This window comes from Piscicoccus intestinalis NBRC 104926 (assembly GCF_001515525.1).
In the GTDB taxonomy this organism is placed as follows: domain Bacteria; phylum Actinomycetota; class Actinomycetes; order Actinomycetales; family Dermatophilaceae; genus Kineosphaera; species Kineosphaera intestinalis.
In genome coordinates this window covers 1-42,730 of the sequence record NZ_BCNQ01000037.1, presented here as the reverse complement: position 1 = coordinate 42,730, position 42,730 = coordinate 1, and the positions used below count along the sequence as shown (strand labels likewise).

The 42,730-nt window shown below is 71.6% G+C and carries 35 protein-coding genes and 2 pseudogenes; 14 read left to right on the top strand and 23 right to left on the bottom strand.

Annotation, left to right across the window (positions count from 1 at the left end):
- The 4 genes and pseudogenes from PINTE_RS08170 to PINTE_RS08155 all read right to left on the bottom strand — a co-directional run.
- Nucleotides 1-879: pseudogene (locus PINTE_RS08170) on the bottom strand (hypothetical protein); the annotation flags it as partial.
- Nucleotides 880-1,470: 591 nt separating this feature from the next.
- Nucleotides 1,471-1,881 carry a universal stress protein gene (locus tag PINTE_RS08165; protein WP_068428520.1) on the bottom strand — a complete coding sequence of 137 codons (411 nt, stop codon included), beginning with the start codon at nucleotides 1,879-1,881 and terminating at the stop codon, nucleotides 1,471-1,473.
- Nucleotides 1,882-2,121: 240 nt separating this feature from the next.
- A complete protein-coding gene (locus PINTE_RS08160; protein ID WP_084343367.1) occupies nucleotides 2,122-3,291 on the bottom strand; it encodes a DUF4192 family protein in 1,170 nt (389 codons plus the stop codon).
- Nucleotides 3,292-3,387: 96 nt separating this feature from the next.
- Entirely contained in the window at nucleotides 3,388-4,101 is a 714-nt protein-coding gene (locus PINTE_RS08155) for an EcsC family protein (protein ID WP_068428514.1), read from the bottom strand.
- 308 nt (nucleotides 4,102-4,409) lie between these two features.
- On the opposite strand from PINTE_RS08155, the gene PINTE_RS08150 reads away from it, so the two are divergent.
- Nucleotides 4,410-5,222: a DUF1206 domain-containing protein gene (locus PINTE_RS08150; protein ID WP_068428511.1), complete on the top strand. Its 813-nt coding sequence runs from the start codon at nucleotides 4,410-4,412 to the stop codon at nucleotides 5,220-5,222.
- A 34-nt stretch (nucleotides 5,223-5,256) separates the two neighbouring features.
- Here the strand turns inward: PINTE_RS08150 and PINTE_RS08145 are convergent, their stop codons facing one another.
- Nucleotides 5,257-6,165: a PAC2 family protein gene (locus PINTE_RS08145; RefSeq protein ID WP_068428509.1), complete on the bottom strand. Its 909-nt coding sequence runs from the start codon at nucleotides 6,163-6,165 to the stop codon at nucleotides 5,257-5,259.
- A gap of 175 nt (nucleotides 6,166-6,340) precedes the next feature.
- Nucleotides 6,341-10,435 (bottom strand): ATP-dependent RNA helicase HrpA, encoded by a 4,095-nt coding sequence (gene hrpA / locus PINTE_RS08140; protein ID WP_084343366.1) that lies wholly within the window; start codon nucleotides 10,433-10,435, stop codon nucleotides 6,341-6,343.
- 98 nt (nucleotides 10,436-10,533) lie between these two features.
- Here hrpA and PINTE_RS08135 point away from each other — a divergent pair, with 98 nt between their 5' ends.
- From PINTE_RS08135 to PINTE_RS08125, 3 genes are all read left to right on the top strand, one after another.
- Nucleotides 10,534-10,974: a Fur family transcriptional regulator gene (locus tag PINTE_RS08135; protein WP_068428506.1), complete on the top strand. Its 441-nt coding sequence runs from the start codon at nucleotides 10,534-10,536 to the stop codon at nucleotides 10,972-10,974.
- 136 nt (nucleotides 10,975-11,110) lie between these two features.
- A complete protein-coding gene (locus PINTE_RS08130) occupies nucleotides 11,111-12,679 on the top strand; it encodes a catalase (RefSeq protein WP_068428505.1) in 1,569 nt (522 codons plus the stop codon).
- 145 nt (nucleotides 12,680-12,824) lie between these two features.
- Nucleotides 12,825-14,423 carry a potassium/proton antiporter gene (locus tag PINTE_RS08125; RefSeq protein WP_084343365.1) on the top strand — a complete coding sequence of 533 codons (1,599 nt, stop codon included), beginning with the start codon at nucleotides 12,825-12,827 and terminating at the stop codon, nucleotides 14,421-14,423.
- Here PINTE_RS08125 and PINTE_RS24220 read toward each other — a convergent pair.
- The gene (locus PINTE_RS24220; protein ID WP_068428502.1) at nucleotides 14,410-14,634 is read right to left on the bottom strand and encodes a type 2 periplasmic-binding domain-containing protein; all 225 of its coding nucleotides are present in this window, start codon (nucleotides 14,632-14,634) and stop codon (nucleotides 14,410-14,412) included. The two genes, PINTE_RS08125 and PINTE_RS24220, sit on opposite strands and share 14 nt — an antisense overlap.
- A 363-nt stretch (nucleotides 14,635-14,997) precedes the next feature.
- On the opposite strand from PINTE_RS24220, the gene PINTE_RS08115 reads away from it, so the two are divergent.
- Together PINTE_RS08115 and PINTE_RS08110 are read left to right on the top strand one after the other, a co-directional pair.
- The gene (locus PINTE_RS08115; protein WP_245642849.1) at nucleotides 14,998-16,044 is read left to right on the top strand and encodes an aromatic ring-hydroxylating dioxygenase subunit alpha; all 1,047 of its coding nucleotides are present in this window, start codon (nucleotides 14,998-15,000) and stop codon (nucleotides 16,042-16,044) included.
- A 34-nt stretch (nucleotides 16,045-16,078) separates the two neighbouring features.
- Nucleotides 16,079-17,086 (top strand): PDR/VanB family oxidoreductase, encoded by a 1,008-nt coding sequence (locus PINTE_RS08110; RefSeq protein ID WP_245642848.1) that lies wholly within the window; start codon nucleotides 16,079-16,081, stop codon nucleotides 17,084-17,086.
- Nucleotides 17,087-17,660: 574 nt separating this feature from the next.
- On the opposite strand, the gene PINTE_RS08105 is transcribed toward PINTE_RS08110, so the two are convergent.
- From PINTE_RS08105 to PINTE_RS08075, 7 genes are all read right to left on the bottom strand, one after another.
- Nucleotides 17,661-17,930 carry a hypothetical protein gene (locus PINTE_RS08105; protein ID WP_068428529.1) on the bottom strand — a complete coding sequence of 90 codons (270 nt, stop codon included), beginning with the start codon at nucleotides 17,928-17,930 and terminating at the stop codon, nucleotides 17,661-17,663.
- Nucleotides 17,931-18,066: 136 nt separating this feature from the next.
- Nucleotides 18,067-19,233, bottom strand: a complete 1,167-nt coding sequence (locus PINTE_RS08100) for an acyl-CoA dehydrogenase family protein (RefSeq protein ID WP_068428493.1) — start codon at nucleotides 19,231-19,233, stop codon at nucleotides 18,067-18,069.
- Entirely contained in the window at nucleotides 19,230-20,117 is an 888-nt protein-coding gene (locus PINTE_RS08095; protein WP_068428490.1) for an amidohydrolase family protein, read from the bottom strand. Before PINTE_RS08095 ends, PINTE_RS08100 begins: the two co-directional genes overlap by 4 nt.
- Complete coding sequence (locus tag PINTE_RS08090; protein WP_068428487.1) at nucleotides 20,114-21,679, bottom strand: acyl-CoA synthetase; 1,566 nt, start codon at nucleotides 21,677-21,679, stop codon at nucleotides 20,114-20,116. The genes PINTE_RS08095 and PINTE_RS08090 overlap by 4 nt, the downstream gene beginning before the upstream one ends.
- A gap of 83 nt (nucleotides 21,680-21,762) precedes the next feature.
- Nucleotides 21,763-22,728, bottom strand: a complete 966-nt coding sequence (locus PINTE_RS08085) for a 3-hydroxyacyl-CoA dehydrogenase NAD-binding domain-containing protein (RefSeq protein ID WP_068428484.1) — start codon at nucleotides 22,726-22,728, stop codon at nucleotides 21,763-21,765.
- Entirely contained in the window at nucleotides 22,725-24,725 is a 2,001-nt protein-coding gene (locus PINTE_RS08080) for an acetoacetate--CoA ligase (protein WP_068428481.1), read from the bottom strand. The genes PINTE_RS08085 and PINTE_RS08080 overlap by 4 nt, the downstream gene beginning before the upstream one ends.
- A complete protein-coding gene (locus PINTE_RS08075; protein ID WP_068428478.1) occupies nucleotides 24,718-25,521 on the bottom strand; it encodes a crotonase/enoyl-CoA hydratase family protein in 804 nt (267 codons plus the stop codon). The genes PINTE_RS08080 and PINTE_RS08075 overlap by 8 nt, the downstream gene beginning before the upstream one ends.
- A 152-nt stretch (nucleotides 25,522-25,673) precedes the next feature.
- Between PINTE_RS08075 and PINTE_RS08070 the strand changes: the two genes are divergently transcribed.
- The 5 genes and pseudogenes from PINTE_RS08070 to PINTE_RS08055 all read left to right on the top strand — a co-directional run bounded on the left by PINTE_RS08070 (nucleotide 25,674) and on the right by PINTE_RS08055 (nucleotide 29,758).
- Complete coding sequence (locus PINTE_RS08070; RefSeq protein ID WP_217996536.1) at nucleotides 25,674-26,120, top strand: MarR family winged helix-turn-helix transcriptional regulator; 447 nt, start codon at nucleotides 25,674-25,676, stop codon at nucleotides 26,118-26,120.
- Between the two features lie 131 nt (nucleotides 26,121-26,251).
- Nucleotides 26,252-27,580 (top strand): MFS transporter, encoded by a 1,329-nt coding sequence (locus PINTE_RS08065; RefSeq protein WP_217996535.1) that lies wholly within the window; start codon nucleotides 26,252-26,254, stop codon nucleotides 27,578-27,580.
- Nucleotides 27,581-27,634: 54 nt separating this feature from the next.
- Nucleotides 27,635-28,039, top strand: a pseudogene (locus PINTE_RS25030) (DUF480 domain-containing protein); the annotation flags it as partial.
- Between the two features lie 113 nt (nucleotides 28,040-28,152).
- Nucleotides 28,153-28,866 carry a class I SAM-dependent DNA methyltransferase gene (locus tag PINTE_RS23880; protein WP_217996534.1) on the top strand — a complete coding sequence of 238 codons (714 nt, stop codon included), beginning with the start codon at nucleotides 28,153-28,155 and terminating at the stop codon, nucleotides 28,864-28,866.
- A gap of 13 nt (nucleotides 28,867-28,879) precedes the next feature.
- On the top strand, nucleotides 28,880-29,758 hold the full coding sequence (locus PINTE_RS08055; RefSeq protein WP_068428470.1) for a CPBP family glutamic-type intramembrane protease: 879 nt from the start codon (nucleotides 28,880-28,882) through the stop codon (nucleotides 29,756-29,758).
- 105 nt (nucleotides 29,759-29,863) lie between these two features.
- Here the strand turns inward: PINTE_RS08055 and PINTE_RS08050 are convergent, their stop codons facing one another.
- The 9 genes from PINTE_RS08050 to PINTE_RS08010 all read right to left on the bottom strand — a co-directional run bounded on the left by PINTE_RS08050 (nucleotide 29,864) and on the right by PINTE_RS08010 (nucleotide 40,076).
- On the bottom strand, nucleotides 29,864-30,388 hold the full coding sequence (locus PINTE_RS08050) for a type 1 glutamine amidotransferase domain-containing protein (RefSeq protein WP_068428467.1): 525 nt from the start codon (nucleotides 30,386-30,388) through the stop codon (nucleotides 29,864-29,866).
- 265 nt (nucleotides 30,389-30,653) lie between these two features.
- Nucleotides 30,654-31,967 carry a bifunctional o-acetylhomoserine/o-acetylserine sulfhydrylase gene (locus PINTE_RS08045; RefSeq protein WP_068428526.1) on the bottom strand — a complete coding sequence of 438 codons (1,314 nt, stop codon included), beginning with the start codon at nucleotides 31,965-31,967 and terminating at the stop codon, nucleotides 30,654-30,656.
- A gap of 138 nt (nucleotides 31,968-32,105) precedes the next feature.
- Nucleotides 32,106-32,405 (bottom strand): monovalent cation/H(+) antiporter subunit G, encoded by a 300-nt coding sequence (gene mnhG / locus PINTE_RS08040; protein WP_068428464.1) that lies wholly within the window; start codon nucleotides 32,403-32,405, stop codon nucleotides 32,106-32,108.
- Entirely contained in the window at nucleotides 32,402-32,746 is a 345-nt protein-coding gene (locus PINTE_RS08035) for an MrpF/PhaF family protein (protein WP_068428461.1), read from the bottom strand. Before PINTE_RS08035 ends, mnhG begins: the two co-directional genes overlap by 4 nt.
- Nucleotides 32,743-33,375 carry a Na+/H+ antiporter subunit E gene (locus PINTE_RS08030; RefSeq protein ID WP_068428458.1) on the bottom strand — a complete coding sequence of 211 codons (633 nt, stop codon included), beginning with the start codon at nucleotides 33,373-33,375 and terminating at the stop codon, nucleotides 32,743-32,745. Before PINTE_RS08030 ends, PINTE_RS08035 begins: the two co-directional genes overlap by 4 nt.
- Nucleotides 33,372-35,045 (bottom strand): Na+/H+ antiporter subunit D, encoded by a 1,674-nt coding sequence (locus PINTE_RS08025; protein ID WP_068428523.1) that lies wholly within the window; start codon nucleotides 35,043-35,045, stop codon nucleotides 33,372-33,374. The genes PINTE_RS08030 and PINTE_RS08025 overlap by 4 nt, the downstream gene beginning before the upstream one ends.
- Nucleotides 35,046-35,050: 5 nt before the next feature.
- Nucleotides 35,051-35,569 (bottom strand): Na(+)/H(+) antiporter subunit C, encoded by a 519-nt coding sequence (locus PINTE_RS08020; RefSeq protein ID WP_068428455.1) that lies wholly within the window; start codon nucleotides 35,567-35,569, stop codon nucleotides 35,051-35,053.
- Entirely contained in the window at nucleotides 35,566-38,655 is a 3,090-nt protein-coding gene (locus PINTE_RS08015) for a Na+/H+ antiporter subunit A (protein WP_084343368.1), read from the bottom strand. Before PINTE_RS08015 ends, PINTE_RS08020 begins: the two co-directional genes overlap by 4 nt.
- A 131-nt stretch (nucleotides 38,656-38,786) precedes the next feature.
- Nucleotides 38,787-40,076: a helix-turn-helix domain-containing protein gene (locus PINTE_RS08010; protein WP_068428452.1), complete on the bottom strand. Its 1,290-nt coding sequence runs from the start codon at nucleotides 40,074-40,076 to the stop codon at nucleotides 38,787-38,789.
- A 254-nt stretch (nucleotides 40,077-40,330) separates the two neighbouring features.
- Here PINTE_RS08010 and PINTE_RS08005 point away from each other — a divergent pair, with 254 nt between their 5' ends.
- From PINTE_RS08005 to PINTE_RS22635, 3 genes are all read left to right on the top strand, one after another.
- Nucleotides 40,331-41,293: a thiamine pyrophosphate-dependent dehydrogenase E1 component subunit alpha gene (locus PINTE_RS08005; RefSeq protein ID WP_068428449.1), complete on the top strand. Its 963-nt coding sequence runs from the start codon at nucleotides 40,331-40,333 to the stop codon at nucleotides 41,291-41,293.
- 41 nt (nucleotides 41,294-41,334) lie between these two features.
- The gene (locus PINTE_RS08000) at nucleotides 41,335-42,342 is read left to right on the top strand and encodes an alpha-ketoacid dehydrogenase subunit beta (RefSeq protein ID WP_068428445.1); all 1,008 of its coding nucleotides are present in this window, start codon (nucleotides 41,335-41,337) and stop codon (nucleotides 42,340-42,342) included.
- Between the two features lie 2 nt (nucleotides 42,343-42,344).
- Nucleotides 42,345-42,730: biotin/lipoyl-containing protein (locus PINTE_RS22635; RefSeq protein ID WP_304609749.1), on the top strand; the 386-nt coding region annotated here is incomplete at its 3' end.

Sequence of the window (42,730 nt, the reverse complement as noted above, 5' to 3'; positions counted from 1 at the left end):
CGGCGCCGCCGGAGCGGCCTGCGCGTCACCGTCCTCGCCGTCCGCGTCGTCGGCCTCGTCGCCGTCGGAGTCGGTCGCAGCGTCGTCAGCCTCGTCGCCGTCGGAGTCGGTCGCAGCGTCGTCAGCCTCGTCGCCGTCGGAGTCGGTCGCAGCGTCGTCACCCTCGTCGGCTTCGTCGACGTCGGAGTCAGTGTCGTCCACGTCGGCGTCGGTCGCCCCGGCGTCGGCGCCCGCGGCCTCGAGGTCGTCGAGCTCGGGGTCGATGTCGTCGAGTTCGGCGTCGACCTCCGGGGCTTCCTCCTCCGCGGTCGCCGTCGTCGCCTTCTTGGCCGCCTTCGGCGCGGGCGTCGCCTTCTTCGTGCTCTTGCGGGCGCGCTTGGCCGCGCGGGCGGGGGCTGCGCCGTCGCCGTTCTCACTCTTCACGCGGTCGACGGACGCCGCGGAGTCGACGGCCGGTGCCGGCTGTGCACCGTCCGTCGCGGGATCCTCGATGGTCGTCGCGCTCTTGCGGGCCGTTGTCACCTTGGCAGCTGCCTTCCGGGTGCGGGCGGGCTGGGCCGGTGCGTCCGTGGCCGCTGCGCCGCCCTTGGCGGTCGTGGTCTTGGCGGTCGTGGTCTCGGCGGTCGCGCTCGTAGCGGTCTTGTTGGTCTTCGCAGTCTTGGCCGTCTTCGTGGTCTTGGCCGCGGTACGGGTGCGCTTGGCGCCGCGTCGCGTGGTCGTCGCGACAGCCTGCTCGGCATGCTCCGCGCCGAGGACCACGTGCACTCCGGCCCCTTCGAGGGCCCGCAGCACCGCCTTCTGGCGGGTGGGTCGCAGGTCCGCCGCCTCCAGGGCGGCCTTGAGTTCGTTGCTGTCGACGTTGCCCCGCGCCGCCCCCACTCGCAGCAACTCTTGGAGCGCCGGGTGGGAGAACTCCCCGGGGAGCGCTGCCGCGCCGTCAACGCCTGGGGCCGTTTGTGCGGTTGTGGAGCGGTTCGCCACGTGCAGCACCGACACCTTTCTTCACGCTGGATTCGCCTCGACCGGTCGGCCCCGACGACGCGCGTGACGCGACGTCGACACAAACGTCGACACACCGGGAAGCCGATGTGCGGAGCGGGAACTGGTCGAAAATGTTCGCTGCGACGCGCTGTTCGACTGACGGCACGTCACTAACATCACATTGTAATTCCTCGGTGTGTGTTGCGCTGTCCCCGCTCGCCTCAAGCCGCGCTCCGCAGTGCGCGCAGAGATCGACGGATCGGGACAAATCGCAGGTCAGCGCGCCACGACACCTCCGAGCCCGACGCGGACAGCTGTCTTGAACGACGGCCGAGTCGTCCGAGGTGTGAACTCGTGCCCCACCGATGGACGCTGTGAGCCAGGTCGTCGCGGGCTACCGCACACAGAAGACCCGGCGTCGAGCCCACAGGACAACGACGCCGGGCTCCGGGGTATTCCGGCTCGCCCGCCGAATTCAGGCGTCGCCGGTCACTCGGCACCCTCCGGGGCCTTGACGGCCAGCACGGGGCAGGTGGCCTCGAGCAGGATGCGCTGGGCGTTGGAGCCGAGCAACAGCTTGCCCACCGGGGTGCGGCGGCGCAGTCCGATGACGATGAAGTCGGCCTCGACCTCGTCGGCGACCGCGATGAGGTCTTCCGCGGGCTCGTTGTTGCGGGCGAACTCACGCGTCTCGTGCGCCACCCCGCGCCCGTCGAGTTCGGCGTGCACCTGCGCCAGCACCTCCTCGAAGTGCTGGACCTCGCGGGAGTCGTGCTCCCGGTCGCCTCGACTCGAGCTGACGACGACGAGCTTGGCGTTCCTGATGAGACATTCCTGGGCAGCGCGCTGCAGCGCGGCCCGGCCTTCCTTCGTGGGCACGAACCCGACGACCACGGCCACGACGATCCCCTCCTCCTGGGCATGACGACGACGGCGCCACGCGACGCCGCCGGATCGCCGGGCCGCACGCTGCGCACTCGCGCCTGCCCGCGGACACGGACGTTCCTCGCGAGACCCGACGACTGTGCACGTTAACCGATGTGCCCCCGGCCACCCCGGTAAAGCACCGCACCGGCGGCCCGGAATGCCCGGATCCACGAGGTGACTCGTGACAGGGTGCGTGAGCGCACGAGCGTGATCTCAGGAGGCGCGCCGCTGCTCCCGCGAGACGCTGCCGGGGCGCACGCAGTTGGCGATGGCGACCATGAGGAGACCGGCGAGCACGTAATCCGGGTCGAGGTCGAGGGCGCGGGTCGTCGCGTCGCGAGCGAGCGCACCGTCTCCTTCGTTCCAGGCGCACACCCCGAGCATGGTGAGCACCGCGACCCGTTCCTGCTCGGGCGTCGAGCGCACGAGCGCGCCGATCCGTTCCAGGAGCTGCCGGCCTTCGATCCGCGCCCGGTCGGGCGGCGGACCCAACGCCTTCGCCGCTCGGCCGCGGACGCGCGCGGGCATGTCGACCGGTTCGGCCGCCCAGTCCGGGGCGACCCACCCGAGGATCTCGTCGCGCACGGCGTGATCGTCGAGAGAGCGCAGGGCGATCGCGACCGTCTCGGGGTCGAGGCTCTCGCCGGTGGCGGCCGAGTCGGCACCGGGCACCGGGCTGTCCGTGCGACGGATCGCGCGGGCCGCGCGTGCCGTTCTCGCAGCCGTGGACGCGCGGCCCGCGCGCGGCGGCACGAGCAGCGCGCGCCACGCGGCGAAGGCCTCGTCGAGGGCGGCTCCGTCGATCCGGGGGCCGGTGGGTGAGACGTGGTCGAGAAGCGCGGCCCGCCGGCGCCGCGACGCCAGCCGCCGGGCGACGTCGGTGAGGTCGCCGCTGCGCCCGGTGATGGCGGCGGAGACGGCGTCCCGCGACGGCAGCGGCGCCCGGCCCACCGCGACGAACTCCGCGACGCCCGGCACATCGCCGATCGAGGGCACGACACCGCCTCCGCGTTCGACGCCGTCGACGACCCAGCACCAGCGATCGTCGACCACCCGCACCGTTTCGTCGAGTTCCAGGCCGGCGAGCTCGGCGCTGCCCCGCACCAGGCCCTCCATGGAGCCGGCCTGGCCCCGCCACGACTCGAAGACGATGAGGAACCCCCGGTCGCAGCCGGCGGCCATGGACCGCACGGTCGCGTCGAGCCCGTGGACGCGCGCCGGCTCCGGGTCGTCGCGGCCCGGCAGGTCGATCCGCGCGACGGGCCCGACCCGTCCGCCGGTGAGTCCGAGCAGAACGAGGCCGGGCCCGGGGTGGTAGCCGAGCACGTACGGGATGAGGACGATGAGTTCGCCCATGTCGCGGGCGCGTGACGTCGTGGTCATGCACCGAGACTGCGCGCACCGGCTCCCCCCACGAGGGGTCCGCGCGAATCTGTGGATAACCGACAGTCGCTGCGGAACCTGTGGACAGAATCGGGGTTAGGCCTGGGTGATCTCCCCGACGGCGTCCTTGGCGGGGAACTCGCGGCGGACGTGGTTGGCGATCTGCCGGATCATGTAGCCGTCGAGGCCTGCCCCGATGAGGCCGCCGGCGAGCGGCACGCCGCGGCCGAGCTTGGCGAACGTCTTGCGACCCAGCTGGGTCATCATGCGGAACCCGACGCCCTTGTTGACGGCCATGAGCACCGGGCCGGGCAGGCGCTGGGTGGCGAAGCTCGCCAACCGGCCGCCGCCGGAGGCGTAGCCGGCCTTGCGCAGCACGTCGTTGGCCTCGGCACCGACGAGGGCGAGCAGCACGGCGGACCGCACGCTGGGGTGGTCGACGTCGTAGCCGCGCACCGAGGCGATCGAGGCCGCCATGCGGGTCGCGAGCAGGTAGAAGCCCGCGACGTTGGCCGGCAAGGCAACCGGCAGCGTGACGAATCCGCCGAGGCCCGTGAGGAACCCGCCCGCGGCCGCCAGCTTCGTGTGGTCGTTGACGATCTCGTCGATGGCCCGCTCCGGGTCGCTGTGGCGGCCCTGCACGGTGCCCGCGACCTGGCGCGCGGAGTCGAACGTGCCCCGCCCGTCGATGCCGACGTCCAGCAGCCGCTCGACGAACCCGTTGGCGGCGTTGGCCAGGGCGCCCTCCGGCTCCGCGCGCCCGGTGGTGGCAGGCGCGTCGTCCTTGCCGAACCTGTCGAAGATCCCCACGTGTGTCTCCTTCATCGATTCACTCGCCGATCACGGCGCTGTCGCCTTCAACGCCGCTGACGTCGGCATTGATCCCGACATCAACGGCGGCATCGGTTCCTACCGAGGTCGGCCCCGAGGTCGACCCGGGCCGGAACCGCGTCAGCTTCGTTCCGTCGACGGGTGCCCCGTCGGGCCGCCTTTCATGCACGCGTTCGAGCTGACCGGGGCATCCGCGCGTGCCCACCGGCCGCCGTACCCTGGTGCGACCCGGGCCGCACCGCGCGGTGCGGCGGACCGGCACGGGAGCCGGTGAGAAAGGACACATCATGGGGGCCGAGGACGTCGTCCAGAAGGCACAACGGGGGGCGCGCGACGCCAACGATCACCCGGTGGTGCGCGCCGCCGCCCGCGTCGGCTACGCGGCCAGCGGCCTCATCCACCTGCTCATCGCGTGGTTGGCGCTGCAGATCGCGTTCGGCGCGTCCCGCGTGGCGGCCGACCAGTCCGGGGCGCTGACGATGCTCGCGGACCAACCCTGGGGCAAGCCGCTGCTGTGGGTGCTCGTCGCGGGATTCGTCGGGCTCGCGCTGTGGCAACTCACCGAGTCCGTCGGCGGCTGGCACGGCAGCGGCAAGGAGGCGGTGTTCAGCCGCGTCAAGGCGGCGGCGAAGGCGATCGTCTACCTCGCGCTGGCGTGGACGGCGGCGGCCGTCGCGCGCGGCCGGGGCACGAGCAGCAGCAAGCAGTCGGTGGAGACGACCCAGGACATCCTGCGCCTGCCCGGCGGCATGGTGCTCGTCGGCCTCATCGGTCTGGTCGTCGTGGGCGTCGGCGTCTACCACGTCGTCAAGGGCGCCCGGCGTTCCTTCCTCGACGACCTCGTGCAGGACCCCGGCGACGTGGCGGAATACGCGGGGATCATGGGCTACGTCGCCAAAGGGATCGCCCTCGTGATCGTCGGCGGCCTGTTCGCGCTCGCCGCGGTGAGCAAGGACGCCTCCGAATCCACCGGCATGGGCGGCGCGCTGACGTGGATCGTCAAGCAACCGTTCGGCCCGTGGCTGCTCGGGGCCGTCGCGGTCGGCATCGCCGGCTACGGCGTCTACAGCTTCTTCCGGGCCCGCTACACGCAGGTGTGAGCCACGGGGGTCTGCGCCGACGCCGGCGAATCCGCTACTTGCCGGTCTCCTCGCGCAGGTAGGCCTCGAACTCCTCGCCGAGCTGGTCGGCGGTGGGCACCTTGCCGTCGGAGTCGAGCAGCGCCTCGGCCGGCGAAGGCTCGTCGGTGTGGCTGTCGTACTGCTCCTCAAGGGTGGCCACGAGTTCGGCGGCGTCGGGCGAGCCCTCCAACTCGGAGGCCACGACCTGCATGGTCTCGTCAGAGGCCTCCCGCAGCGCCTGGTCGTCGACCCGCAACCCGGTGTATTCGGCCAGGCAGGCCAGCGCCTTGACCGCGGCCGGCGGGTAGTCCGACTGGGCGAGATAGTGCGGCACGTGCACGGCGTACCCGAACGCATCGCCGCCGGCCTCGCCGACGCGCAACTCGATGAGCGAGGCCAGGGAGCCGGGCACGTTGACGGTGCCGATGACCGGGCGGTGGCCCTCGCGGCGCTCCGGCCGCGCGGCGTGGAAGGAGGCGCCGATCGGTCGCGTGTGCGGCACGGCCATCGGGATGCCGTGCACGTGCACGATCCGCTCCACGCCCAGCAGCAGCATGAGCCGACGGACCGCCTCCGTCGTGCGCTCCCACTGGTAGTCCGGTTCCGGCCCGCTGAGCAGCAGGAACGGCCGACCGTCCTCGTCGACCATGCGGTAGAGCGCGAGCATCGGGTCGTCGTAGTCCGACCAGTGGTCGGCCCGGTACGTCATCACCGGCCGCCGACCGCGGTAGTCCAGCAGCTGGTCGATGTCGAAGGTGGCGACCACCTGGTGGTCGAGGCGGTCCATGAGGTGGCGCACGACGAGGCCCTGCGCCGAGCCCGCGTCGAAGAACCCGCCCAACGCGACGACGAGCACGGGCGCGGTCGCCTGCGCGGGGTCGATGTCCGTCTCGAGACGGAACAGCCCGTTCGGATCGATCACGGTCTCCTCCTTCGCCGTCGGCCTCGGTCGTCAACGCCGGTGCGCGGGGTCGATGTTCCCATCGCCACCCGCGCGGTCCACATCGCGGCACGCCGTGCGCGGCGACCGGGCCGACGTGACCCGCGTGCGGTCCGCCCCTCCACCGTGCCACTCCCGGCCGCCGCCGGCGCGGGCTTCACGCCACTCCGTGCGCATCCTCGACGCGGTCCATGGCGGCGAAGATCCGTTTCGGGGAGACGGGGTGGGCGGTGCCGAGACGCTGCGCGAACAGGCTGATCCGCAGTTCCTCGATCATCCAACGCAGCTGCACGACGTCGGGGGCGCGCCGCTCACCGGGAGGCAGCCGGTGCAGGAGCCGGTCGTACTCCTCGCGCACGCCGGCGACCGTCTCGCGGCGCTGCGCGTCGCGGCGCAGATCCTCCGGCGCCTTGTCGAGGCGTTCGAGCATCGCGGCCAGATAGGTCGGGAGCCGGCGCAATTGGGCGGCGCTGGTGTCGGCCACGAAGCCGGGGTGGATGAGCTCGTCGAGCTGGGCGCCCACGTCGTCGCGCAGGGGTGCCGCGGCGGGCCCGGTGAGCCGGTCGAGCCGCAGCCGCACGGCGAGCGCCCGGTCGAGGGCCGGATGCACGAGTTCGACGAGATCGAGCACGGTCGGCACGATGCGCTGACGCACGGCGGCGAGCACCGCGTCGAAGTCGGCTCGCGTGCGCACGGCCCCCGCGCCGCGCTCGGCGACGATCTCGTCGACCGCGGCGGCGAGCACGTCGTCGAGCAGCGCCGGCACGCTGCCGTGCGGGTTGTTGCCGAGCGCCAGCTTCTGGGCGTTGGTCATGAGCCCGAGGATCCGTTTCCACGGCACGGTCACGTTGAGCAGCAGCAACCGGCGCACGCCCGCGCGGGTGGCGGCCTCCTGCTCCGCGGGGGTGGCCAGCACCCGCACCGCCACGCTGGTGCCCTCGTCGACGAGCGCGGGAAAGCCCTGCACGACCCGCTCGCCGCGGCGGCGCTCGAAGGTGGCGGGTAACTCGCCCAGCTCCCACCCGGTCAGGCCCGCCCGCTCGATGCCGGCGTCGGAGGCGACCCTGGCCATCGTCGAGCGCACCGACCCGGCGAGGGAGTCCTGCAGCGCGGGCAGGTCCTTGCCCTCGCCGAGCACCGTGCGTCCGCCGCGCCGCTGTCGCCCATCGCCTCGCGGCCGCCCACGACCGCTACGACCGCCCTCCGGCGTGCTCGGGCCGTCGACCCGGAACGTCATCCGCAGGTGGTCGGGCACGGCGTCGAGGTTCCAGTCGCCGGGCGGCACCCGGTGGCCGGTCGCGATGTACAGGCCGCGGGCGAGCTCGTCGACGAGCCGCCCGTTGGTCGGGTCGGCGTCGGCGAGCGCCGCGCGGGCCCGGTCGGGGGCGGGCACGAAGTTCTTGCGGGTCGCCTTCGGCAGCGAGCGCACGAGCGCGACCGCGAGCTCCTCGCGCATCCCGGGCACCAGCCAGTCGAAGCCCTCGTCGCGCACCTGGTTGAGCTGCTCGACGGGGATGTGGCACGTCACGCCGTCGGCGTCGGCGCCCGGCTCGAACTGGTAGGTCAGCCGCAGCCGCAGGTCGCCCTGCTCCCACACGCTGGGAAAGGCGTCGTGGTCGACCCCCTCTGCCGCCGCCTCGTTGACGAGCAGCTCCTCGGTGAACGTCAGCAGGTCGGGGTTCTGCCGCCGCGCGGTCTTCCACCAGGAGTCGAAGTGGGCGCCGGAGACGACGTCGGCGGGGATCCGCTCGTCGTAGAAGTCGACGAGCGTCTCGTCGTCGACGAGGATGTCGCGGCGCCGGGCCCGCGACTCCAGCTCGGCGAGGGAGTGGATGAGCTTGCGGTTGTCGTGGAAGAACCGGTGCGGGGTGTCCCAGTCGCCCTCGACGAGCGCGTGCCGGATGAACAGGTCACGGCTCGTCTGCGGGTCGATCGCGCCGTACGCGACGCGGCGACCGGCCACGAGCGGGATGCCGTACAGCGTCACCCGCTCGTCGGCGACGACCCCGGCTCGGCTGCGGCTCCAGCGCGGCTCGCTGTACTGCCGCTTGACCAGGTGCGCCGCCGCCTCCTCGACCTGCTCGGGGTGCGTGACCGCGTTGACCCGGGCCCACAGCCGGGTGGTCTCGACGAGTTCCGCGCTCATCACCCAGTCGGGCGGCCGACGGAACAGCGTGGAGCCGGGCTGGATCGCGAACCGGGCACCGCGGGCTCCGAGGTAGTCGCGGCGTTCGGGGTCGCGCAGCCCGACCTGGCTGAGCAGCCCGGCGAGCAGGGCCCGGTGCACCGACTCCGCGTCGATGGGCGCGCCGCGGGCGGGCTTCTCCCAGTGCAGGTCGAGGTCCTTGGTGGCGTGCCGCAGCTGGGTGACGAGGTCCTGCCACTCGCGGATGCGCAGGTAGTGCAGGTACTCGTCGCGGCACAGCCGGCGAAAGGCGCTGCCGGACAGCTCGCGCTGCCGGTCGCGCACGTACCGCCACAGGGTCAGCAGCGTGACGAAGTCGGAGTGCTCGTCGCGGAACCGGGCGTGCTGCTGGTCGGCCTGCGCCTGCTTCTCCACTGGGCGCTCGCGCACGTCCTGGATCGACAGGGCCGCGACGACGACGGCGACGTCGGGCAGCACCCCGAGCCGGTCGGCCTCCAGGAGCATCCGGGCCAGCCGCGGGTCGACCGGGAGCCGGGCCAGCCGCCGCCCGACCGATGTCAGCCGCCGGCGCGGGTCGCGTTCGTCGGGGTCGATCGCGTTCAGCTCGTGCAGCAGCCGCACGCCGTCGGCGACCATGCGGGAGTCGGGTGGGTCGACGAACGGGAACCGGCTCAGGTCGCCCAGGCCCAGGCTCGTCATCTGCAGGATGACGCTGGCGAGGTTGGTGCGCAGGATCTCGGGGTCCGTGAACTCCGGGCGCTCCCAGAAGTCGTCCTCGCTGTAGAGCCGGATCGCGATGCCATCGGCCACGCGGCCGCAGCGGCCCGAGCGCTGGGCGGCGCTGGCCCGGCTGATCGGCTCGATCGGCAGCCGCTGCACCTTGGTGCGCTGGGAGTAACGGGAGATGCGGGCGGTGCCGGCGTCGACGACGTAGCGGATGCCGGGCACGGTCAGCGAGGTCTCGGCGACGTTGGTGGCGAGCACGACCCGCCGCCCGGAGTGCCGCGAGAACACTCGGTGCTGCTCTGCGGAGGACAGCCGCGCGTACAGCGGCAGGATCTGCGTGCCGGGCAGGTTCAGGCCCTCGAGGGTGTCGGCGGCGTCGCGGATCTCGCGCTCGCCGGAGAGGAAGACGAGGATGTCCTCGCCGCCGCCGTCCCGCGCGCGGTCGGCCGAGCCGGTCTCGGTCCACAGCTCCTCGACGGCCTCAGCGATGCCGGTGACCTGGTCGATCTCGACGTCCTCCAACGCACCCCCGGGCTTGGCGGAGCGTTGCTGGCGCACGAGCGGCCGGTACCGAATCTCGACGGGATGGGTGCGCCCGGAGACCTCCACGATCGGCGCCGGTTTGCCGTGCTGCGCAAAGTGATTCGCGAACTTCTCGGGATCGATGGTGGCCGAGGTGACGATGACTTTCAGGTCCGGGCGGCGCGGCAGCAGCTGCTTGAGGTAGCCGAGGATGAAGTCGATGTTGAGGCTTCGTTCATGGGCCTCGTCGATGACGATCACCTCGTAGCGGCGCAGGTCGCGGTCGCGCTGCAGCTCGTTGAGCAGCACGCCGTCGGTCATCACCTTGACGAGGGTGTCGCGGGTCGAGTGGTCGGTGAATCGCACCTGATAGCCGACCTGCTGGCCGAGTTCGACGCCCAGTTCGTCGGCGATGCGCTCCGCGACCGAGCGGGCCGCGATACGCCGCGGCTGGGTGTGCCCGATCTGCCCCGCGACCCCGTACCCGAGCTCGAGACAGATCTTCGGGATCTGCGTCGTCTTCCCGGAGCCGGTCTCGCCGGCGACGACGACGACCTGATGGTCCCGGATCGCGGCGGCGATGTCGTCGCGGCGGGCGCTGACCGGCAACTCGTCGGGAAACGAAATGTCCAGGCCCGCGGCGGCCTCGCGCCGGGCCGCCTCCCGGATGGCGCGGGCCGCGGCCCGGGCCGCCCGCTGCTCCTCGCGCTCCCGGGGGCTCTGCGGGCCCCGCGGATTCCGCGAGCCGCGGGGAGTCTGCGAGCTGCCGGGATCCCGGCCGGCTCCCCGACGTCCGCGCGACCGCCGTGGCCCGGGCGGCCCGGGTGACCGGGGCGGGCGGGGGGTCTGTTCGGGCACCGACCCAGGATAGGCGGCGGTCGAAACAGCCTCGAACGCCTCATCCTGAGACAGCGATTTGTCTTGACTCGATCCAGATTTAATGATCGGCTGAGGTCATGACGACGACGCCACCGGAGGCCGCAGCGCTGTTGCGGAACGCGTACCTGCGCGTGACCCGGCCGCGCACGGCCGTCATCGACGAGCTGTACCGGCACCCGCACACGGACGCCGACGACGTCGCCACCGCGGTGCGGTTGCGTCTGGGCAAGGTGAGCCGCCAGGCCATCTACGACGTGCTGCACGCGCTGACCGACGCGAGGATCGTGCGCCGGATCGAGCCCGCCGGCTCCCCCGCCCTCTACGAACTGCACACCGGCGACAACCACCATCACCTCGTGTGTCGCCGGTGCGGCCGGCTCGCCGACGTCGACTGCGCCGTCGGCGAGGCCCCCTGCCTGGAGCCCTCGCAGACCCACGGCTTCGAGGTCGACGAGGCCGAGGTCGTGTTCTGGGGGTTGTGCCCCGAGTGCCTGGCGGCCGACGCGACCCCGCCGTGACCAACTCCCCCGACCAGCCTCACGCCGACCAGACGCACCCCAATCCCCCCGGTTCAGACGACCGCCTGTTCCAACCCGACACAAGCCGACACAAGCCGACACAAGCCGACACAGGCCGACACAAGGAGAAAAACCCATGGGAATCGATGGCCCCCGCCAGGAGCCCGGCAACACCGCCCCGCTGTCCACCGTCGCAGGCGCTCCGGTGTGGGACGGGCAGAACAGCGTCACCGCGGGTCCGCGTGGGCCGATGCTGCTGCAGGACGTGTGGTTCCTGGAGAAGCTCGCCCACTTCGACCGCGAGGTCATCCCCGAGCGCCGCATGCACGCGAAGGGCTCGGGAGCGTTCGGCACGTTCACGGTGACGCACGACATCACGCAGTACACCTGCGCGAACATCTTCAGCGAGGTCGGCAAGCAGACCGAGATGTTCCTGCGCTTCTCGACGGTCGCCGGTGAGCGCGGCGCCGCCGACGCCGAGCGCGACATCCGCGGCTTCGCGATGAAGTTCTACACCGAAGACGGCAACTGGGATCTCGTCGGCAACAACACCCCGGTGTTCTTCTTCCGCGACGCGCTGAAGTTCCCCGACCTCAACCACGCGGTCAAGCGCGACCCGAAGACCAACCTGCGCTCGGCCGAGAACAACTGGGACTTCTGGACCAACCTGCCCGAGGCCCTGCACCAGGTGACGATCGTCATGTCGGACCGGGGCATCCCCGCCTCCTACCGGCACATGCACGGGTTCGGCTCGCACACGTTCAGCTTCTACAACGCCGAGGGCGAGCGGTTCTGGGTGAAGTTCCACCTGCGCACCCAGCAGGGCATCAAGAACCTCACCGACACCGAAGCGGCCGAGCTCATCGGCTCCGACCGCGAGAGCCACCAGCGCGACCTGTTCGACTCGATCGAGCGCGGCGAGTTTCCCAAGTGGACGATGTTCGTGCAGATCATGCCGGAGGCCGACGCGGAGAAGGTGCCCTACCACCCGTTCGACCTGACGAAGATCTGGCCGAAGGGCGACTATCCGCTCATCGAGGTCGGCGAGTTCGAGCTGAACCGCAACCCGGAGAACTACCACATGGACGTCGAGCAGGCCGCGTTCAACCCGGCCAACGTCGTTCCCGGCATCAGCTTCTCCCCCGACCGGATGCTGCAGGGCCGGCTGTTCTCCTACGGCGACGCCCAGCGCTACCGGCTCGGCGTCAACCACCACCAGATCCCGGTGAACAGCCCGCACGCCGCCCCCGTGCGCGACTCCTACCACCGCGACGGCGCGATGCGGATCAGCCAGGGCGCCACCCCGGCGATCAACCCCAACTCCTACGGGCGCTGGGACGACCAGCCGCAGTACCGCGAGCCGGCCCTGAAGATCGACCCCACCGCCGACCGGTTCAACCACCGCGAGGACGACGAGGACTACTTCAGCCAGCCGGGGGTGCTCTTCCGCGAGAAGATGACCGCCGAGCAGCAGCAGGCGCTCTTCGAGAACACCGCCCGCGCGATCTCCGGCGCGAGCAAGGAGACGATCGAGCGGCACATCGCCAACTGCACGAAGGCCGACCCGGCGTACGGCGAGGGCGTCCGGGCCGCCGTCGAGGCCCTGGGCCGCGACGACATCGAGACGCCCGGTCCGAACTCCGACGAGACCGACAACCCGGTCACCGGCAAGACCGAGGAGCAGTTCGTCTCTTCCGGAGCCTGATCGAATCCGGCCGGTCGTCAAGGCCAGTCACCGGCGAGGCCGTCGCCCCCACCCGGGGGCGGCGGCCTCGCCGCGTCGCCACCGATAGGTTCGTCGCTAAGTTCACGACCCACCCCGACCGTTCCGGCTCTAGGAGGCAGCGACCGTGTCCGGCATCGACCTCAACACGGTGGTCCTGGTCTTCACCGCGATCGTCGTCGCCGCCCTCGTTGGGGTGCGCCTCGCGCACCGGATCGGTATGCCCACCCTCCTCGCCTACCTGTTCATCGGGCTCCTCTTCGGGGAGGCGGGCCTGGGCATCCAGTTCTCCGACCCCGGCGTCACGCAGGTGCTCAGCACCCTGCTGTTGGCGGTCATCCTCATCGAGGGCGGCTTCACGACCCGCGCCGCGCAGATCCGCCCGGTGGCCGCGCTCTCGGCGGTGCTCGCGAGCGTCGGGGTGCTCGTGACCGTCGCGGTCACCGCCGGCCTGACCTACGTGCTGCTCGACGTCGACGCGCGCACCGCGATGCTGCTCGGTGCGGTCGTCGCCTCCACCGATGCGGCGGCCACGTTCGCGGTGCTGCGCCGGCTGCCCCTGCGACCGACGACGCGCTCCGCCCTGGAGGCCGAGTCGGGCTTCAACGACCCGCCGGTCATCATCATCGTCACGGTCATCGCCTCCGACGCCTGGCACGCCGCCTCCCCCGGCCTCATGGCGCTGACGATCGTCTACCAGCTCGTCGGCGGCGCGGTGGTCGGTCTGCTGGTGGGGTGGGGCGGGCGGTGGCTGCTGGCCCGGTCGGCGCTGCCCACGGCGGGGCTGTATCCGCTGGCCGTGCTGTGCATCGCGCTGTTCGGTTTCGCGCTCGCCGGCGTGGCCGGCGCCAGCGGGCTGCTCGCCGCCTACGTCGTCGGGATGATGCTGGGCAACGCGACCCTGCCGCACCGCGGCGTCACCCAGGCCTTCACCGAGGGACTCGCCGCGCTGAGCCAGATCGTGCTGTTCGTCATGCTCGGCCTGCTCGCCAGCCCCGCCCGCCTCCCGGAGGCGGTGATGCCGGCCCTCGTCGTCGGGGTGGTGCTGACGTTCATAGCCCGACCGATCGCGGTCGCTGTGTGCGCCACGGGGTTTCGCGTGCCGTGGCGCGAACAGGCGTTCATGAGCTGGGCCGGGCTGCGCGGCGCGGTGCCGATCGTCATGGCGACCGTGCCGATGAGCAACGGACTGCCCGCGGCCCACCGGATCTTCGACGTGACGTTCCTGCTGGTGGCCACGTTCACGCTCATCCAGGGGCCGCTGCTGCCCTGGGCGGCGCGGCGCACCGGCGTGCTCGAGCCCGACCGCTCGCGCGAGGTGGAACTCGACTCGGCGCCGCTGGAGAACATCGACGCGACGCTCATGCAGGTGGGGATCCCGCGCGGGTCGCGGCTCGCCGGGGTGTACATCGAGGAGCTCGGGCTGCCCGAGCGCACGGTCGTCGCACTCGTCATCCGCGACGGCGAGGCGATCGCCCCCGACGACTTCACGGCCCTGCGCACCGGCGACCAGCTGCTCGTGGCCACCCCCGTGCGCCACGCCGCTCGCACCGAGCGCCGGCTGCGCGCCGTCGGCCGCGCGGGCCGTCTCGCCACGTGGTTCGGCGAGCACGGCGACGACACGCCCGCGGACCGGCCCGTGCGGCAGCAGGGGTGGCCGTTCGGGAGGCCGGTCTCGCGCGGCGGACGCGAGACCGGCTCCGGTGAGCCCGTCAGCCCAGGGTGACGTCGCCGAACCAGGGTTTGGTCGCGGCATCCCACGTGCCGCCCTTCTTGGCCATCGTCAGCCACGTGTCGATGTACTCCTTGAACACGACGTCGCCGCGCGGCAGTAGGTAGGCTTTGCCGAAGTAGTCGAACGGCTTCGTCGGGTGCACCGCGCACAGCTGCGGCTTCTCCTTGGCCACCCACACCGTCTCCGAGGCGTCTGTGGTCATCACGTCGGCGCGACCGGCGATGATCTCGTCGAAGATCGTGTTGTTGTCCTTCCAGCGGATGATCGTGCCGCGCGGGTAGTGGGCGTCGGCGAACTACCTTGATGTTGAGCGTCGGCATGAGGAAATTCTACCCTCGCCTTCTACCCTCGACCCCCGCTCCGTTCGCGATCCAGCCCGTCGAACTGCAGCGCCGGTGACAGGATGCCTGGCTATTCTGTCGCAACGGCCACTACCTATGTCCGTAGATCGTGGCCCCGGCATCCGGCGACGAAGGAGTCCCCCGTGACGCTCACCGACCCCAGCCCCACCGCGGGCACCACCCCGGCTCCGGCGGCCGGCGCGACGCCGACGACGACGGCGAAGATCTTCGGCTACCCGCTCAACGCCTGGTACGTCGCGGCCTGGGACCACGAGGTGACCGCCCGCGGCATCCTCGCGCGGCGCGTCTGTGACCGGCCGCTCGCGCTCTACCGCACGGCCGACGGCCGGGTCGTCGCCCTCGCCGACGCCTGCTGGCACCGGCTCGCCCCACTGAGCAAGGGAAAGCTGGTGGGCGATGAGGAGATCCAGTGCCCCTACCACGGCCTGCGCTACAACGCCGCCGGTCGCTGCACGCACATGCCGGCGCAGAAGACGATCAACCCCAGCGCCACCGTGCCCTCCTACCCGGCCGTCGAGCGGTACCGCTACGTCTGGGTGTGGCTCGGCGACCCCGACCTCGCCGACCCCGCCACGATCCCTGACATGCACCAGATGGCCTCGCCGGACTGGGCGGGCGACGGCAAGACGATCCACGCCGGCTGCAACTACCAGCTGATCATCGACAACCTCATGGACCTGACCCACGAGGAATTCGTGCACTCCTCCTCCATCGGGCAGGACGAGCTGAGCGAATCCAGCTTCGAGACGACCCACGACGAGCGCACCGTCACCGTGACCCGCTGGATGCGCGACATCGACCCGCCGCCGTTCTGGCTCAAGAACATGCGCGACAAGTACCCGGGCTTCTCCGGCAAGGTCGACCGCTGGCAGATCATCCACTTCGAGGCGCCCTCGACGATCTGCATCGACGTCGGCGTCGCCAAGGCCGGCACCGGCGCGCCCGAGGGCGACCGCAGCCAGGGCGTCAACGGCTACGTCATGAACACGATGACCCCGGAGACCGATCGCACCAGCCACTACTTCTGGGCGTTCATGCGCAACTACCGCCTCGACAGCCAGCTCATCACCACGCAGCTGCGCGAGGGCGTGCACGGCGTGTTCGGCGAGGACGAGGAGATGCTCATCGCCCAGCAGGAGGCGATCGACGCCAACCCCGAGCACGAGTTCTACAGCCTCAACATCGACATGGGCGGCATGTGGGCGCGACGCATCCTCGAGCGCATGATGGCCGCCGAGGGGCGGGCCTGACGTGGCGGCGGGCACCGCACCGCACCGCCAGGAGGTGACCGTCGCCTCCGTCGGCGACGTCGCCGAGCGCATCCGACGGGTCGTGCTGCGCTATCCGACGCCGCAACAGGCCAAGGCCGGCACTCACGTCGACGTCGAACTCCCCACGGTCGACGGGGTTCTCACCCGCTCCTACAGCGTGGTCGACGCATCGCCCGACGGCCGCGAACTCGCGCTCTCGGTGCATCTCGCGGCACGGAGCCGGGGCGGCTCGGCGGCGATGCACGCGCTGACACCCGGTGCGCGGCTGTGGGCGACCCAGCCCCTGCAGAACTTTCCCCTGGGAGTCGGTGCGGCCCGGTACGTGGTGCTCGCCGGCGGCATCGGGGTCACGGCCGTGGCCGCGATGGCGCGGGTGCTGAAGGCCCGGCAGGCCGACTACCGCGTCGTGTATGTCGGCCGATCCCGGCACGCCATGGCCTATCTGGACGATCTGGCCGCCGAACACGGCGACCGGTTGGCCGTCCATGTCGACGACGAGGGCAGCGCGCTGGATGTGGACGCGCTGCTGGCGCAGATCGCCGACGACGACCGGGCCGGCTCCACGGAGTTGTACATGTGCGGGCCGATCCGGCTCATGGACGCGGTGCGCCGCGGGTGGGAGAACCGCGGGCTGCCTGTGACGAACCTGCGGTTCGAGACGTTCGGCAACAGCGGCGCGTGGGCGCCGCAGGATTTCGTCGTGCGGATCCCCCGCCTCGGGGTGGAGACACGCGTGGACGCCAACGCGACGATGCTCGAGGCGCTCGAACGCGCCGGCGTCGAGATGATGTTCGACTGCCGCAAGGGCGAGTGCGGCCTGTGCCAGGTCAGCGTGCTCGGTCTCGACGGCCAGCTCGACCACCGCGACGTGTTCTTCGACGCCGCCGAGAGGGCGCAGGACGATCGGCTGTGCGCCTGCGTCTCGCGCGCCGTCGTCACCGGCACGCCCCGGATCGACGACGTCGATGCGCCCACGGGCGCTCCCGACGGCACCGCGGTCGTGACGATCGAGGTGACCTGACCCGCTCAGGGCACGACGGGCCGGGCGCGGTGGTCGATGCGGTCGTTGATGAACGGGGCCGGGCGGTAATCGACGAAGGCCGCGTCGCCGAGGCCGGTGGCCTTGGCGGCCCGCTGCAGCGCCGACGGCTGGGCGGCCTTGCCCCCAGCGGCTCGTGTCGAGTCGGTGCGCCATGGCCCCGACCGCGGCGAGGTCCTCGGCGACCGTGAACGTGCAGTGACCGGTCCGCTGCACGTAGGCCTCCCGCAGCAACTCCCGGTCACCGGCGCGACGCACCTTCGTGCGGTAGTTGGAGAGGTACTCCACGGGCGCGGCCGGGTCGGCGAGGGTGTGCATCGTCAGCACGGGGATGCGCAGGTTGCCCGTGGGGTGCGACGTGCGCCCCAACCAGGCGACCGCCTGCGGGTCGGCGGTGACCCGGGCGTCGCGAACTTCATGGAATCTCCTCGACGGTGAGGGCAATGACAGGAATCCTTATCCTGGCGACCCCCGGTCGCATCTGGAAACCCCTCAGCCACACGCAAACCCTTGTGGGGCACGAACCCCGGACGCACCCGCACGTGCTGCGCTTGAGTCAGGCGACCTTGTTGCCGTATCGCTGGCGGGCGGCCTCACCGCTGGTCCCGACGAGTGAACCGATCGCCGACCAGGGCATCCCGGACTCGCGGGCGGAACGCACAGCATCCAGGAGGTGTCGCTCCGCCTCGGAGCGTTCGGCGACGGCGGCTCGGAGCGCAGTGACGGCGTTGGCATCGAGCTCGTCGTCGGGGTTGGGCTCGTAGTCCTCGAAGCGCGCCGCGAGCTCGTCGGCGTGCTGCAGGATCTTCTCAACTGTGCGCGGCATGGCCTTCACCTCAAGAACTTGTCGCGGGCCCGCATGGCATGGACGATGACGTGGGCCTGGTCGCCATCGACGTATCCGACCTGCGAGGCGCCCAGGCACCGCCCCGCTACGGTGGGTCGAACATGATGAAACCGCCCTATAGCCGGTTCTGCACACCCACAAGAAGCTGCCGCGCGATGACGACGCGCTGGATCTGGTTGGTGCCTTCGTAGATCTGGGTGATCTTGGCGTCGCGCATGAGCCGCTCGGCGGGAAAGTCGCGGGTGTAGCCGGCGCCGCCGAGGATCTGCACGGCGTCGGTCGTCACGGCCATCGCCACATCGGAGGCGAAGCACTTGGCCGCGGCGCCGGCCAGGCTCATGTCGGGGCCGGCGGCCTCGGCCTCCCGGGCCGCGTCGTAGGCGAGCAGCCGCGCGGCGCGGATCTTCGTCTCCATGTCGGCGAGCATGAACTGCACGCCCTGGAATTCGCCGATCGGCCGGCCGAACTGGCGGCGCTCCCGCGCGTAGGCGAGCGCGCAGTCCAGCGCCGCCTGGGCCACCCCGACGGCCTGCCCGGCGACGACCGCGCGGGTGCGATCGAGGGTCCCCAGCGCCAGGCGCAGCCCCTGGCCGGGGTCGCCGACGATGCGGTCGGCGGGGATCGTCGCGTCGAGGTAGACCTCGGCGGTCGGCGAGCCGCGCAGCCCCATCTTCTTCTCCGGTGCGCCGAAACTCAGCCCGGCGTCACCGGATTCGACGACGAACGCCGAAATGCCCCGCGCCCCGGCGCCCGGGTCGGTGACGGCGAAGACGACGTACAGGTCGGCCCGCCCGGCGTTGGTGATCCACCGCTTCGTGCCCTTCAGGCGCCACCCGCCCTCGCTCCCCTCGACGCGGGTGGCCCGCGTCGTCATCGCGGCGACGTCGCTGCCCGCCTCCGGCTCCGAGAGCGCGAACGCCCCCAGCGCCTCACCGGAGGCGATCCGCGGCAGGTACCGGTCGCACAGCGCCTGCGACCCGCCGAGCAGCAGCGGCCACACGAACAGCTCGTTGCCGCCGCTGACCTGCTGCGTCGTCATGCACGCCCGCGCGATCTCCTCGGCGACGATCACGGAGGCGAGCAGGTCGCCGCCCTGCCCGCCGTACGCCTCGGGCAGCCCGATGGCGTGCAGGCCCGCCGCGACGAGCGCCGCGAGCGAGGTCTCCGGGAACACCCCGCCCTCGTCGACCTCCGCGGCCCGCGGCGCGATGACCTCGCGCGCCACCTGCCGCGTCACCTCGCGCAGTTCGAGATGGTCCTCCGACACCCCGAACGTGCTCACGACAGACCCAGCACCCGGGCCGCGTTGCCCTTGACGATGCCGGGCACCCGCTCGGCTTTGACGCCCAGCGTCGCGAAGTCGGCCAGCCACCGTTCCGGCGCGATGAGCGGATAGTCGGAGCCGAACAGCACCTTGCCCGATAGCATTCCGCCGGCGGCCTTGACGAGTTCGGACGGAAAGTACTTCGGCGACCACCCCGACAGGTCGATGAACACGTTCGCCTTGTGGGTGGCCATCGAGATCGCCTGCGCCTGCCACGGCACCGAGGGGTGGGCCAGGATCACGGTCAGCCCCGGGTGGTCGGCGGCGACGTCGTCGAGCAGCAGCGGGTCGGAGAAGCGCAGCTTGATGCCGCGGCCGCCGGGCAGCCCGGCGCCGATGCCGTTCTGGCCCGTGTGGAACAGCGCGGGCACCCCGAGCTCCTCCAGCGCCGCCCACAGCGGAGTGAACCGCTCCTCGTTGGGCGCGAACGCCTGCAAACTCGGGTGGAACTTGAAGCCGCGCACGCCGTGGTCGATGACGAGCGAGCGCGCCTGCTCGATCGCCGCCTCGCCGCGCCACGGGTCGATCGACCCGAACGGGATGAGCACGTCGGCGTGGTCGGCGCAGCGCGCGGCGATGTCTTCGCTCGAGATCGGCTCGCGCCCCAGGCTCGTGCGGGCGTCGACGGTGAACACCACCGCGGCCATGCCCGCCCGGCGGTAGCGCTGCGCGAGGAACTCGACCGTCGGGGTGCGGTTGTCTGCGGTACGGAAGTACGCCGCCGACGCCTCCATCAGCTCGTCGTCGAGCGAAAGATGTCCGTGCTCATCGGATTCCACGTGCACATGGACGTCGATCGCCTCGATCGCCTCGAGGTCGATCGCGGGTTCGTACCTGCTCATGACGACTCCTTGCCGGACGCGGAGGGCTCGGACCACTCGGGAGCGCCGTAGGCCCGCCGCAGCGGACCCTTGACGAGCTTGCCGGAGGCGTTGTGCGGCAGCTCCTCCAGCACGATGACGGACTTGGGGATCTTGTAGCGCGCGATGCGCCCGTCCAGGTGGGCGATCAGTTCGGTCTCCGACAGGGCGGAGCCGGGCTTGAGGGAGACGATCGCGCGCCCGACCTCGCCCCACCGGGCGTCGGGGATGCCGATGACCGCCGCCTCGGCCACCGCCGGGTGGCTGTGGATCGCGGCCTCGACCTCGGCGGGGTAGATGTTCTCGCCGCCGCTGATGATCATGTCCTTGACGCGGTCGACGATCGTCAGGAAGCCGTCGTCGTCGACGGTCGCCAGGTCGCCGGTGCGCAACCAGTCGCCGTCGACGAACGCCTCCGCGGTAGCCGATTCGTTGCGCCAGTAGCCGGGCGTGACGTTCGGGCCCTGGCCGAGCACCTCCCCCGGCAGCCCGCCGTCGACGTCGTCGAACATCGGGTCGACCACCCGCACGTCGGAGAAGAAACACGCCGTGCCCGCCGACCCCACCTTGGCGATGCCCTCGGCCTTGCGCAGCATCGTCAGCCCCGGCGAGGCCTCGGTCAGGCCGTAGCCCTGCACGATCATCTGGCCGCGGTCCAGCCAGGACCGCAGCAGGCTCTCGGGCAGCGGCGACCCGCCGCTCATCGTCACGTTGATCGAGGACAGGTCGGCGGTCTCGAAGCCGGGGGCGTTCATCAACGTCAGGTACATCGAAGTGACCCCGAACAGAAAGCTCACCCGCTGCGTCTCGATGAGGTGCAGGGCGTGCGCCGGGTCCCACTTCTCCTCGATGAGGCAGCGACCGCCCTTGAGGAACGTCGGGAAGAACAGCTGGTTGAGCGCCGCGGTATGGAACAGCGGCGCCGTGACCAGCGCCACCTCCTGGCTGGACAGGTCGAGGTCGACGAGCACGTTGTAGACGTTCCAGATGATGTTGCCGTGGGTGAGCATGACGCCCTTGGGGCGCCCGCTCGTGCCGGAGGTGTACTGGATCATGAACAGCTCGTCGCGGGAGACGGTTTCTTCGATGGGCTCGGTCCCGCCCCGCGCGTAGAGGTCGGTGAGCCGGCTGCCGTCCGCGCCGTCACCGTCGCCGACCGCGATCCGATCCAAGCCCAGCTCGGCGACGTCGGGGGCGTCCACCACCGCGGCGAACGGCGCGTCCCAGACCAGCACCGCCGGGTCGCAGTCGCGCAGGATGAACGCGGTCTCCGGGGGCGCGAGCCGGGTGTTCAGCGGCACCGTCACCGCCCCGAGCTTGGCCGCGGCGAACATCACCGCGATGAAGTGCACGCTGTTCAGGCCCAGGTAGGCGATCCGGTCGCCGTGCCCAACCCCCCGCTCGCGCAGCGCGTGCGCGAGCGCGGTGGCGCGCTCCTCGACCTCGCGGTACGTCCAGTCGATGCCGTGCTGGCTCAGGGCGACGGCGTCGGGGGTCATGCGCGCGCGGCGCGCGGGCCACGAGCCGAGTCCCTGATCGTGCATGGGCAGTGCTCCTTCGCGGTATGTCGCGGGTGTCGCGGTATGTCGCGGGTGTCGCTGATGGTGTCGGGCAGGGCCGGTCGCGCTCAGGCCGGTTCGGAGCCGGGGTCGCCGACTCCGGCGTCCAGGCCCCGGCGGGCCTTGAGGTCGAGCAGGTCGCGCAGCGCGTCGTCGCGGCGCGAGCGGACGTCGGCGGTGTCGACCCCGGCGAACTCCGCCTGCACCGAGGCGACGAGGGTGTCGACGAGTTCGGGTGTCAGCCGCGGGGTTCCGAGGTCGTCCCACCAGTCCTGGGTGGGCGGGCCGAGGTGTGCCAGCACGTGCGCGAAGCCGCCGGGCCCGCCGGAGAGGTGCTGGGTGGCGAACGGCCCGAGCAGCGCCCAGCGCAGGCCGGGGCCCGCGGCGATGGCCGTGTCGAGGTCGGCGGCGCTCACCGCGCCCTGCGCGACGAGGTGGTAGGCCTCGCGCCACAGCGCCGCCTGCAACCGGTTCGCCACGTGCCCGGGCAGTTCGCGGCGCAGGTGGATGGGCCGCTTGCCCAGGTGCGTGAAGGTGGCCATCGCCGCCGCGATGGCCTGCGGCGAGGTCGCGGCGCCGCCGACGATCTCGACGAGCGGCATGAGGTGCGGAGGGTTGAACGGGTGCGCCACGAGCATCCGCTCGGGGTGGGCGGCGCAGGCGTCCTGGAACGAACTCGGCAGCAGGCCAGAGGTGCTGCTGGCGAGCAGCACCTGCGGGCGGGCGGCGGCGTCGAGCACGGCGAACAGCTCGCGCTTGATCTCGAGTCGCTCGGGGCCGGCCTCGAGCACGAGGTCGGCCTGCGCGGCCGCCTCCGCCGCATCCGTCGTGAAACGGAGCCGGTCCGCCGGCGGCGGCGCACCGGTCTGGGCCTGCACGGTCGCGACCAGCTGGTCGTGGGCGCCGTCGGCCGGGTCGCTGGCGAGCACGGCGTAGCCCTGGCTCAGCGCCAGGCTCACCCAGCTGGCGCCGAGCGCGCCGGTGCCGATGACGGCGATCGTTCGGATGTCGGCGGGGGCGATGAGGTCGGTCATCGGGTCTCCTTGGCGGTGGCGCGCACCCGGGCCAGGTCGACGACAGCGTCAAGGCTCGTGGGCACCGCGAGGGCGTCGGGGCTGGCCACGGCCTCCACCGGCGTGCCTTGGAGGATGCGCTTGACGGGCAGTTCGAGCTTCTTGCCGGTGAGATTGCGTGGCACGACGGGCAATTGCACGATCTCGTCGGGGATGTGGCGGGGCGAGAGCGAGGTGCGCAGCGCGGTGGCGATGTCGCGGCGCAGCGCCTCGTCCAGCGATCGACCCGGCTCGGTGGCCACGAAGCAGATCAGCTCGCCGTTGCCGCCGTCGGGGTCCTCGAGATGGACGACGAGGGAGTCTGCGACACCGTCGATCTCCTCGACGACCCGGTAGAACTCGGCGGTGCCCAGGCGCACCCCGCCGCGGTTGAGCGTCGCGTCCGAGCGGCCGGCCACGTGGCAGCTGCCGTTGGGCGCGAACACGATCCAGTCACCGTGCCGCCACACCCCCGGATAGTGGTCGAAATAGGCTGCGCGGTAACGCGATCCGTCGTCATCGCCCCACAAACCGACGGGCATCGAGGGCATCGGTGCGGTGATGACGAGTTCGCCGAGCTCACCGACGACCTCGCGGCCCTGCTCGTCGAAGGCGTGCACGTCGGCGCCGAGGCAGCGGGCCGAGATCTCCCCCGCCCACACCGGCACGAGCGGGTTGTTCTGCACCAGGCCCGAGCACACGTCGGTGCCGCCGGAGCCGACGTTGAGCTGCACCCGCGGGCCGAGCTGGTCGGCGATCCAGGCGTAGCCCTCCGGCGGCAGCGGCGCACCCGCCGAGCCGACAACGCGGATGCGCAGGTCACGCCCGCGCAGGTCGACGCCCTCCTTGCGGCAGGCCATGATCCAGCCCGGGCTGGCGCCCATGATCGTGGCGCCGGTCGCCTCGGCCAGCTCCCACTGCCACGCGACACCCGGATACATCGGGTTGCCGTCGATCATGACGATCGAGGCCCGCACGAGCAGCGAGGAGACCAGGGCGTTCCACATCATCCAGGCGGTCGTGCTGAACCACAGCATCCGGTCGCCGGGGCGCATGTCCCAGGAGAGCGCGTGGTTCTTCAGGTGCTCGGACAGGATGCCGCCGTGGCCGTGGACGATGGCCTTGGGTTGCCCGGTCGTGCCGGAGGAGAACAGCACGACGAGCGGGTGATCGAAGGGCACGGCCTCGAACGGCGGCGCCTGCGCCGGGTCGGCGGCGGCGAGCAGGTCGGGCCAGCTCAGGGCGTCGGGCACGGCGAAGTCGCCGTAGCCCAGGTCGACGACGTGGCGCACGGTCGGCAGCTCGGCGCGCACGGCCTGCACCTCGGCGGCGCGGTCGACGTCCTTGGTGCCGTAGCGGTAGCCGCCGACGACGAGCAACACGCTCGGTTCGATCTGCGCGAAACGGTCGATGACGCTGCGCGGGCCGAACTCGGTGGCGCAGCTCGCCCACGTGGCGCCCAGGCTCGCCGTGGCGAGAAAGGCGACCAGCGCCTCGGGGATGTTGGGCACGTAGCCGGCCACCCGGTCTCCGCGAGCCACGCCGAGGTCGGCGAGCGCGCGGCGGGCGCGGGCCACCTGCTCGCGCAGCTGCGCCCACGTGAGGTCGACGTCGGCGCGGGTCTGCGAGCGGCCCAACACCGCGATCTCGTCGGCGTCGGAGCCGGTCTCCAGGTCGCCCAGGGCGTGCTCGGCGTAGTTCAGGGTCGCCCCGGGAAACCATTGCGCCCCGGGCATGCTCGCGTCGGCGAGCACATTTTCGTAGGGGGTGTGGGTGCGGACCCCGAAGAACTCCCAGATAGCCGACCAGAAGCCCGGCAGGTCCCGGACCGACCACTCCCACAACTCGTCGTGGGTGCTCATCCGGCGCCCGCGGTGGGTCGCCACCCAGTCGAGGAACTCGCCGACGACGGTGGTCGACAGCACGTCCTGCGACGGGGTCCACACGACGTCGCCGCGCTCCACGGCCCGCTCAGTCATCGGTCGCCTTCTTCGCGCGGCCGGCGAGGAAGTCGCTCATCCGGCCCTTGGCGTCGTCGGTGCCCTGCGCGATCGCCGCCATCAGCGACTCGACGAACAGCCCCTCCTGGGGCCCGAGTTCGGCGATCCGCGGAAGCGCCTGCAGCACCGCGAAGTTCGTCTGCGCCGCGTTGCCGGCGATGCGCTGCGCGAGCTCCAGCGCGCGGTCCAGCCCCGCCCCGTCGGGCACGACGTACTGGGAGAAGCCGATGGCGTAGCCCTCCTGGGCGTCGTAGCGCCGGCCGGTGAGCATCATGTCGGCCATCCGCGCGACCCCGACGAGCCGGGGCACCCGCACCGAACCGCCTCCGCCGACGAACAGGCCCCGTTGCCCCTCGGGCAGCGCGTAGAACGTCGAGGCCTCGGCCACGCGGATGTGCGTCGACGTCGCGAGCTCCAGGCCGCCGCCGACGACGGCGCCCTTGAGCACCGAGACGACCGGCACCGAGCCCTTCTCGAGGCGGTCGAACACCCGATGCCACATGCGGGAGTGGGCGACGCCCGCCATCGTGTCGCGCTCGGCCATCTCGGCCAGGTCCAGGCCGGCGCAGAAGTGGTCGCCGGCCGCGTCGAGCACGATCGCGCGGACGTCGGTCGGCAGGGAATCGAGGAAGCGCTCGAGGCCCAGGATCGTCGCGTCGCTGAGCGCGTTGCGCTTCTGCGGGCGGTCGAGGGTGAGGATGGCGACCGCGCCCCGCCGGGTGGCGCGTAGCGAGGGTGGCAGATCGAGTCCGAGCTCCTCGGTGGTCGTCGTCATCGAGACCCCTCTCACGTCGCGTCGCGCGGCGGGTCCGCACGAGGGCTATCAGGAAACCTGATACTTACGGACGGCGTCCCTCCGGGCAAGGGCCCTCTCGGGATTCGGACATCCCCCCGATGGGCGGACGCGCCACTTGCTTGAATGGTGCGGTGACCCCGGCCGACGCAAGCGTCCCACCCGCGACGTTGCTGTACGTCGTCAAGCAGCTCGAACTCGTCAGCCGAGCCCAGCTGGACGAGTTGTTACGCCCGGCCGGGGTGACGACCCTGCAATACACGGCCCTGACCGTGTTGGCGCGCCGGCCGCACATGACGAGCGCCGACCTGGCCCGGCTGTCCTTCGTGCGCGCCCAGTCGACCGCCGACCTCGTCTCGGCCCTGGCCAAGCGCGAGCTCATCTCGCGCTCCCCCGACCCGGCGAATCGCCGCCGCCTGCTCATCAGCCTCACCGACGCCGGTCGCGAGCTGCTGGCCACCTACGACCCGCTCGTCGCGCAGCTCGAGGAGCAGATGCTCGCCGACTTCAGCCCGAGCGAGCGCGACGACTTCCGCGAGCTGCTGGGGCGGGCGCGTCGCTCGCTGACCCCCGTGCCGTAACCCGCCGCGCCCCGGGCCGAGCACGCCGCGGCCGACCCCGCTTCCACACAAGGTCTTGCCACGGCGGAGCCAGTCTGTCACTCTGCTGCTCTCTGTTTCAGGAATCCTGTCAATGCGGCCCGGAGGTCCACGTGCCCAGTTCGTCCCCCACTCACGAGGATCCCCGCGCGATCCTCGCCGCCGGCAAGATGGGCGGACGCCAGATCCTGGCCGTTGCCATCTGCACACTACTCAATGCCCTCGACGGCTTCGACGTGCTGTCGATCAGCTTCGCCTCCCCCGGCATCGCCGCCGAATGGGGCATCGGACGCGGTGCGCTCGGCATCGTCTTGTCGATGGAGCTGATCGGCATGGCCGTCGGGTCGGTCGTGCTCGGCAACATCGCCGACCGCGTCGGGCGGCGCAAGACGATCCTCGGCGCCCTCGTCGTCATGGGCGTGGGCATGTACCTGGCCACGACCGCCACCGGCCTGGCCACGCTGTCGGCCTACCGCCTCTTCACCGGACTGGGCATCGGCGGCATGCTCGCCGCGACCAACGCCGTGGTCGCCGAGTTCTCCAACGCGCGCCTGAAGAGCATGTCGGTGGCGATCATGGCCGCCGGCTACCCGGTCGGCGCCATCGTCGGCGGCTCGATCGCCTCCTACCTGCTCGCCGCGACCGGCGACTGGCGCTCGGTCTTCTACTTCGGCATCGTCGCCTCGGCGATCATGCTGCCCGTCGTCTGGTTCCTGCTGCCGGAGTCGGTGGGCTACCTCGTGCAGGCCCGCCCGCACGGCGCCCTGGAGCGGATCAACGACATCATGCGCAAGCTCGGCCACCGCACCGTGCCCGACCTGCCGCCGGCCACCGCGGACGAGCCGAAGACCTCGGTCAAGCAGCTGTTCAGCGGCCGCCTCGCGCGCATCACGATCCTGCTGACGCTCGCCTACTTCGCGCACATCATGACGTTCTACTTCATCCTCAAGTGGGTGCCCAAGGTCGTCGTCGACATGGGCTACCCGCCGGCGCTGGCGGGCGGCGTGCTCGTCTGGGCCAACGTCGGTGGCCTGCTCGGTTCCATCGTGCTGAGCCTGCTCAGCGTTCGGATCCCCACCCGCACCCTGGTGCTGGGCGCCATGCTGCTGTCCACGGCCACCGTCATCGTCTTCGGCACCGGCGCCAGCGGCCTGGCGATGCTCAGCCTGATGTCCGCGCTCGCCGGGTTCTTCACCAACGCCGGCGTCGTCGGCCTCTACGCCCTCATCGCCCACGGCTTCCCGTCGGCCGTGCGCGCCGGCGGCACCGGCTTCGTCATCGGCGTGGGCCGCGGCGGCGCCGCGCTCGGGCCCGTCATCGCCGGGTTCCTCTTCGAGGCGGGCCTCGGCCTGCTCGGCGTCGCGATCGCCATGGGCCTGGGGTCGCTCATCGGCGCCGTGTGCATCTTCGGGCTCAAGCAGTCCGACGAGGCCGCGCTGTAGACGAGGCGGCGCTGTAAGGGTCGGGGCGGGCGCCGGGTTTGCCAGACTAGCGGCATGGATCGACCCGCCCTCGACGCGGCGCAGCAGCGGGTGCTCGGCGCGCTCCTGGAAAAGGAGCGCACGGTGCCGGCCACGTATCCGCTGTCGCTGAACGCCCTGCGCACGGCGTGCAACCAGACCACGAGCCGCGACCCGGTGACCGACTACCCCGACTCCGAGCTGGAGGCGGTGGCGCGCGGCCTCAAGGAGCAGGGGCTGCTGCGCATCGTCTGGGCCGGGAAGGGCTCGCGCACGCTGAAGTTCCACCAGCTGCTCGCCGACGTGCTCGGGGTCGACGACGACGAACGCGCCGTGCTGACCGTGCTGTTGCTGCGCGGCCCGCAGGCCGCCGGCGAGCTGCGCACCCGCACCGAACGGATGCACCCGTTCCTCGACCGCGAGGAGGTCGAGGCGTGCCTGCAGCGCCTCGCCGACCGGCCCGCTCCCCTCGTCGCGCAGCTCGCCCGGCAACCCGGACAGCACGATCCGCGCTGGACGCACCTGCTCGGACCGACTCCGGAGCCGGGGCGGGGGTGGGTGTCGCGGCTGCTGCGGCACCCGCCGGGGTCGACCGCGACGTCGTTCTCGCCGACGGCGCCGCGGCCCGGGACTCGCGGGTGCGCGCGGCCTACGACGTCGTCGCCGACTCCTACGCCCAGCACATCGGTGAGGAGCTCAACGACAAGCCGTTCGACCGGTGGCTGCTCGAGCGGGTCGCGGAATGGGCCTCGGGGTCGGCCGGCGGACCGGTCGCCGACGTCGGCTGCGGCCCGGGGCATCTGGCGGCCTTCCTCGCGGACGCCGGCGCCGACGTCACCGGCTTCGATCTCGCGCCCGCGATGGTGGCGCGCGCCCAGACCGACTACCCGGACCTGCGTTTCGAGGTCGGTGACCTCACCCGGCTGCTGCGGCCGCCGCGGGCGCCGGGATGGTCGGCGATCGTCGCGTTCTACGCGCTGATCCACCTCGCCGGCTCCGAACTGCCGGGCGCGGTCGCGGCGCTCGCGCGCACCCTCGACACCGGGGGCCGGCTCGCGCTCGCGGTGCACGTCGGCGACGAGGTGCGCCACCAGCGGCAGTGGTGGGGTCACGACGTCGACCTGCAGATCGTGCTGCACGACCCGCGGGCGGTGCGGGAGGCGGTGACCGCGGCCGGGCTCGTCATCGAGGAGTGGTATGTGCGTGGGCCGCTGGCCGGGGTCGAGCTGGAGACCGAGCGGCTCTACGTGCTCGCGCGCCGGCCGTGAGACGATCGCGGAGATGAGCCGACCCGCCTCCGAGCCGAGCTCGACCCCGCGACCCTCGCCCATCGCTGCGCCCGGCAGCCCGACGCATCCGATCGCGCTCGTCCCCTGCGCGTTGATCTGCGCGGGCGCGGTCTTCCTGTTCTGGCTGATGATCGACGTGCCCGGCTACCTGTGTCTGGCCGCCGGGCTCCTCGGCGCGGTCTGGACCGACCGCACCGGCCTTTCCCGGCGCCTGGCCACCGACCTGCTGCTCATCGCGATCGCGCTGACCGGCATCAGCTTCATCTCGCTGCACGCCGACATCTCGCCCGCCGGCATGCTGCGGTTCACGCTCGCGCTCGGCTGGGCGGTCGTCGTGCCGTACTCGATCAGCCGCTGGGTGTATCGCGAACACGCGATCGGGTTTCCGTGGGGGCTGGGGCGGTGGAGTCGGCGGATGTGGGCCTACCTCGTCGTCGTCATCGTCGCCGCGTACCTCATCCTGCCGTGGTACTTCCTCACCTCCGGCGTCTACACGAACTGGCCCGCGGTCGTCGAATGGCACGCGATCGCGCGGCTGTTCATCGGCGTCAACGCGGTCGGCCTGTGGGACGAGCTGTTCTTCATCTGCACCTGTTACGTGCTGTTCCTGCGGCACTTCCGCCCCGCGGTCGCGAACGTGCTGCAGGCGACGATCTTCGTGTCGTTCCTGTGGGAGCTGGGCTACCAGGCGTGGGGCCCGTTCCTGACGATCCCGTTCGCGCTGATCCAGGGACTGATCTTCTCCTGGACCAAGCAGAACCTGCTCTACGTCGTCGTCGTGCACCTCCTCTTCGACGCGATCGTCTTCCTCGTCATCGTGCACGCCCACCACCCGCAGGCCCTGCCGATCTTCCCCCTCGTCCACGGCTGACGGCCGCCCCCACATGGCCGAAGGCTGCGCCGTCGGTCGAGGGCTGCGGTTCTATCAGCAGCCCTCGACCGAAAGGGCAGCCTTCGGCCGAGGGTGAGAGGAGGGTCAGGCTTGCTCGGTGACGGCGGCGACGATCGCCTTGTTGAAGGCGGGCAGGTCGTCGGGGGTGCGCGAGGAGATGAGGTTGCCGTCGAAGTGTACCTCCGCGTCGACGTACGTGGCGCCGGCGTTGACGATGTCGTCGCGGATCCTGTTGACCGCGGTGACCGTGCGGCCGCTGAGCACCTTGGCGGAGATGAGCAGCTGCGGGCCGTGGCAGATCGAGGCCACCGGCTTGCCCGAGTCGACGAAGCGGCGGGTGAACTCGACCGCGTCGTCGTCGATGCGCAGGTTCTCCGGCGCGCCCCCGCCGGGGATGACGAGCAGGTCGAAGCCGTCGACGTCGGAGTCGGCGATGGTGGTCAGCGCCTCGACTGTCGCGCCCTTCTTGCCGGTGACCGTGCCGGTCTCCAGGCCGATGACGCTGACCTCGACCCCCGCCTCCTGCAGGGCCTCGATGGGGCTGGTGGCCTCGGAGTCCTCGAAGTTCTCGGCGATGATCACCGCGGCGCGGCGGGCTGGTGCGGACATGGGTTCTCCCTTCGGAGCCGGGGCGCGCGCACGCGCCGCGCGGCGTGGTCGATGACGGATCGGACGCCGCCACGGCTGTGTCTCGTGCGAATCGCGTCGCGACCCGCGGCGGCCTACGGCTCCCCTACCCCCCACGGCGCGTCCCGAACCGGGTGCACCGCCTCCGAACGTCCGTGAAAACTGCGTGTCGCGGTGAAACCTGCGACACGAACAGCAGGTCCGACCACGACACGCAGTTTTGAGGGACGTGGGAGCGACGCTGGCGTCAGGCGCGGGCGGCGGCGAAGCCCTTGTCGAGGTCGGCGACGATGTCGTCGATGTGCTCGATGCCGACGGCGAGGCGCACGAGGCCGGGGGTGACACCGGCTCCGCGGCGGTCCTCGTCGCTGCCCTGGCTGTGCGTCGTGGAGGCGGGGTGGATGACCAGCGAGCGCACGTCGCCGATGTTGGCGACGTGGCTGTGCAGCTCGAGGCCGTCGACGAAGCGTCGCCCCGCCTCCAGGCCACCGGCGATCTCGAACGACAGCACGGCCCCGGCTCCGGCGGGGGTGTACTTGCCCGCCAACGCCGCCCACGGGCTGTCCGGCAGCGAGGAGTAGAACACCGACTCCACCTGCTCGTGCCCGGCGAGGTACTCGGCCACCTTCAGCGCGTTCGACAGGTGCCGCTCCATGCGCAGCGACAGGGTCTCGATGCCCAGCTGCAGCACCCACGCGTTGAACGGGCTGATCGCCGAGCCGAGGTCGCGCAGCAGCTCCACGCGCGCCTTGAGGATGAACGCGAGATTGGCTCCCAGGGCCGAGCCGACGCCGAGGTCGCGCGCGAACACGAGCCCGTGGTAGCTCTCCGACGGCTCGTTGAACTGCGGGAACTTCTCGGGCGAGGCGCCGTAGTCGAAGGTGCCCGCGTCGACGATCGCGCCGCCGATGACCGCGCCGTGCCCGCCGAGGTACTTCGTCGTCGAGTGCAGCACGACGTCGGCGCCGTACTCGATCGGGCGCAGCACGTAGGGGGTCGCGACGGTGTTGTCGACCATGAGCGGCAGCCCCGCCTCGTGCGCCACGTCGGCGACGGCGGCGACGTCGAGGATCTTCCCGTCGGGGTTGGAGATCGTCTCGCCGAACAGCAGCTTGGTGTTCGGCCGGATCGCCGCCCGCCACTGCTCGACGTCGGCGATGTCGTCGACGAACGTCGTCTCGATGCCGAGCCGCTTCAGCGTGTACTTGAGCAGGTTGTACGTGCCGCCGTACAGCGCCGCGCTGGAGACGACGTGGTCACCGGCCGCCGCGACGTTGAGGATCGCGAACGTCGTCGCCGACTGCCCCGAGGCGAGCAGCAGCGCACCGACCCCGCCTTCCAGGGCCGCGATCCGCGCGCCGACGGCCTGCTCGGTCGGGTTGCCGAGCCGGGTGTAGATCGGGCCGAGGTCGGCCAGCGCGAACCGGTCGGCCGCGGTCTGCGCGTCGGGGAAGACGAACGAGGTCGTCTGGTAGATCGGCAGGGCCCGTGCCCCGGTCTCGCTGTCGGGCACCTGCCCCGCGTGCACCTGCTTGGTCTCGAAACGCCACTGCTCGCTCATGCTCACTCCTGCGGGGATCGTGCGGGGATCGTGCGGGGGAATCGTGCGGGATGCTCCGGTCGCGGCCGGGTGCGACACGCCCGGCCCGTTCGCCCCCGACGCTACCCGGAGACGGGCTCGCCAAGCCCTGCAGGCGCCTCAGCGCGGGTTCTCGTCGCGGTACCGCGCCCGGGCGACCAGGTGCGCGGAGACGGGGATCGTCAGCATCTGGAAGATCGCGATGAGCACGAGCATCCCGATGTCGAGGCCGGAGCGCAGCATGAGCCCCAGCCCGAGCAACGAGAGCAGCAGCCCCAGGGCCTGCGGCTTGGTCGCCGCGTGCATGCGGGCGTACAGGTCGCCCAGCCGCACGAGGCCGACCGAGCTGGTCAGGCACAGCAGCGCCCCGAACACGAGGCAGAACAGACCGATTCCGTCGGCCACGCTGTCCCAACTCACGACTGGCTCCCCGGGCGTGCGGTCGGCTCGTCACCGACGGGTTCGGCGGGCGCCGACGTGACCCGCCCGCCCTTGTCCTCCGGAGGCTGCGGCATGAACCGCGCCACCGACACCGACCCGAGGAAGCCGAGCAGCGACAGCGAGATGACGATCGGCAGCGTCGTCGCATGCCGGTTGATCGCGGCCTCCGCGCACAGCGCGCACACGAGGGTCGAGACGAGCACCTCGGTGGCGACCGTGCGGTCCAGCACGCTGGGGCCGCGCACGATCCGCACGACTGCCAGCAGCGCCGAGAGCCCGAGCGCGAGGGCGATGAAGGCGACGGCGAGATTCCAGATCACGAACGCTCCTCCCCATCGGGACCGGCGGCCGAGTCGGGACCCGGATCGTGCTCGGCGGCGACCTGGCGCGGCGGCGCGGCGAGCGCCCGCAGCACCCGCTGTTCCTGCGCGAGCACCCGGCCGCGCAGCTGCTCGATGTCGTCGGGCGATCGCGCGTCGAAGACGTGCAGCAGCATCGTGCGCCCGGCACCGTCAGACTCCAGGTCGATGACGATGGAGCCGGGCACGAGTGTCGTCATCTGCGCGGTGATCGTGCACAGCAGGTCGTTGTCACCGGCCAGGATGATGCGGGTGAACCGACCCTGCGGGTGCACCCACGGAGCGCACGCCTTGTAGGCGACCTCGACGCTCGCGGTGACCATGTCGACGAGAAACCGCACGACGAGCACGATCGTCGCCACCGGCCGCACCCGCAGGCCCAGGCGGATCGGTGGCAGCGGGAACAGCAGCAGCAACAGCCCGGAGATGAGCAGGCCGGAGACCACGTTGAGCACTGAGAAGTTGCCCCACAGCATGACCCACACGAGGGTCAGCACGACCCACGAGACGACCTGCACGCGCCGCTTCACGAGGCCGCGGCGACTGGAGTACTCGTCACCGAGGACGGTCGACGCGCTGGTGGCGTTCACGGCGCCTCCTGCCCGGGATTCGTCGGATCGTGCGCGAGCACGCTGTCGATGTACGGGGTGCGGGCGCGCAGGTCGGCGGCTGCCCGGTCGGTGATCGCGTACAGCGGCCCGGCGACGACGGTGATCGCCATGCCGATGACGACGAGCAGGGTGGTCGGGGTGGTCATGCCGCGCGGGATGGCGCGCACCGCCCCGAGGGCCAACGCCCCGGTCGGGCTGTCGATCGGGCGGTCCGTCTCCTCGGGCTGCCCGTCGACGCTCGGCGCGCCGGCGGTGACCGACGCGCGCTCGCGCTGCACCGTCTCCGAGGGGGTCGGCACCTTGCGCCAGAACGCCATCGACCACACCCGGCTCACCGCGTACAGCGTGAGCAGGCTCGTCAGCACCGACCCGCCGATGAGCAGGTACGCCAGCGGGGTCGCCGCCTGCGCGCCGGCCTGCAGCAGCGCGATCTTGCCGAGGAAGCCGGAGAACGGCGGGATGCCGGCGAGGTTCATCGCGGGGATGAAGAAGAGCACGGCGATGAGCGGCGACGTGCGGGCCAGGCCGCCGAGCTCGCTGAGCGAGGTGCTGCGCCCGCGCCACTCGATGAGCCCCGCCACCAGGAACAACGTGGTCTGCACGATGATGTGGTGCGCCACGTAGAAGATGGCGCCGGACAGCCCGAGCTCGTTGCCGATGGCCACGCCGAAGATCATGTAGCCGATGTGGCTGACGAGCGTGAACGACAGCAGTCGCTTGATGTCGTCCTGCGCGATGGCGCCGAGGATGCCGACGATCATCGTCAACAGCGCCGCCCACAGCAGGATCGAGTCGAGCGCCCCGTCGGGGAACAGCAGCGTCTGGGTGCGGATGATCGCGTACACCCCGACCTTCGTCAGCAGTCCCGCGAACACCGCCGTCACCGGAGCCGGTGCCGTCGGGTAGGAGTCGGGCAGCCACCCGGACATCGGGAAGATCGCCGCCTTGATGGCGAACCCGAGCAGCAGCAGCACCTGCAGCGTCACCCGCGTCGACTCCGGCAGCGCGTCGAGGCGCCCGGCGAGCTGGGCGAGGTTGACCGTGCCCGTCGCGGCGTACGTCATGGCGATCGCCGTGAGGAACAGCAGCGACGACAGCACGCTGACGAACACGTAGTTGACGCCCGCCCGGACCCGCTCGGCGGTGCCGCCGAGGGTGAGCAGCACGAAGCTCGCGATGAGCAGCATCTCGAAGCCGACGTAGATGTGGAACAGGTCGCCGGAGACGAACGTCGTGCACACGCCCGCGAGCAGCACCATGAGCGTGGGGTGGAAGATCGGCAGCGGCGAGCCGGCGTCGCGTTCGCGGTCACTGGAGCGGCCCTGCCCGATGGAGAACAGCAGCACGGCGAACGTGATGATCACCGACACGAGCACCATGAGCGCCGAGAGCCGGTCGGCGACGAGCACGACGCCCCCGAGGGCGGCCGGCCAGCCGCCGGTGCGCAGCACGAGCGGGCCGTGGGCGTCGGCGCCGATGAGCAGGCCGACGGCGGCCGCGAGCACGCCGACGAAGACGACGATGCTGACCGTGCGCTGGAGCTGGTCGCGGCCGCCGACGACGAGCGTCAGGCCGGCGCCGACGAGCGGCAGGAGCACCGGCAGCGGCACGAGCCAGGTGGGCGGGGTGGCGTAGAGGAAATCCACCATGCTGATCACCTCCCGTCCGGGTGGGGCGTGTGGCCGACGTGCTCCCCGGCGTGACCGTCGGCCGGGGCCGGGCAGTCGGGGTGGTAGCAGGCGCCGGGGTCGGGATCCTCGTCCGGTTCGTCGGGGGCGTCCTCGGCGAAGTCGCTGTCGGAGGTGTCGTTGGCCTGCGCCTTGCGGCCGATGCGCGCCGCCTCGTCGTCGTCGGCCACGTCGTCGGTGCGGGTGACCTGCCAGGAGCGGTCGGCCAGCGCCAGCACGAACCCGGTGAGCGCGAGCGTGATGACGATCGCGGTGAGCACCAGTGCCTGCGGCAGCGGGTCGGTCAGGCCGGTCTGATCGCCGGTGTCGTCGACGATCGGCGCGAGCCCCGGGCGGCCCGCGGCCGCGATGAACATGAGGTTGATGCCGTTGCTGATGAGCAGCACCCCGAGGAAGGCGCGCACGATGCCGCGCGACATGAGCAGCACGACGCCGGAGCCGAAGAGCACGCCGATGAGCAGCGCGAGCGTGACGTTGGAACTCATCGCTCCCCCTCGAACAGGCCGTGGGAGCCGCCCATCGGGTCGTCGCTCGGCGGCGTCTCCCGAACCTGCGTCGGGGTCGCCGGGTTGGTCGCCGCGGCGTCCTTGCCGGGACGCATCGGGCGCATCGTGCGCGTCGTGCGCGTCGACCACCACGACGAGGCGGGCGAGGAGGTCGGGGCGGCGGCGCCACCGGCCGACCACGAGCCCGGGCCGGAGTCGGGCCGGCGGGCGTCGTCGATCTGCTGGTCGATGGAGGCGCCGAGGCTGCGCAGGATGTCGAGCACGAGGCCGATGACGACGAGGTAGACCCCGACGTCGAAGACGAGCGAGGTGACGATGTGCAGTTTGCCGATGAGCGGCACGGGCACGTCGAAGACCCAGGTCTGCAGCACCGAGCCGCCCGCAAGCATCGAACCCAGGCCGTTGCCGGCGGACAGGAAGAGCCCGATGCCGAGCAGCCAACCCGGCAGCACCGGGATCGCCGCGCGCAGCTCCTCGCGGCCGCCGGCGAGGTAACGCACGGTCAGGGCGAGGCCGGCGACGATGCCGGCGGCGAAACCGCCTCCGGGATCGTTGTGCCCGGCCAGCAGCAGGTACACCGACCAGAGCATGACGACGTGGAAGATGAGCCGGGCCACGACCTCGAACATCGTCGAGCGCTGCTCGGGCCGGATGAGGGAGTCCTCGGCGAGCCAGCGGCCGTGCGACACCCCCGAGCGGGTGGCCTCCCGGCGGCGCGCCCACGTGTCGGCCAGCCGCGCCCGCACGACGGCGAACCGGTCTTCGTGCAGGAACACCAGGCTCGCGATGCCGGTGGCGGCGGCGAGCACGACCGACAGCTCACCCATCGTGTCCCAGGCCCGCACGTCGACGAGAATGATGTTGACCATGTTGTGGCCGCCGCCGTAGTCGACGGCGATCGGGCCGAGCCCGTCGGAGGCCGGGTTGGCGGTGCGGGCCTGCGGCAGCACGAGCGCGAGGGCCGCCGCGACGACGCCGACGGCGAGGCCGAAGACGGCGCGGGTCGCGCGGTCCCAGCGGGGGCGGTCGGCGGTGAACCGGCTCGGGAAGCGGCGCAGCACGAGCACGAAGACGATGATCGACAGGGTCTCGACGAGCACCTGGGTCAGCGCGAGGTCGGGCGAGCCGAAGAGCAGGAACAGCAGCGCGCAGCCGTAGCCGGTGACCCCGACGAGCAGCACGGCGCGCATGCGGCGCCGGGCGCGCACGGCCCAGATCGCGGCGACCGCCATGACGCTCGCGGTGATGAGCTGCGGCACGCCGTCGGAGAGCCGCAGCCGCATGCCGCTCCAGTCGGTGAGGAACAGCACGGCGCCGCCGGGCAGCACGATGAAGACCATGAGGATGAGCCCGAGGCTCAGCGGCAGCGAGCCGCGCTGCAGGGCGGCGGTGACTTCCAGCGACCCGCGGTCCAGCGCGCGCATGAGCCGCCGGTAGCTGTTCTCGGCCGAGAGTTTGTTCCAGGCGCGGTCGTGCAGGGTCGTCTGGAACGACTCGACCCGGATGTGGCCCAGCGCGAGCGCGACACCGACGGCCCAGGTCAGGAGCGTGAGCCAGAGCGCCGCGGTGAATCCGTGCCACAGGGTCAGGTGCCCGGAGGCGGGCGCGGCACCGACGGTGTCGGCCCAGCCCCGCAGGGCCGGCTCGAGCAGCGGCGCTGCCGGGCCGAGGCCGAGGGAGAGCCCGGCGAGCACGAGCGGCACGCCGAGCAGCACCGGCCCGGGGGCGTGCACGGAGGTGTCCTCGCGGTCGGGCTGGGTGCGGAAGGCGCCCCAGACGAACCGCACGCTGTAGGCGAAGGTGAGCATCGAGCCGACGACGAGCACCGCGAGCACCCAGAAGTCCCAGGACTGTTCGCCGGCGGTGAAGGCGGCGTACGCGGCCTCCTTGCCGACGAACCCGAGCAGCGGCGGCAGGCCGGCCATGGAGACGGCGCCGACGACGCCGGCGATGGCCAGCCCGGGTGAGCTGCGGGCGAGCCCGGACAGTTCGCGCAGGTCGCGGGTGCCGGTGGCGTGGTCGATGGCGCCCACGACGAGGAACAGGCAGGCCTTGTAGAGGGCGTGCGCGAGCACCATCGCGACGCCGGCGAGCGCGGCGTCGCCGGTGCCGGCGCCGACGAGCACGACGAGGAAGCCGAGCTGGCTGACGGTGCCGTAGGCGAGCAGGAGTTTGAGGTCGTATTGGCGCAGCGAGCGGTAGGCGCCGATGATCATCGTCGCGCCGCCGAGCACCAGCACGAGCACCCGCCACAGCGGCACGTCGGCGTAGGCGGGCGCGAACCGGGCGACGAGGTAGATGCCGGCCTTGACCATCGCGGCCGCGTGCAGGTAGGCGCTGACGGGCGTGGGCGCAGCCATCGCGCCGGGCAGCCAGAAGTGGAACGGCACGAGCGCCGACTTGCTCAGCGCGCCGAGGAGCACGAGCCCGACGGCGGCGACCATCGTCGCGTCGGCGGCGGGCGGGGCGGCCGCGGCGGCCTCGATGATCTGGGACAGCCGGTAGGTGCCGGCCGACTCGCCGATGACGATGAGGCCGACGAGCATGGCCAGGCCGCCGAAGGTCGTCACGACGAGGGCCTCGGTGGCGGCGGTGCGGCTCGACTTGCTCTCGGGGCGGTGCCCGATGAGCAGGTAGCTCAGTACCGTCGTGGCCTCCCAGAACAGGTAGAGCACGAGCAGGTCGTCGGCCGTGACGAGGCCGAGCATCGCGCCGGCGAAGCCGAGCAGGCAGCCGGCGAAACGGCCCAGGCCCGGCTCCTCGTCGGAGAAGTACGCGGAGCAGTAGGCGAGCACGAGGGCGCCGATGCCGCCGACGATGAGGCACAGCAGCCACGACAGGGCGTCGAGGCGGAACGCGAGCTCGAGCCCGATGCTGGGTACCCACGAGACGACCTGGGTGGGCGGCGACTCGGAGAACGCGTGCGAGGTGTTCCGGACGGCGTAGGCGAAGGTCGCGGCCGGAGGCAGCGCGAACAGCCAGAAGGCGCGACGGCCCAGACGACGCACGATCGGGGGTGCTGCCACTGCCAGGACCAGATGGGCTACGAGCAGAAGGCTCAGCATCACTCCCCCAGCTCGTCGGTCTCTCGCGTGCTGGGTAGAGACGTTATCAACCGAAGGGGCCAACCACCGCATCGAGTCGCGCTGGCGCCAGCGGCGGGGGCGAGCGCGAATCTGCACGAACTCCTGGGCGATCAGCGCTGGGAGACGGGCCCGGCGACGGGCCCCGCGACGGGCCCGGCGTCGACGCCGTCGAGGTGGGCGAGCAGGCGATAGGGCGCCGCGGAGACCAGTCCGGGAAAACGCCGCCGGAGCCGGGACACCTCGGCGCGGGCGGTGACGACCGAGGCCTGCGTGCCCCAGACGCTCTCGGCGAGTCGGGTGGGCGTCAGCGGACCGCGCGCTCGCGCGAGGGTGGTCAGGAGCGCGATGTGCCGACCGGTGAGGTGGTGTACGGTCGCGCCGACCCCACCGCTCGTGACGAGACCGGTTCCGGCGCGCAGGTCGCCCATGGTCACGGTGAGCGTGCCCGCGGCCGCGTCGAGCCGGTAGCCGAGATCGACCCCGGAGCCGGTGCGCGGCACGAGCACCACCGCCTCGCCGATGCGGGAGATCTCCACCTGCCCGAGACCGGCGACGACGGCGAGGCCGCCGCCCGGCGCTCCGGTGAGTTCGACGCGCTCGTCGACGTCCAGGCCCTGCGCGCCGACGACCCAGCCCCACTCGTCGGTGAGCGCCCACGGCCCGCGCAGTCGGGAGACCGCGGACCACGTGCGCTTGCGCAGCTTCTCGAGGCGGGCGCGGTGCGCATCGCGCAACCGCAACTCGGCCTGCGTGGCGACAGCCTGCACGAGCCCGAGAAGCGCGGGATGGGCCAACTCGATGCCTCCCGAGATGTCGACGACGGCCACGACAGCACCGTCGGCCGGGTCGCGGACTGGCGCGGCGGCGCACGACCAGTCGTGCTGGTTGACGCACCAGTGCTCGGGGCCGTGCACCTGCACGGGCCGCGTGAGCAACCCGGCGAGGCCGATCGCGTTGGTGCCGACCGCGGACTCACCCCACGCGGCGGCGTGCACGAAGCCGATCCGGTCGGCCCGGCGCAGGGCCCCGGGGCTGCCGTAGCGGTCGCCGACGCGGCACGAGGGGGTGGCGAAGATGCCGACGAGGTCGCTGTCGAGCAGGCAGCCCTCGAGGGCGCGTTTGACCTGTCGGCGCACCTCGCGGCCGTCGGCACCGTAGCGCGTGCTCATCGCGTCGAGTTCGGCCTCCAGCGCGCCTTCGTCGATATGCGGGTCGGGCCGGTGGACGGGCACGCCGTCGCGTTCCATCCGGGACCAGGACTCGTCGACGAGGTGGCGGGGGCGGGCCACGGGCCGGGACCCGAACATCCGCGACTCGTGCAGCCCGGCGAGTACCGCCGCGTAGGCGCGCGGGTCTCCGTCGTACGGCAGCGCGGGCTCCGGCGCCTCGATCCGGCTCATGACGGACTTCCTCTGACGGGCGAGAACGCCAGCCTACCGACGAGCACGCGCCGGGTCACGGGCGTTTGCGTCCTGCGCCTGCCCGAACGGACATTTCGCCATGTTGCAGCACGTTGCAGTGCGTTGCAGCGCGCCCGCCCGAGCAGGCCGCCCTACGGTGACTCGACCTGCCCGGACGTGGCGGCGGTCACACGACCACGCACCGCACCAGGTCGGGCAGTCCACGCGATCACGACGAGGTGAGGAATCCAGCGATGGAGTTGTCCAAGGAGCAGTTGCTCGAGGCCTACGACCGGATGTCGAAGATCAGGGCCTTCGAGGATCGCCTGCACAAAGAGAACACGACCGGGGAGATCCCCGGATTCATCCACCTGTACGCCGGTGAGGAGGCCATCGCCGTCGGCGTCTGCGAGCACCTGGGGCGCGCGGACTACATCGCCTCCACGCACCGCGGGCACGGCCACTGCATCGCCAAGGGCTGCGACATCCGCGGCATGATGCTCGAGATCTACGGCCGCAAGGAGGGCCTGTGCCACGGCAAGGGCGGCTCGATGCACATCGCCGACCTGTCGGTGGGCATGCTCGGCGCCAACGGCATCGTCGGCGGCGGCCCGCCGATCACGATCGGCGCCGCGCTCACCGCGAAGTACCGGGGTGAGGGCGCGGTCGCGGTCTCGTTCACCGGAGACGGCGGCTCGAACCACGGCTTCACGCTCGAGTCGCTGAACATGGCGGTCGTGCTGAACCTGCCGATGGTCTTCGTCTTCGAGAACAACGGCATGGGCGAGGCGACCGGCACCGACTACGCCGTCGGCGCCGACTCCATCGCGCACCGCGCCGGCAGCTTCGGCATGCCCGCCGTCACCGTCGACGGCACCGACTTCTTCGCGGTGTACAACGCGGCCGGCGAGGCCATCGACCGGGCCCGCTCCGGCGGCGGCCCCTCGGTCATCGAGGCGACCGCGTTCCGCTTCTACGGTCACTTCGAGGGTGACCCGGGGCTGTACCGCACGCCCGAGCAGCTGCAGGAAGTGAAGGACACCAAGGACCCGCTGAAGATCTTCCGTGAGAACGTCGCCGGGTCGATCGAGCCGTCCGAGCTCGACGCCATCGACGAGGCGAACACCGAACTCGTCGACTCCTCGGTCACCGAGGCGAAGGCCGCCCCCGTCCCGGACATCTCCGACGTCGACTCCGACGTCTACGTCTCGTACTGACCACGCCCACACAGCGATCGAAGGAGATACCTGTGCCCACGATGAGTTTTAGGGAAGCCGTTCGCGCCGGGATGGCCGACGCGATGCGCGAGGACAAAGACGTCGTCCTCATCGGCGAAGACCTGCGCGGCGGCAAGGCGGCGTGGAACCCCGACCCCACCCTCGAAGCCTTCGGTGGCGTCTTCGGCGTCACCCAGGGGTTGTGGACCGAATTCGGTGACGACCGCGTCATCGACACCCCGATCACCGAGGCCGCGTTGTGCGGCATGGCGGCCGGGGCCGCCGTCACCGGCCTGCGCCCGGTGGCCGAGCTGATGTTCATGGACTTCTTCGGCTGCGCCTTCGACACGATCTACAACCAGGCGGCCAAGTTCCGGTACATGTTCGGCGGCAAGGCCCGCACCCCGCTGACCGTGCGCGGCATCATCGGCGCCGGCGCGAGCGCGGCTGCGCAGCACAGCAACTCGCCGTACAACATCTTCACCTCGACAGCCGGCGTGAAGGTTGTCGTGCCGTCCAACCCGTACGACGCCCGCGGGCTGCTGCTGCAGAGCATCCGCGACGACGACCCGGTGATGTACTGCGAGCACAAGATGCTCTACGACGGCAAGGGCGAGGTGCCCGACGAGCCCTACGTCATCCCGCTGGGCGTCGCGAACTACCCCCGCGAGGGCACCGACGTGACGATCGTCGGCCTCGGCCAGACCGTGAACTACGCGATCACGGTCGCCGACAAGCTCGCCGGCGAGGGCATCTCCGTCGAGGTCGTCGACCCGCGCACCACGTCGCCGCTCGACGAGGACGGGATCCTGGAGTCGGTGGCCTCCACCGGCCGGCTCGTCGTCGCCGACGAGTCGGCGGCCCGCTGCGGGTTCGCGCACGACGTCGCGGCGCTGGTGGCGTCCAAGGGCTTCGGCTCGCTGAAGGCGCCGATCCAGCTCGTGGTTCCGCCGCACTCGCCCGTGCCGTTCTCGGCCCCGCTGGAGAAGGAGTGGATCCCGGGTCCGGAGAAGATCGAGGCCGCCGTCCGCACCGTCGTGGGGGCGTGACGATGTCGACGATCAAGGGACTCGAACTGCCCAAATGGGGCATGACCATGGAGGAGGGCACGGTCACCAGCTGGCTGGCCGCGGTCGGCGACGAGGTGTCCGAGGGCACCGCGCTCGTCACCGTCGAGTCGAGCAAGATCGCCGGTGACGTCGAGGCCCCCATGTCCGGGGTGCTGTGCCGCATCCTCGCCGACGCCGGCGCGACCGTGCCCGTCGGCGACCTCGTCGGCGTCGTCGCTGACTCCGGCGCCACCGACGAGGAGATCGACGCCTTCCTCGCCGAGCACGGCGCCGGGTCGGGCTCTGGCTCCGGCACCTCCGACGCTGCAGCGGCGGCCAGTGACGGTTCGGCGCAGGCGGCGCCTCCCCCGCCGCCCTCGCCCTCGCC

Bases quoted from the DNA above. Each gene is read 5' to 3' on its own strand.
- PINTE_RS08160 (WP_084343367.1), bottom strand. From the start codon at position 3,291: ATGACCACGACGTCACGCGCCCGCGACATGGGCGAACTCATCGTCCTC.
- PINTE_RS08150 (WP_068428511.1), top strand. From the start codon at position 4,410: ATGGGGGCCGAGGACGTCGTCCAGAAGGCACAACGGGGGGCGCGCGAC.
- PINTE_RS08135 (WP_068428506.1), top strand. From the start codon at position 10,534: ATGACGACGACGCCACCGGAGGCCGCAGCGCTGTTGCGGAACGCGTAC.
- PINTE_RS08130 (WP_068428505.1), top strand. From the start codon at position 11,111: ATGGGAATCGATGGCCCCCGCCAGGAGCCCGGCAACACCGCCCCGCTG.
- PINTE_RS24220 (WP_068428502.1), bottom strand. From the start codon at position 14,634: ATGACCACAGACGCCTCGGAGACGGTGTGGGTGGCCAAGGAGAAGCCG.
- PINTE_RS08105 (WP_068428529.1), bottom strand. From the start codon at position 17,930: ATGCCGCGCACAGTTGAGAAGATCCTGCAGCACGCCGACGAGCTCGCG.
- PINTE_RS08095 (WP_068428490.1), bottom strand. From the start codon at position 20,117: ATGAGCAGGTACGAACCCGCGATCGACCTCGAGGCGATCGAGGCGATC.
- PINTE_RS08090 (WP_068428487.1), bottom strand. From the start codon at position 21,679: ATGCACGATCAGGGACTCGGCTCGTGGCCCGCGCGCCGCGCGCGCATG.
- PINTE_RS08085 (WP_068428484.1), bottom strand. From the start codon at position 22,728: ATGACCGACCTCATCGCCCCCGCCGACATCCGAACGATCGCCGTCATC.
- PINTE_RS08080 (WP_068428481.1), bottom strand. From the start codon at position 24,725: ATGACTGAGCGGGCCGTGGAGCGCGGCGACGTCGTGTGGACCCCGTCG.
- PINTE_RS08075 (WP_068428478.1), bottom strand. From the start codon at position 25,521: ATGACGACGACCACCGAGGAGCTCGGACTCGATCTGCCACCCTCGCTA.
- PINTE_RS08055 (WP_068428470.1), top strand. From the start codon at position 28,880: ATGAGCCGACCCGCCTCCGAGCCGAGCTCGACCCCGCGACCCTCGCCC.
- PINTE_RS08050 (WP_068428467.1), bottom strand. From the start codon at position 30,388: ATGTCCGCACCAGCCCGCCGCGCCGCGGTGATCATCGCCGAGAACTTC.
- PINTE_RS08045 (WP_068428526.1), bottom strand. From the start codon at position 31,967: ATGAGCGAGCAGTGGCGTTTCGAGACCAAGCAGGTGCACGCGGGGCAG.
- PINTE_RS08025 (WP_068428523.1), bottom strand. From the start codon at position 35,045: ATGGTGGATTTCCTCTACGCCACCCCGCCCACCTGGCTCGTGCCGCTG.
- PINTE_RS08020 (WP_068428455.1), bottom strand. From the start codon at position 35,569: ATGAGTTCCAACGTCACGCTCGCGCTGCTCATCGGCGTGCTCTTCGGC.
- PINTE_RS08015 (WP_084343368.1), bottom strand. From the start codon at position 38,655: ATGCTGAGCCTTCTGCTCGTAGCCCATCTGGTCCTGGCAGTGGCAGCA.
- PINTE_RS08010 (WP_068428452.1), bottom strand. From the start codon at position 40,076: ATGAGCCGGATCGAGGCGCCGGAGCCCGCGCTGCCGTACGACGGAGAC.
- PINTE_RS08005 (WP_068428449.1), top strand. From the start codon at position 40,331: ATGGAGTTGTCCAAGGAGCAGTTGCTCGAGGCCTACGACCGGATGTCG.
- PINTE_RS08000 (WP_068428445.1), top strand. From the start codon at position 41,335: ATGAGTTTTAGGGAAGCCGTTCGCGCCGGGATGGCCGACGCGATGCGC.